This window comes from Streptococcus sp. FSL K6-1323 (genome assembly GCF_038630745.1).
GTDB classification, from domain to species: Bacteria; Bacillota; Bacilli; order Lactobacillales; family Streptococcaceae; genus Streptococcus; species Streptococcus salivarius_D.
Map to the genome: position 1 here is coordinate 1,454,114 of NZ_CP152039.1, position 57,671 is coordinate 1,511,784.

57 protein-coding genes and 2 pseudogenes (2 of these 59 running past the window's edge) are annotated in these 57,671 nt (G+C 40.3%); 20 read left to right on the forward strand and 39 right to left on the reverse strand.

The window, feature by feature from the left end; all coding sequences use genetic code 11:
* The 3 genes from ppc to NST80_RS06640 all read right to left on the reverse strand — a co-directional run.
* Positions 1-723 carry the start of a phosphoenolpyruvate carboxylase gene (gene ppc, locus NST80_RS06630; protein WP_045771814.1) on the reverse strand. Its footprint begins 2,100 nt before the window's first position, so only the first 723 of its 2,823 coding nucleotides appear in the window; the start codon lies at positions 721-723; the stop codon falls past the left edge of the window.
* 175 nt (positions 724-898) lie between these two features.
* Entirely contained in the window at positions 899-1,294 is a 396-nt protein-coding gene (locus NST80_RS06635; RefSeq protein ID WP_045771815.1) for a DUF4430 domain-containing protein, read from the reverse strand.
* On the reverse strand, positions 1,291-1,764 hold the full coding sequence (locus NST80_RS06640) for a membrane protein (RefSeq protein ID WP_037605591.1): 474 nt from the start codon (positions 1,762-1,764) through the stop codon (positions 1,291-1,293). Before NST80_RS06640 ends, NST80_RS06635 begins: the two co-directional genes overlap by 4 nt.
* Positions 1,765-2,053: 289 nt before the next feature.
* Between NST80_RS06640 and NST80_RS06645 the strand changes: the two genes are divergently transcribed.
* The 4 genes from NST80_RS06645 (at position 2,054) to NST80_RS06660 (ending at position 5,303) form a co-directional block, all read left to right on the forward strand.
* Positions 2,054-2,782: a metal ABC transporter ATP-binding protein gene (locus NST80_RS06645; RefSeq protein ID WP_013990797.1), complete on the forward strand. Its 729-nt coding sequence runs from the start codon at positions 2,054-2,056 to the stop codon at positions 2,780-2,782.
* Positions 2,772-3,611, forward strand: a complete 840-nt coding sequence (locus NST80_RS06650) for a metal ABC transporter permease (RefSeq protein ID WP_004182741.1) — start codon at positions 2,772-2,774, stop codon at positions 3,609-3,611. The genes NST80_RS06645 and NST80_RS06650 overlap by 11 nt, the downstream gene beginning before the upstream one ends.
* 38 nt (positions 3,612-3,649) lie before the next feature.
* A complete protein-coding gene (locus NST80_RS06655) occupies positions 3,650-4,576 on the forward strand; it encodes a metal ABC transporter substrate-binding protein (protein ID WP_045772021.1) in 927 nt (308 codons plus the stop codon).
* Between the two features lie 79 nt (positions 4,577-4,655).
* Positions 4,656-5,303 (forward strand): metal-dependent transcriptional regulator, encoded by a 648-nt coding sequence (locus NST80_RS06660; protein WP_045771816.1) that lies wholly within the window; start codon positions 4,656-4,658, stop codon positions 5,301-5,303.
* A gap of 51 nt (positions 5,304-5,354) precedes the next feature.
* On the opposite strand, the gene htpX is transcribed toward NST80_RS06660, so the two are convergent.
* The 14 genes from htpX to NST80_RS06730 form a co-directional block, all read right to left on the reverse strand.
* Complete coding sequence (htpX, locus tag NST80_RS06665; protein WP_045768885.1) at positions 5,355-6,254, reverse strand: zinc metalloprotease HtpX; 900 nt, start codon at positions 6,252-6,254, stop codon at positions 5,355-5,357.
* 1 nt (position 6,255) lies between these two features.
* Positions 6,256-6,816 (reverse strand): LemA family protein, encoded by a 561-nt coding sequence (locus tag NST80_RS06670; protein ID WP_045768886.1) that lies wholly within the window; start codon positions 6,814-6,816, stop codon positions 6,256-6,258.
* Positions 6,817-6,964: 148 nt separating this feature from the next.
* The gene (locus NST80_RS06675) at positions 6,965-7,969 is read right to left on the reverse strand and encodes a DNA/RNA non-specific endonuclease (RefSeq protein ID WP_342504576.1); all 1,005 of its coding nucleotides are present in this window, start codon (positions 7,967-7,969) and stop codon (positions 6,965-6,967) included.
* A gap of 144 nt (positions 7,970-8,113) precedes the next feature.
* Positions 8,114-11,368: a YSIRK-type signal peptide-containing protein gene (locus NST80_RS06680; protein ID WP_183138225.1), complete on the reverse strand. Its 3,255-nt coding sequence runs from the start codon at positions 11,366-11,368 to the stop codon at positions 8,114-8,116.
* Between the two features lie 531 nt (positions 11,369-11,899).
* Positions 11,900-12,835, reverse strand: a complete 936-nt coding sequence (locus NST80_RS06685) for an Rpn family recombination-promoting nuclease/putative transposase (protein ID WP_104020840.1) — start codon at positions 12,833-12,835, stop codon at positions 11,900-11,902.
* Positions 12,836-12,912: 77 nt separating this feature from the next.
* Complete coding sequence (locus tag NST80_RS06690) at positions 12,913-14,517, reverse strand: type I restriction-modification system subunit M (protein ID WP_183138226.1); 1,605 nt, start codon at positions 14,515-14,517, stop codon at positions 12,913-12,915.
* A gap of 42 nt (positions 14,518-14,559) precedes the next feature.
* Positions 14,560-15,312 (reverse strand): hypothetical protein, encoded by a 753-nt coding sequence (locus tag NST80_RS06695; protein ID WP_183136273.1) that lies wholly within the window; start codon positions 15,310-15,312, stop codon positions 14,560-14,562.
* Between the two features lie 110 nt (positions 15,313-15,422).
* Positions 15,423-16,646 (reverse strand): restriction endonuclease subunit S, encoded by a 1,224-nt coding sequence (locus NST80_RS06700; protein ID WP_227039481.1) that lies wholly within the window; start codon positions 16,644-16,646, stop codon positions 15,423-15,425.
* Positions 16,647-16,684: 38 nt separating this feature from the next.
* Positions 16,685-18,046 carry a HEPN domain-containing protein gene (locus tag NST80_RS06705; protein WP_183136272.1) on the reverse strand — a complete coding sequence of 454 codons (1,362 nt, stop codon included), beginning with the start codon at positions 18,044-18,046 and terminating at the stop codon, positions 16,685-16,687.
* Between the two features lie 3 nt (positions 18,047-18,049).
* On the reverse strand, positions 18,050-21,040 hold the full coding sequence (locus NST80_RS06710) for a type I restriction endonuclease subunit R (RefSeq protein ID WP_183138227.1): 2,991 nt from the start codon (positions 21,038-21,040) through the stop codon (positions 18,050-18,052).
* Positions 21,041-21,203: 163 nt separating this feature from the next.
* Entirely contained in the window at positions 21,204-21,506 is a 303-nt protein-coding gene (locus NST80_RS06715; protein WP_045768898.1) for a helix-turn-helix transcriptional regulator, read from the reverse strand.
* Position 21,507: 1 nt separating this feature from the next.
* Positions 21,508-21,861, reverse strand: a complete 354-nt coding sequence (locus NST80_RS06720) for a type II toxin-antitoxin system RelE/ParE family toxin (RefSeq protein WP_045768899.1) — start codon at positions 21,859-21,861, stop codon at positions 21,508-21,510.
* A 236-nt stretch (positions 21,862-22,097) separates the two neighbouring features.
* Positions 22,098-22,862, reverse strand: coding sequence for an SDR family NAD(P)-dependent oxidoreductase (locus NST80_RS06725; protein WP_045768900.1), 765 nt, complete (start codon positions 22,860-22,862; stop codon positions 22,098-22,100).
* A gap of 31 nt (positions 22,863-22,893) precedes the next feature.
* The gene (locus NST80_RS06730) at positions 22,894-24,051 is read right to left on the reverse strand and encodes an Mbeg1-like protein (protein ID WP_183138228.1); all 1,158 of its coding nucleotides are present in this window, start codon (positions 24,049-24,051) and stop codon (positions 22,894-22,896) included.
* 109 nt (positions 24,052-24,160) lie between these two features.
* Between NST80_RS06730 and NST80_RS06735 the strand changes: the two genes are divergently transcribed.
* Positions 24,161-24,787 (forward strand): Pr6Pr family membrane protein, encoded by a 627-nt coding sequence (locus tag NST80_RS06735; RefSeq protein ID WP_045768902.1) that lies wholly within the window; start codon positions 24,161-24,163, stop codon positions 24,785-24,787.
* 36 nt (positions 24,788-24,823) lie between these two features.
* On the opposite strand, the gene NST80_RS06740 is transcribed toward NST80_RS06735, so the two are convergent.
* The gene (locus NST80_RS06740; RefSeq protein ID WP_045768903.1) at positions 24,824-25,666 is read right to left on the reverse strand and encodes a Cof-type HAD-IIB family hydrolase; all 843 of its coding nucleotides are present in this window, start codon (positions 25,664-25,666) and stop codon (positions 24,824-24,826) included.
* A 151-nt stretch (positions 25,667-25,817) separates the two neighbouring features.
* Here NST80_RS06740 and NST80_RS06745 point away from each other — a divergent pair, with 151 nt between their 5' ends.
* The 4 genes from NST80_RS06745 to NST80_RS06760 all read left to right on the forward strand — a co-directional run bounded on the left by NST80_RS06745 (position 25,818) and on the right by NST80_RS06760 (position 28,527).
* Positions 25,818-26,207, forward strand: coding sequence for a hypothetical protein (locus NST80_RS06745; protein WP_045769008.1), 390 nt, complete (start codon positions 25,818-25,820; stop codon positions 26,205-26,207).
* Between the two features lie 190 nt (positions 26,208-26,397).
* Positions 26,398-27,297, forward strand: coding sequence for a glycoside hydrolase family 25 protein (locus NST80_RS06750; RefSeq protein WP_183138229.1), 900 nt, complete (start codon positions 26,398-26,400; stop codon positions 27,295-27,297).
* Positions 27,298-27,412: 115 nt separating this feature from the next.
* Positions 27,413-27,886: an aminoacyl-tRNA deacylase gene (locus NST80_RS06755; protein ID WP_118171921.1), complete on the forward strand. Its 474-nt coding sequence runs from the start codon at positions 27,413-27,415 to the stop codon at positions 27,884-27,886.
* 2 nt (positions 27,887-27,888) lie between these two features.
* A complete protein-coding gene (locus tag NST80_RS06760; RefSeq protein ID WP_013990825.1) occupies positions 27,889-28,527 on the forward strand; it encodes a histidine phosphatase family protein in 639 nt (212 codons plus the stop codon).
* 149 nt (positions 28,528-28,676) lie between these two features.
* Here NST80_RS06760 and NST80_RS06765 read toward each other — a convergent pair whose 3' ends face one another.
* The 3 genes from NST80_RS06765 to NST80_RS06775 form a co-directional block, all read right to left on the reverse strand.
* The gene (locus NST80_RS06765; RefSeq protein WP_002890593.1) at positions 28,677-29,579 is read right to left on the reverse strand and encodes an HAD family hydrolase; all 903 of its coding nucleotides are present in this window, start codon (positions 29,577-29,579) and stop codon (positions 28,677-28,679) included.
* A 320-nt stretch (positions 29,580-29,899) separates the two neighbouring features.
* Entirely contained in the window at positions 29,900-30,379 is a 480-nt protein-coding gene (locus NST80_RS06770) for a hypothetical protein (RefSeq protein ID WP_004182767.1), read from the reverse strand.
* A 13-nt stretch (positions 30,380-30,392) separates the two neighbouring features.
* Positions 30,393-31,646: a LysM domain-containing protein gene (locus NST80_RS06775; protein WP_118171920.1), complete on the reverse strand. Its 1,254-nt coding sequence runs from the start codon at positions 31,644-31,646 to the stop codon at positions 30,393-30,395.
* 227 nt (positions 31,647-31,873) lie between these two features.
* Between NST80_RS06775 and lysS the strand changes: the two genes are divergently transcribed.
* Both lysS and NST80_RS06785 read left to right on the forward strand, forming a co-directional pair.
* Positions 31,874-33,364, forward strand: coding sequence for a lysine--tRNA ligase (gene lysS, locus NST80_RS06780; protein ID WP_013990828.1), 1,491 nt, complete (start codon positions 31,874-31,876; stop codon positions 33,362-33,364).
* A 52-nt stretch (positions 33,365-33,416) separates the two neighbouring features.
* A complete protein-coding gene (locus NST80_RS06785) occupies positions 33,417-33,962 on the forward strand; it encodes a hypothetical protein (protein WP_045768906.1) in 546 nt (181 codons plus the stop codon).
* 290 nt (positions 33,963-34,252) lie between these two features.
* Here NST80_RS06785 and NST80_RS06790 read toward each other — a convergent pair.
* Positions 34,253-35,284 (reverse strand): annotated as a pseudogene (locus NST80_RS06790) (dihydrodipicolinate reductase).
* Between the two features lie 96 nt (positions 35,285-35,380).
* Here NST80_RS06790 and NST80_RS06795 point away from each other — a divergent pair.
* Positions 35,381-36,253, forward strand: a complete 873-nt coding sequence (locus tag NST80_RS06795; RefSeq protein WP_045768907.1) for a helix-turn-helix domain-containing protein — start codon at positions 35,381-35,383, stop codon at positions 36,251-36,253.
* Positions 36,254-36,300: 47 nt separating this feature from the next.
* Positions 36,301-39,185 (forward strand): annotated as a pseudogene (locus NST80_RS06800) (DEAD/DEAH box helicase).
* 22 nt (positions 39,186-39,207) lie between these two features.
* Here the strand turns inward: NST80_RS06800 and NST80_RS06805 are convergent.
* Positions 39,208-39,597 (reverse strand): (deoxy)nucleoside triphosphate pyrophosphohydrolase, encoded by a 390-nt coding sequence (locus NST80_RS06805; RefSeq protein ID WP_022495928.1) that lies wholly within the window; start codon positions 39,595-39,597, stop codon positions 39,208-39,210.
* A gap of 101 nt (positions 39,598-39,698) precedes the next feature.
* Entirely contained in the window at positions 39,699-40,007 is a 309-nt protein-coding gene (locus tag NST80_RS06810; RefSeq protein WP_118171919.1) for a hypothetical protein, read from the reverse strand.
* 197 nt (positions 40,008-40,204) lie between these two features.
* On the opposite strand from NST80_RS06810, the gene NST80_RS06815 reads away from it, so the two are divergent.
* Positions 40,205-41,539, forward strand: coding sequence for an Nramp family divalent metal transporter (locus NST80_RS06815; RefSeq protein ID WP_021144417.1), 1,335 nt, complete (start codon positions 40,205-40,207; stop codon positions 41,537-41,539).
* A gap of 33 nt (positions 41,540-41,572) precedes the next feature.
* Here the strand turns inward: NST80_RS06815 and NST80_RS06820 are convergent, their stop codons facing one another.
* Positions 41,573-41,785 carry a YdbC family protein gene (locus tag NST80_RS06820; protein WP_002886106.1) on the reverse strand — a complete coding sequence of 71 codons (213 nt, stop codon included), beginning with the start codon at positions 41,783-41,785 and terminating at the stop codon, positions 41,573-41,575.
* A 124-nt stretch (positions 41,786-41,909) separates the two neighbouring features.
* Between NST80_RS06820 and NST80_RS06825 the strand changes: the two genes are divergently transcribed.
* Together NST80_RS06825 and NST80_RS06830 are read left to right on the forward strand one after the other, a co-directional pair.
* Positions 41,910-42,194, forward strand: a complete 285-nt coding sequence (locus tag NST80_RS06825; RefSeq protein WP_118171918.1) for a hypothetical protein — start codon at positions 41,910-41,912, stop codon at positions 42,192-42,194.
* Between the two features lie 95 nt (positions 42,195-42,289).
* Complete coding sequence (locus NST80_RS06830; RefSeq protein WP_037600379.1) at positions 42,290-42,829, forward strand: biotin transporter BioY; 540 nt, start codon at positions 42,290-42,292, stop codon at positions 42,827-42,829.
* Between the two features lie 45 nt (positions 42,830-42,874).
* Here the strand turns inward: NST80_RS06830 and NST80_RS06835 are convergent, their stop codons facing one another.
* From NST80_RS06835 to NST80_RS06845, 3 genes are all read right to left on the reverse strand, one after another.
* Positions 42,875-43,192: a CHY zinc finger protein gene (locus NST80_RS06835; RefSeq protein WP_118171917.1), complete on the reverse strand. Its 318-nt coding sequence runs from the start codon at positions 43,190-43,192 to the stop codon at positions 42,875-42,877.
* Entirely contained in the window at positions 43,192-44,478 is a 1,287-nt protein-coding gene (locus NST80_RS06840; protein ID WP_004182776.1) for a U32 family peptidase, read from the reverse strand. The genes NST80_RS06835 and NST80_RS06840 overlap by 1 nt, the downstream gene beginning before the upstream one ends.
* 95 nt (positions 44,479-44,573) lie before the next feature.
* Positions 44,574-45,503, reverse strand: coding sequence for a peptidase U32 family protein (locus tag NST80_RS06845; RefSeq protein ID WP_118171916.1), 930 nt, complete (start codon positions 45,501-45,503; stop codon positions 44,574-44,576).
* A gap of 238 nt (positions 45,504-45,741) precedes the next feature.
* On the opposite strand from NST80_RS06845, the gene NST80_RS06850 reads away from it, so the two are divergent.
* On the forward strand, positions 45,742-46,038 hold the full coding sequence (locus NST80_RS06850; protein WP_002886140.1) for a DUF3270 domain-containing protein: 297 nt from the start codon (positions 45,742-45,744) through the stop codon (positions 46,036-46,038).
* A gap of 53 nt (positions 46,039-46,091) precedes the next feature.
* Here the strand turns inward: NST80_RS06850 and NST80_RS06855 are convergent, their stop codons facing one another.
* From NST80_RS06855 to NST80_RS06885, 7 genes are all read right to left on the reverse strand, one after another.
* Positions 46,092-46,532: a YtxH domain-containing protein gene (locus NST80_RS06855; RefSeq protein ID WP_004182777.1), complete on the reverse strand. Its 441-nt coding sequence runs from the start codon at positions 46,530-46,532 to the stop codon at positions 46,092-46,094.
* Between the two features lie 12 nt (positions 46,533-46,544).
* Positions 46,545-46,943, reverse strand: a complete 399-nt coding sequence (locus NST80_RS06860) for a DUF948 domain-containing protein (protein WP_002885965.1) — start codon at positions 46,941-46,943, stop codon at positions 46,545-46,547.
* 124 nt (positions 46,944-47,067) lie between these two features.
* Positions 47,068-47,859 carry a prolipoprotein diacylglyceryl transferase gene (lgt, locus tag NST80_RS06865; RefSeq protein ID WP_118171915.1) on the reverse strand — a complete coding sequence of 264 codons (792 nt, stop codon included), beginning with the start codon at positions 47,857-47,859 and terminating at the stop codon, positions 47,068-47,070.
* Entirely contained in the window at positions 47,859-48,788 is a 930-nt protein-coding gene (gene hprK / locus NST80_RS06870; protein WP_037611483.1) for an HPr(Ser) kinase/phosphatase, read from the reverse strand. Before hprK ends, lgt begins: the two co-directional genes overlap by 1 nt.
* A gap of 127 nt (positions 48,789-48,915) precedes the next feature.
* The gene (locus tag NST80_RS06875; protein ID WP_002885986.1) at positions 48,916-49,179 is read right to left on the reverse strand and encodes a PspC domain-containing protein; all 264 of its coding nucleotides are present in this window, start codon (positions 49,177-49,179) and stop codon (positions 48,916-48,918) included.
* 65 nt (positions 49,180-49,244) lie between these two features.
* Positions 49,245-49,685 (reverse strand): SprT family protein, encoded by a 441-nt coding sequence (locus tag NST80_RS06880; protein WP_014633335.1) that lies wholly within the window; start codon positions 49,683-49,685, stop codon positions 49,245-49,247.
* Positions 49,672-51,804 (reverse strand): Tex family protein, encoded by a 2,133-nt coding sequence (locus NST80_RS06885; RefSeq protein WP_045768915.1) that lies wholly within the window; start codon positions 51,802-51,804, stop codon positions 49,672-49,674. The genes NST80_RS06880 and NST80_RS06885 overlap by 14 nt, the downstream gene beginning before the upstream one ends.
* A 277-nt stretch (positions 51,805-52,081) precedes the next feature.
* Between NST80_RS06885 and NST80_RS06890 the strand changes: the two genes are divergently transcribed.
* Genes NST80_RS06890 through NST80_RS06900 form a run of 3 tightly spaced genes read left to right on the forward strand, consistent with a single transcriptional unit; the run spans position 52,082 to position 53,936 of the window.
* Positions 52,082-52,213 (forward strand): SPJ_0845 family protein, encoded by a 132-nt coding sequence (locus NST80_RS06890; protein WP_002885949.1) that lies wholly within the window; start codon positions 52,082-52,084, stop codon positions 52,211-52,213.
* A gap of 5 nt (positions 52,214-52,218) precedes the next feature.
* The gene (locus tag NST80_RS06895; protein WP_045768916.1) at positions 52,219-53,121 is read left to right on the forward strand and encodes a permease; all 903 of its coding nucleotides are present in this window, start codon (positions 52,219-52,221) and stop codon (positions 53,119-53,121) included.
* Complete coding sequence (locus tag NST80_RS06900; RefSeq protein ID WP_045768917.1) at positions 53,121-53,936, forward strand: TIGR03943 family protein; 816 nt, start codon at positions 53,121-53,123, stop codon at positions 53,934-53,936. Before NST80_RS06895 ends, NST80_RS06900 begins: the two co-directional genes overlap by 1 nt.
* Positions 53,937-53,988: 52 nt before the next feature.
* Here the strand turns inward: NST80_RS06900 and NST80_RS06905 are convergent, their stop codons facing one another.
* The 4 genes from NST80_RS06905 to NST80_RS06920 all read right to left on the reverse strand — a co-directional run.
* Positions 53,989-55,650, reverse strand: coding sequence for a SulP family inorganic anion transporter (locus tag NST80_RS06905; protein WP_118171914.1), 1,662 nt, complete (start codon positions 55,648-55,650; stop codon positions 53,989-53,991).
* 247 nt (positions 55,651-55,897) lie between these two features.
* Positions 55,898-56,512, reverse strand: a complete 615-nt coding sequence (locus tag NST80_RS06910) for a hypothetical protein (protein ID WP_014633340.1) — start codon at positions 56,510-56,512, stop codon at positions 55,898-55,900.
* Positions 56,513-56,607: 95 nt separating this feature from the next.
* Positions 56,608-57,249, reverse strand: coding sequence for a GDSL-type esterase/lipase family protein (locus tag NST80_RS06915; protein WP_118171913.1), 642 nt, complete (start codon positions 57,247-57,249; stop codon positions 56,608-56,610).
* A 26-nt stretch (positions 57,250-57,275) separates the two neighbouring features.
* Positions 57,276-57,671 carry the 3' portion of a CPBP family intramembrane glutamic endopeptidase gene (locus NST80_RS06920; RefSeq protein ID WP_342504577.1) on the reverse strand. The gene runs 6 nt beyond the window's last position, so the window shows 396 of its 402 coding nt (coding positions 7-402); its start codon lies off the right edge, out of view; it ends in the stop codon at positions 57,276-57,278.

Genomic DNA, 57,671 nt, shown 5'->3' on the forward strand with positions numbered 1-57,671 from the left:
AATAGGTGTTGGATTGTCAAGTTCAATACCTTTTTCAACCGCTAAACGTTTGAATTCATGTGATAGGTTCGTAATCGCCTTAATCAATGAGGAGTTGTAATACTCCATAACGTTAGTGATTTCGTTTTTAACCTTAAGTTTTTTCTCACGAATGATATCTGTTTGCATCATAATTTCTACATAACGACGCAAATCCGCATACCATTTATCCTTGTTAATAAGACCAGCCTTAACGTCACGATGCTTACGGAGAAGTTCGTGAATGTGGTTAGTCAATTCAAGCATAGTTTTACGTTGAACCTGAGTTGGGTGTGCTGTCAAAACTGGCACGACATTGACATGTTCAAGAATGTCACGTGCATTATCACTTTCAGCGACAACATCAAAGGTTTCAGACAACTTACCTAGATAAGATTCATCAATATTGTTCTTGTGGTTGACTTCATAAGCCAAATCCACGTCCTCAGAGATATTAATCAAGAGAGGTAACAAAGAGAAATAACGTGATGCAACGACCATATCGTCATTTGTCATTTCTGAAATGACTTGTGTTAGAGCCACATAGTCACCTTCATCATAAAGTTCAACCAAATGTTGGATTGTTGTGAGACCTTGCTCTCCAGCCATGCCTCGTGTTGCATCATCCAACAATTCTTTCAAGATACCAACTTCTTCAGAGATGATTTCCTGGTTGTTACTGCTTTCCAATTTGTTAAAAGCCAAACCGTATTCTCCTTACTTTATGTAGTACCCTTTTATCATATCACTTTTAAAACAAAAGTAAACTATTTTCCTTTAAATCGTCAGTTATTTTGCAATTTTCCGACTTTTTCAAACAATTTTTTAAGTCTATTTCCGAACTTTATTAAAAAAAGACTCTGAAACAGAGTTCAGAATCTTAATTATACTTTTCTTGATAGAATTTGATTTCATCGCCATCTTCAACCTTAAGTTGGTTGGCTGCTTTTTCACCAAGTTTCCCATTAACATCAAACATCCAATAGATGCCCTTATCTTTATCTTGAGAAATACCATCAATCTCAGTGATGAAGCCATCATTTTCTTGAACAGGATATACCTCTTCCAAGACATCAAGCACTGTATCCCCTTTTTGGATTTCTACTGATTTTTTCTTACTTTCCTTTTCCGTTTTCAAAATCAAAGTCACCTGACCTTGAACCTTAGACTGATGATTGTTTGTGCTACTAGTAAGTTTAGCTGCCTCATTTTTTCCACAGGCTGCTAGGGTAACAAGTGATAAGGCAAGAAAGAGATAAGTTAATAATTTTTTCATTTCAAAAACCTCCTAAAAATAGACTGGATGAATGGATAAAATAGAAGCGTCGATACTGCATGATAGGTGTCGTAAAGTAGACCAGAAATAACAAAGGTAATCCCACTTTTAAATAGAAGACCATACCCATAATCAAGGAGAACCCCATAGAAAAAGGACAAAAAAGTTACCAAAGCAATCTGCCAGACAAGTGATAACCTAGGTGCAATCAAACTCCAAAGAGCCATTAAGACGCCGAAGGCCAGAATCTGATTAAAGACCCAGGGACCAAAACCAAAGATGAATCCTGAGATGGCCATGGTTAAAGCCATAATCAATAGACCATCTACCAAACCCAAATAAAGAACAGCCACAAAAAACATAGCTGTAATAGGCTGAATATTTGGCAATCCTATAAATGCTGACCGTAATCCTACTGCCAGAGCTGACAGAATAGCTATCCGAGCCATTCGTTGAATCGTTAGTTTCATATATCTATTATGCCAGAAATAAAGAAATATGACTAGTTTTTAAAAATAAAAACTAAAGATTTCTTGAAATACAGAGTGAGATCATACAAATTGTAGAAAATAATGTTCCTTGTTGCCTCTCCCAAATATCAAACAGTTTGAGCAGGCTGAATATTTGATATAAAAAGTGTACTCTCATTCACTATCCTCTGTCATCTTGATAACACTAAATAATTAAGTTATGTTAATTATAAAAGTTAACTTGACTTAATTATTATTTTAAAGTATATTAAACTTAAGGAGGCAACTAATGATCCAAATCGAAAATATTAATGTGTCTTACCAACAGACATTGGCTCTAGATAATATCACCTTAAACCTAGACGGACCAAGTATCACCGGAATTATTGGTCCTAATGGTGCTGGCAAATCAACCCTAATTAAAGCACTTATTGGTATTATCCCTCACTCCGGGCAATTCCTATTCAATAAACAGCCTATTCGTCAGCAATTAAATCGTCTTTCCTATGTTGCACAAAAGGCGGAAATTGATTTTAACTTTCCAATTACTGTCAAAGAGTGCGTCTCTCTAGGCCTCTATTCCAAAACCAAGTTCTTTAAACGTCTAACTAAAAGAGATTGGTCTAAGGTCACAAAAGCTTTAGCTCTACTCGGTTTAAATGATCTGGCCCATCGCCAGATAAGCCAATTATCAGGGGGCCAATTTCAACGGGTTCTGATTGCTCGTTGTCTTGTACAAGAGGCAGATGTCCTCCTATTAGATGAGCCCTTCGTTGGGATCGATTCTGTTAGTGAAGATATTATCATGAACACCTTGAGGGAACTTAAGAAACAAGGAAAGCTTATTCTCATTGTTCACCATGATTTGAGTAAGGTCCCTCATTATTTTGACCAAGTCATCCTCCTCAATCGTAAATTGATTGCTAGCGGGCCTACTAATCTTATTTTTAATGAGGATAATCTCCGTAAAACCTACGGTAACAGTTTATTTTATAAAGGAGATGCAAATGTTTTCTGAATTTATTGATGGTTTGCTAAATTTCCACTTCTTGCAGAACGCCCTTATAACGGCTTTAGTTATTGGAATTGTCGGGGGGGCTGTTGGTTGTTTTATTATTCTAAGAGGTATGTCACTAATGGGTGATGCGATTTCACATGCGGTTTTACCTGGCGTAGCCATTTCCTTTATCTTAGGTATCAATTTTTTCATAGGAGCCATCGTCTTCGGTCTTTTAGCTTCTACAATAATTACCTATATCAAAAGCAATTCCATTATTAAGAGTGACACAGCAATCGGTATTACCTTTTCAAGCTTTCTAGCTCTTGGCATTATTCTCATAGGTGTCGCAAATAGTTCCACAGATCTCTTTCATATTCTCTTTGGAAATATTCTAGCTGTACAAGACTTGGATATGTGGATAACGATTGCCGTTGCCCTTCTCGTACTAACAACAATAAAAATTTTCTTTCGTCCTCTACTCCTGACATCCTTTGATCCAATCTTAGCTAAGTCTATTGGAGTTAGAGTCACCTTCTACCATTACTTACTTATGGTTATTCTCACCTTGGTTGCTGTGACTGCTATGCAAAGTGTTGGCACTATTCTTATTGTGGCTCTTTTAATCACACCGGCTGCTACCGCCTACTTATATGCTAATAGTCTTAAAACCATGATTCTCCTCTCATCAGTTTTTGGGGCCCTAGCCTCTGTTCTAGGTCTTTTTATAGGCTATAGTTTTAACATTGCGGCCGGTTCAAGCATTGTGTTAACATCTGCCCTTCTCTTTCTCATCAGCTTTTTCATCGTCCCTAAACAGAGTGGCATGAATAAGACTTATCAACAATAAAATAAAAGGATGAAAATAATATGAAAAAAATACTATCTATGAAAAAAATACTATCAACAATGGCACTATTACTTTTAGCGGTAGTTGCTTTAGCAGCGTGTAATAATAAACAAGACAGTAGCAAAGATAAATTACGAGTTGTTACGACTAATTCCATTATTGCCGATATCACCAAAAATATTGCTGGAGATAAAATCACTCTCCACAGTATTGTCCCGGTTGGTAAGGACCCTCACGAATATGAACCTCTTCCTGATGATGTAAAGAAGACGTCACAAGCTGACTTGATTTTTTATAACGGTATCAATTTAGAAACTGGTGGGAATGCCTGGTTTACTAAGTTGGTCAAGAATGCCCATAAGACAGAAAACAAAGATTATTTTGCAGTTAGTGATGGTGTTGAGGTGATTTACCTTGAAGGTCAGTCAGAAAAAGGTAAGGAGGATCCCCACGCTTGGCTTAATCTGGAAAATGGGATTATTTATGCACAAAATATTGCTAAGCAACTCATCGCTAAGGACCCAAAAAACAAGACCTATTACGAAAAGAATCTAAAAACCTATACTAACAAGCTTAGTAAACTGGACCAAGAAGCTAAAGAGACCTTTAACAACATTCCCGATGAAAAAAAACTAATTGTCACTAGTGAAGGATGTTTCAAATACTTCTCTAAAGCCTATGGAGTACCATCTGCCTACATCTGGGAAATCAATACTGAAGAAGAAGGTACACCGGACCAAATCAAAACGCTTGTGGAAAAACTCCGTCAAACCAAGGTACCAGCACTCTTTGTCGAATCTAGTGTCGATGACCGCCCTATGAAAACAGTCGCTAAGGATACCAATATTCCTATTTATGCAAAAATCTTTACAGATTCTATTGCCAAAAAAGGGCAAAACGGCGATAGCTACTACAACATGATGAAATATAATCTGGATAAAATCGCCCAGGGTTTGAATCAGTAAAAATCTTGTCTGAGATACGTTCTGTATTCTTCTGAAAAATCTGTTATACTAAGGTGAGACTATTTTTAAAGGAAAAAACATGACACCTAATAAAGAAGACTACCTCAAATGTATCTATGAGATTGGTACTGAAGAAGGTAAAATCACTAATAAGGAAATCGCAAACCGCATGGAGGTGTCTCCACCTGCTGTGACGGAAATGATTAAGAAATTGATTTCAGAAGACCTTATCGTCAAAGATAAACACAAGGGCTACCTCCTAACGGAAACAGGTACAATCAACGTTGCTGAACTCTATCGTAAACATCGCCTCATCGAAGTCTTTTTGGTGGACCACTTGCAATATTCTTGCGATCAAATTCATCAAGAGGCTGAAATCTTAGAGCATACTGTCTCTGATCACTTCATCGATGCTCTTGACCGCCTACTCAACTATCCTCAAACCTGTCCACACGGCGGGCAAATTCCCAAATCAGGTCAACTCATAGAAGAATTTTATAACCAGACTTTTACACAAGGTCTTGCTCCTGGAAATTATGTCCTTCGTCGAGTTCAAGATCAACATGATCTACTCCATTATTTGGAGACTGTCGGTCTTAAAATTGGAACACCTTTTACCTTGGAAGGCTTTGACCCTTTCACACAACTCTACCGACTACATATTGATGGAAAGGACGTCCAAATACCAGAAGCTATTGCTAGCAATCTTTATATTGAATCAAACTAAAAAAGCGAGGCTGATGAACACACTTAGATGTGTCATCAGTCTCACTTTTTTTTACATTTGTTTCAAGCGTTCCACCCGTTCTGAAATTGGTGGATGAGTATAAAAGAGCTTCTGCAAACCAGATTCCTTTTTAGGATCATTGATATAGAGGGCTGCACTAGCATCATCCACGTGATGTTGCATTGGCGCACTATTATCAAGTTTGAGCAGAGCATTAATCATACCTTGTGGGTTACGTGTCAATTCGACGCTAGAAGCATCAGCTAGAAATTCACGTTGGCGTGAAATAGCCAACTGAACCAAGGTAGCCGCCAAAGGCGCCAGGATAATGGCAATCAAAGAAATAATGAGAAGAATAATTTCCAAACCGCTACTTCCATTACGGTCATCATCATTTCTACGACGGCCTCCACCCCAGAACATCATATTACGAGCCATCCCAGCTAGCATGGTAATGGCAGATGCTAAGGCAACTGCTATGGTAGAGATTCGGATATCGTAGTTGCGAATATGACTCACTTCATGTCCGATAACCCCTTCAAGCTCCTCACGATTCATAACTGCAAGAAGACCGGTTGTAGCAGCTACTGCAGCATTCTTAGGGCTTGATCCAGTCGCAAAAGCATTCATAGAAGGATCATTGACAATAAAGACACGTGGCATTGGGATTTGTGCTACCATAGCCATATCCTCAACCACATGATAAAGGTTTGGAGCGGTTTGTTCATCAACCTCTCGTGCACCATTCATAGCCATAACGACATTGGTTGATTGGAAAATCATGGTAACGGCATAGATAAAACCGATAACTAGAGCAAGAATCAAACCACCGAAGCCTGAACCTAACCAAAGATAGCCGACACCATAACCAACAAGGCCCAACAAGAGGAAAAAGACCAGGAGCAAAAGCCAAGTCTTTCTCTTATTTCGAGCAATCTGATCAAATAACATATTAGTTACCTAGTCCACTGAAATCAACCTTAGGAACAGCTTTTTCTTCTTCTGGTGTTTCAAGGAATTCAGCAGCCTTAAAGCCAAACATCTTAGCAATAACATTGCTTGGGAATGTTTCCAATTTCACATTGTAGTTACTTGTCACACTGTTATAAAGTTGACGTGAATAGGCAATTTTATTTTCAGTGTTCGTCAACTCTTCTTGAAGCTGGCTAAAGTTGGCACTAGCCTTAAGATCAGGGTAACTTTCAGCTACCGCAAAGATGCCAGAAACCTGACGAGTCAATTCATCACTGGCACGCATAGCTGCTGCAGGAGAAGTCGCAGCTGCTACTTGATTACGAAGTTCTGCTACTTTTTCAAGCGTTGAACCTTCATATTTAGCGTAACCTTTAACCGTTTCAATCAAGTTAGGAAGGAGATCATTACGACGTTTCAATTGAACATCAATTTGACTCCATGCCTCCTTGGTTTGCATACGGCTTTTAACCAAGCCGTTATAACTTGCAATAACAAAAATCACAAGAACAACAATAATGGCAATAATAATCCAAATCATATTTTAATCCTTTCTTATACCTAAAAAGAGTCATTACGACTTCCCTTTCAAGTATCTTTGATAGTCTCAGTATATCAAATTTTCAGATAAAAGTGGTAAAATGTGAGTCGTTTTGCAAAAAAATTGGACAAGATGTCCAGCTTTTTTATTACTCTTTAGTCGTGTGTCGTTTACCTTGGGCTATGGCATCTGCTTCTGTCATAGTGACGACATTTGCTTTGTTGGTATTGCTAGGCATACTGTTAATGTCATACCAATAAACATCTGCTGTTCCATGACGCGCCACATAAACTGTTCGACTTTCTTCTTGTGCAGGTTGCACAGGCTCTAGCTCAGAACTTGGTTGTTCAGTCACCTGTGAACTCTCAGAACTAGGCTCAGATGGTGCTTCAGTAAATTCAGTAACCGTATTTGTCGCTGTCCCATCTGCATAATTGATTTCTGCATTTGGTGATTGGTTATCCAAGATAACATGCGTAACTCCCTGACTGTCAAGAGTCTCCTTATCTCCACCAAGTTTAATTTCTAAGAGACTTCCAGAACTATCAATACCGACATACTGAAGTTCTACTTGACGAGGCAACAACTCATCTCCACTGTAGATAGCTGTTACCTTATAGTCTAACCAATAGTTAGGATGGAGTGCTAGCCAGTTATCCAAGCGATTCTCATAATAAAGCATCCCTGACTGATTTCCTTCGTCGGTTCCTTTATAATTTCCAGAATTCAACCAGGCAGTCATAGGTACTAAATTCTTGCCCTCGTCATTGACACCAGAAAACTGATAACCAATCAAATGCCCTCGATTCATTAGCCAAGATTTTGATTTACCATCACCATAATAAAACTTATAGTTATGCCATCCTACAGGATCATATTTTATTTTACCGGGACGCTTATTCTTCGGCTCGTCCTTATCTTGTAACTGTATATGAGCACTGTGGGCACGTCCTAGCTGGTCCTTCTCCTCCATGACAAACTGCTTTTGACTATTAAAAGCCAAGATACCATTGTTCTCATCCGCTTGAACCACTTGAGAACTCACAGCCAAAGATTGTTTGCTAGTATCAACTGAAAATCCAAATCCTAAAGTAAATACTGAAATAAGAAGAGCAAATAAACAAATCCTACTATTTCTTTTTTCTTTCATCATCTTAACTCCTTAATTTTTCTTATCACTTTAATTATACAGGATCAAATCAAAGTAGATGAATAAAAATAAAGAATAATGATATTAGGTATCTTAGAGCTTTCTTAAAACAAAAAAACACCCATTTGACTGGATGTTTCTTATCTTTTATTTACCTGCTTTCTTACCTTGTTTAGTAAGATAAATTGTAGAAATACTTAGTGCAGCAGCAACTCCGACAAGAAAGAGAACCGTAGAGGTCTGAGATTTTCCTTTTTCTTTCGAAGTGCTAGCTTGGCTTTCTGAACTCTTGGCCACCTGTTTTGCTTCAGTTGCTTTATCAATTCGGGCGACATTCTTAGGTGTGTCATCCTTCTTGCTTTCCGCCAATTCTGACAAATCACTGCTAATCTCTTTGGCAACACCTTCAGAGCTTGTAAGTGATGCCGCTTCTGAAGCTAATGTTTCAGAGGCCATAACCGCCATAACTTTACTTGCAATCACATCCACAGACTTCTCATTCAAAAGAGAATTAAAGCGAATAGCTTCTGAGGCGAGCTGACTGCTTGTTACAGGGGTTTTTAGGTCATTGTTATAAGCGACCTGACTATTTGGCGAGATGCTGACAACTTCAGATGTACGTGCTATTGTTGGAGATTCAGAAACTTTGACATCGACCTGACTTGTTGAACCCTTTTCAATAACTTCTGAAGAAACCTCTTTAATCGGATCCTTTTGTGTACTTTCTGAAGTTGGAGATTTCTCTGGGCTGTCAGAAGTAATTGCTACGTCAACCTGACTAGTAGATGAAGCTACTGAAGTTTCCTCATTCTTTGGTGACTCAGAGGCTGGAGCGGTTGAGCTTGCTTCACTCTTTGGTGTTTCTGATGCTGAAGTTTCGGAAGCCACTTCACTTGTTGAGGATTCAGAAACTGGAGTGCTTGAACTTTCCTCACTCTTTGGTGTTTCTGATGTTGAAGTCTCAGAAACTACTTCACTAGTTGATGCTTCGGAAACTGGAGTGCTTGAACCTGCCTCACTCTTTGGTGTTTCTGAAACTGAAGACTCTGAGATCACTTCACTGTTAGAAGTCTCGGAAACTGGGGCGCTTGAGCTTTCCTCACTCTTTGGTGTTTCTGAAACTGATGTCTCGGAAATTACCTCACTGTTAGATACTTCGGAAACTGGAGTGCTTGAACTTGCCTCACTCTTTGGTGTTTCTGATGCTGATGTCTCGGAAATTACTTCACTAGTTGATGCTTCGGAAACCGGAGTGCTTGAACTTGCCTCACTATTTGGTGTTTCTGATGCTGAAGTTTCAGAAACTACTTCACTAGTTGATGTCTCAGAAACTGGAGTGCTTGAACCTGCCTCACTCTTTGGTGACTCGGAAACTGAAGTCTCTGAGACTGGATTATTGACAGGTTTTGGTTCAGGTTTTGTTGGAGAAACCGTTGAGACAGCTCCAACAATCGTCGCCTTATTGTCAATCGTATTATTGGATAAACGGATTTCGCCATTACCATTGTCACCCATCTCAAAGTTTTTGGTAATCACTGGATCAGCCAAGGTATTCAATAGTTTATTATCGTAGACATCGACATTCTTGATTGTTCCACGAACTTGTTGGAAATCAATGGCACCACGATGGAGCTTATAGAGGTCATTAGTTGTCCCTGAACGTAGAATGGTATTGTCATGAATCTTAATTCCAGAATCATTGAGGTCAAAATTGTGACCTGCAAAGACAGTGTTTACACGGATACCTGCTCCAGCAAAGACGTCCTTGATAAGGTTTCCTGAAATTTCATGCCCCTTACCACCAAAAATACCGATACCAGCCGCACGCCAACCTGATTCAATGGTGTTGTTGAGGAATTTATTATTTTCCTCAGCCGCGGCATTTGTCCCATCTGAAATACTTGACCAGATAGCTAAACCATCATCACCATTCCCACGGATATTAGAATTTTTAACTGTCGAATTCTTGGTCCCTTGAGCAAAGTTAATACCATCAGCCAAGTTATTACGGATACGAGCATTTTCAACGACAAGACCATCCGTATACTTCATATTACCCGTCTGGTCGTAGTCTCCAATCCACATACCGACTTCAAAATGCTGAACCCAGATGTCGTGAATTTTCGAATCCTTACCAAGTGTTCCCGAAATAGCCTTGTACTGTGCATCCTCGTTATAACGAGACGTTAAGTTGGAATCCATGTAAAGATTGCTCAACTCAATGCCATTACTATTATGACCGAAGACAATACCACCACCATAGCGTTTGTCACTTGTAAAGTGTAGTTGCGTATGCCAAACACCGGCACCTGAGATTTTTAGATTATCAGCTTCGATATTAACTTGTTTATCAAAATTGAAACGTCCTTCTGGAATATAGACAGATTTTCCGCTGGCTTTAGCTTCTTCCACAGCCGCAAGTAGGGCAGCAGTGTCATCACTATCATCATTGGCAGATGCACCCTTATCCACGATACTGATACTATTTTCACCTTGGGCAACAGGCGCTGGAGCCTGTTCAAGCTCAATAAAGTCAATACCGTAAGGGACATTGTCATCTTTCTTCTTAACTAGAGAAATCCTATCTCCAGATTTCAATTGGATATCCTTGAGGAGAAGACGTGTCTCATCAAAACGAAAACGTGCACTTGAACCATCAATGGCTTGATCATACTCATGGTCCCCTTTAAGGTACTGCCATGCTGAGTGAGATGACAAATCAAGATTACCAACGCTTGAACCATTGACCTGCACATCCAACTGACCTGATGCACCATCAGGTATTGTATAACGCACATTCAAAGCATTGGCTGGCTCAGTGACATTGAAAGTAACTGCCGCATCCTTTTTAGGAAGTTCAACATAAGTTTGGTTAGTCGCTTCCACAGCCGTAGATTCCATGTCCGTTGACTGCTGGATTGTAGCACCATTTTCAACACTTGCATTTTCTGCCTCATGAGTCGTATAAGGCATTTTTGCACCGTAACCATCTGTGCTGTACTCCTTGACTTGACCTTGGTCCTCAGTCGCATTGGTTAAGACATTTGCTGAAATTTCTTGAGTTTGAGGGTTGCTTGTCTCAACCAATCGATCAATGGTCGGAGTCTGTTCAGCTGCTTGAACAGTGGTAACCTGTGGCTGAGCTGGCATAATATTGGCAGGCTGTGACGCTTGTACTGGCTCAACTGATGCTGGTTCGGAAGTCGCCAATTGTGCCGTTGAGGCTGTTTGAGGTGTCTGTGCCTGATTTGAGGCATCAGTCAAATCACTAATCGATTGTGCCTCATCAGCCTGAGCTGCTTGCCCATTGGCAAGAGCCATAAAGCCAATCAAGGCTGACGCTGCCCCAATAGAATATTTACGGATGCTGTACTTTGGTTTCGTTTTTCTTTCTTTAAACAAGTCTATTCTCCTGATACTTTTTTCACAATCTCTCTATTTTAGGACCAAGCCGTCCTTTGAAAGAAAATAAAGTTTCCCTCATATTAAAGATTGTTAATAATGCTGTTGTTTTTCTTATTAAAAACAAACCAAAGTAAATTATAAGGGATGAAAAAGTAAAAAAAAAGGCTAGGCTATCCATTTTAACAAGGCCTTAACAAAATTGTCATATTAGAAAGTTCAGTCATTCATCTCTAAATTATAGTCTAAAAATGTCGCACAAAAAGGTGATTTCTTTCACGTGTAAGAAAGAAAAAACTATGAATTTCCATAAAGGCTTATTTAGCAAGAGTTATCAGCCAAAACAATCAAAATGTTTTAAATCTGTTTTCTCAGATTTCTGTCAAACGTTTGACAGTCTTTTTTAATTTTACGCTTCAAAGTATTATTTTCCGAATGTTTTAGTATTACAAATGTTAAACACCCAAAAATAAAAAAAGAGACAATAATCTGTCTCTGATTTTTCAAAAAAATAACTAACCTAACTAGATTTTACGATAACAATCCCTCTAATTCTTCAAGCGACAGACCAGTCACATCTGATACCACTTCTAGAGATAAGCCTTTTGAGAGCATCTTATGAATCAACTCTAAACGCTCCTCATGACGACCTCGTTCCAACCCTTGTTTAAGTCCACGCTCTAGTCCCTGCTCTAACCCTTTCTCTATGCCTTCTTCACGCGCTTCATCAATTGCTGTTTCCATGGTCATGTCATAATTTTCTTGAATACGTATGCGTTCATCAATCATCGCCTTTTCCTCCTGTGTCCAGCTGGATGAATCCAGTAATGAATCGGCATGCGTGACCGCTCGGCTAGGTGCCTTAGAAAATGGGAGATTTCCAAAGAACTCTAGCCACTGCCGCCCTTCATCCCTGATATGCTTATCTTTATTATACTTATCCAACTCTAAAAAGGCAATCTGAAGAAGGTTCTGCTGTTTCCCATCCTTATAGAAAGAATGCAGAGGCTTGCCCGTCCGACTATTGGCCATCCAATAAGTATTAATCGGGGACTCCTCATCTGGCAACAAGGTCTTCTCCAAGATAGCAATACCATAGACCGGCTCCATCTGCTCATACATCTTATGCGTCTGCCCTTGTTGGCGTAATTGTTGCACATTTTCTACCAGCTGGTTAGCCAAATAATAATGAAAACGATTGAGAAAATAATGCTGCTTACGTACCTGAATCTCAATGATAACCTCGGTTCCATCATTCAACTTGGCTCGAACATCCACCGAGGTTGAAAAGAGCTCATCCTCATCAAAGTCTTTTTTATGAAGCTGTGTCCCCTCCAAAATCTGAGCATCCACAACATCCAAATCCAAAATATCTCGAATAAATGCCACCGTCACTTCAGGCAGGCTGAAAATCTTCTTAGCCATAATATCCAAGGTCGGTGAGACATGCTTATGTCTTTTTTCCATCTACTTCTCCTTAAGAAAAAATAGGGGGTTGGTACCTCTACTTCTATTATTCGGAAAAAGTAAATGAAAGCTTGCAACTACCCCTTAAATGCTTCCACAAAAGCCTTGAGTTCTTCGTCTGCTTCTGGTGTCGTTCCATGAAGCTGGCCAAGCATGTCGAGAAGGGAGGCTGTCTGACTTTCAATCGTCGCATTAGTCTGATTAATCTTAGCCACGATCTCTGTCAGTGGCTCCACTTCCTCTTCCTCAAAGGTATCCACATAACGAGGAATATTAAGGTTGTAGTCATTTTCCACAATCTCTTCAAAGCTAGCCAGATGAGCGAACTTGTCCATATCCTCACGGCTCTTATAGGCATTGAGAATCTTCTCAATATGGGCATCTGTCATGATATTCTGGTTCTTCCCCTTATCAAACTCCTTAGAGGCATCGATAAAGTAAACATCACGATTGGTGCGGTTCTTTTTCAGAACGATAACCGTCGTCGGAATACTTGTGTTAAAGAAGATATTAGCAGGCAGACCAATAACCGTATCAATAGCACCTTCTTCTAACAAAGCCTTACGAATAGTCCCTTCAGCATTACCACGGAAGAGCACCCCATGAGGTAGGACGATAGCCATAACACCATTGTCTTGTTTCAAGTGATAGTAACCATGCAAGAGGAAGGCAAAATCAGCCTTAGACTTAGGTGCTAGTTTCCCAAATGGTGAGAATCGGGGGTCATCCAAGAAACCTGAGCTGGCAGACCACTTAGCTGAATAAGGTGGGTTCATGAGAACACCGTCAAAGTTAGTTGGCTCTTGAGTTGGCCAATCCTCATCCAAGGTATCAGCGTTGTGCAAAAACTGATTTTCAATCGGCACACCATGCAGAATCATGTTCATACGTGCCAGGTTATAAGTTGAGGTATTCAACTCTTGACCAAAGTAAACCACCGTCTGTGGCTGACGTGAATAACGTTTGGCATTAAGCAAGAGCGAGCCTGACCCCATAGTGGCATCATAAAGGGTAAAGCCTTGCTTATCCTCACGTCCTAAAAAGGCAATCTGAGTCATGAGCTTGGCAACAGGTTGCGGTGTATAGAACTCACCAGCTTTTTTACCTGAATCCGTCGCAAACTGACCAATCAAGTACTCGTAAGCATCACCAAGCATATCACCAGCATGACCTGCCACATCTAGGACAGCCAACTCTTTCATCACAGCCGCAACCGTCTGATTTTGCTTTTGAGGAGTCGCCCCAAGTTTCTTAGAGTAGAGGTCGATATCTTCAAAAAGATTTTCATAAAGCTCGTCACTCTGCTCAATATCACGGAAGCCCTGAGCCAAGTCCTCTAGCTGGAAGCTTCCATCATTCACTCGCTCAACCAAGGCCGTAAAGGTCAAGTCAGGATGAATGGCATAGCTCATCTCATCAGTGATGACCGCCAAAAGGTCCTCGTGAGTTTCCTCGTCCTCGTAGTATTTACGATAGACTGCCAGTGCCTCTTCCAAGCTTTCTGTCTCCTCCACCATGGTCTCTGCCACGAAAAAGAGCATCTTGTCCGACAAATACTTGTAAAAGACCATACCCAAGAGATAAGACTTGTAGTCGTTAGCATCCATCTTAGAGCGGAGCACATCCGCTGAGTTCCACAGGGCTTGATAAAGCGACTGAGAGGTTTGTGTTGTTCCTGACATAATGTTTCTTTCTATGTTTTTTTGAATGTTATCCTATTAGTTCTAATAGCCAATCACGCTTGTTTCCACTTCCTTGATGACCTCATCAGAAATCTTAGAAATAGGAAGTTGGTAAATGGTGTTTTGACGTGGGTTGAAAATGCCTAGATTTTCAATAGTTTGAAACTCTGGATGAATCGAACGCCTACCCATGAGATAGTAAATCAATAGCTGCAAGGTATGATCCTTATTAGGCTTGCTGGTGGTGACTTTAAAGTCCCAAAGGGTATCTTTGGTCAGGAAATCCCCATCACCAGTCGTAATGGTAGCCGTATAAGACCCCTCCATGGTAAAACCATCCGCAGTCACAGGACCAAAGGCCTTGAAAAAGCTCAAACTACGCTCAACCATGATACGAATATTAGCAATAGTAGCCTGATTTGGCACAATCCCCTCCACTGGACGATAAGCCAGAGGACCAGCACGAAAGGCACTATCAAAACCTGCCAACTGACAAGCCTTAGTAATCGACAAATCGTCTAGCCTCTTAACATCATCCAGAAGACCAAAAGCCTTAGCCTCCAGCCTCATGGCACGAGCACCAAGCAAGGAAATCTCAAAGGCCTCCTCAACAGCTGTCCCATCCATGAAACGACTAAGATAGTCCACAGCAGTCCCAACCAAACTAGCCACAATAGACTCCTCAGGATTAAGACCCTGACCATCATCAAGCGTCGTCACAGTAAAAGTCTTGACCGGAAGATAACCACCACGAGGCTGTTTAATCTGTTTGATACGTTGTGTTACTGATACCATGTTGGTCTCCTACTATTGCTTAAATTCTGTCGCTTTCGTCTACTATCACTGTAAAACTAAAAACTTCGTTACTAATCAGTCGAGTAAATAAATGTCATTTATTCTACTTTTTAGATGAACATATCTTGCAAGAGTTTCTTTTTCAGAGTCTCAAGCTGAGTTATTTTCTCTTGGTAAGAAGTGATAAGCTGGTCAAGGCTTGAGAAATAGGAACCAATGGCTTGTTGTTCTTCGAGTGAAGAAGGAAATGATACCTTTATTTTCTCTATCTGCCATAAAGAAAGCGAGGGTTGGGCCCCAATTGTTGAATCACTTTTGATAAAAGACTTTATTCTTGGACTTTTCAAAAAATTCAACATAAAAATCGCATCGTCTCTCTTCAATCTAATAATTGCAATTTGCTGATTTGTATTTGCAGGTAAATCTTTTTTATCAACTATCCCAACTACCCCAAGAGTACCGACAATTGAAAATAATACATCACCCTCTTTAAGTATAGAACGTTTTAGGTATCCTAAATGTTCTTCTAAACTTGTAGAGGCTGTCCGGACCAAACTACCAGTATCTCTATTTATACTTTCGGTTTTAATATAGTTTACTTCCCCTTGCCAGCTTTTATCTTTCGGTGTGGTTCCCTTAGTTATAATTTCAGTCCTTGATTTAAGTTCATATAATTTCCACTCACCTTCAAATCCATCCAAACGAATCTCAGGAACGGTCTGTCCAGCTTTAGGAAACATCTTTGAAAGCATGGTCGCCTTGAGAGATTGGTAGTTGGCGAGATTGTCCTTGTAGCTAGCCAAAAGGTCATCGAGGGTGCGAAAAAGAGAGCCAATGGCGAATTGTTCAGGTAGAGAGGGGATCATCATTTTATGATTTCTAATGATATCGCTATTTAAATTTACCTGACTCCCCGGTTGTCCATATTTATTCCATTTTGGCCTAAACATATCAAACCACTGAAACATAAATTCTCTATCAAATTTAGGATTTTCAAAAATTAAGAAACCATCATGCACACCAGTCTTTACATAATTTACAACAGGTTTTCCAACAGTGGCAGCAATACTTAATAATAAATGAGGAGTATTTAAGACTCTTGTCTTTTCTTGACCCAGTTTTGAGATTTTTTGTTCCAGATATTTGATTCTTCCATTTTGTTCAGTAACATCAGAAATTCGTAACCACCCAATATCTGAATTCTCATCAAACCATTTAGGGTTTTGAATAGGCCTCGGAGAGGCCCCTCTTTTTATCTTTGCTAAATTCCCAATTAGAATCGAATTCCATTTGTTATCAAATTGAGAAAACCTAATTTTCGGTATTTGTTCCATAAATATACTTGTCCTATTAGTAATTACTATCATTTTTTCTAATATTTTTTAAAGCTATATTTCATTCCTAACTCCTGAAATAAATAATAATGTAGTAACTTTTGTAAAATTACATTCGTCTTATAAAACTCATTATAGTCGGTCATCAGTCTAGGATATTTAGATTTTTTATCACCATGTGTATAATAATGTCGTGTTTGTACTATACTTTCAATAAATTGAGAAAAATTATTAAAACTTTCTAAAATCAACTTTTCAAATTCTGAATCTGAATTTTTAAATAAAAATATTAACTTGCTCTTCAAAAAAGATTCTTTATTCCTCTTCTTGAAAATTTTATTTTCGCGCTCATAATTTCTTATTTTTTCCTCATGAAAATTTCTTGCATAAACTTCTAAATTTCTTATTGTGGACAGTAAATTATCCTCAATGTAAGGTATAGAATGTAAATTTTTTGTATATTGCTTGATAATAAAATCTAGCTTTTCACTCTTTGTGAACCATTGATCCATAATCTCCGCAAAATTATCGTGTAAAGCATTCAAAGTAATATCTTCATATTTGTACTTCTCCCAAATTTTACCATCTCTATTATGCTGAAAAAAATATTTACCTTTAATTAAGGGCAACCTCTTACCTTCATTTACTAACTTAAATTGACTTAGGAAAGCAATCTCTGTAAATGAAAGAGGAGTTCCTGTTATTAGCTCAATATAGTTTTTAACTTGACAGGCAGTTTCATGGCAATGAGTAAAAGTAATTGCATCATTATCATTTGAAATACGTAAATAGTACCTACTTGATAAATTTAAATAATTATAGTCTATACTAGCAATTGCCCTATCCTCTATATAAAGATTTCTACTCGGAATAAATATTTTGGTTGTCTGATAATCTGAAACATTAGTTTCAACAGTCAACTCACCATTTATTTTTTTCTTAGAAAAAACCGACTTACCTACCCATTGTTCAATATTATCAAATGAAAAATCATAGTAGAATATTTGTTCTTCAGATAAGTAATCAATAATTTCCGGAAATTTTTTATCCAGTTTTTGGTAATAAATATCGTAAATTTTAAAATTTTTCACATGATATTTTGATAAGGTAAAACCAGGACTATGATCAATTCCATATACAAAACCGTAGCAATTAATAATCAATAATTTACCATCGCTTGTATATCCATAAATGACATCAGGAGCTTTCACAGTACCAATAATTTCATCTTCTAGAGAATTCAAATTACCAAATAATTCTAGAACGATATTATCATGTTTGTATGTCAATATACCACTTAACATGTTATCAGAAAGAAAATCTTCTTTTTGATCTGAAAAAAAGCCTTTTATTTCAAATACTTTATCTAATGTATACGATTTAAAATTTAATTTGTCCATACTCTACCTCCCCACTCTCAATGGTTCAATAACCTCTTCAATGAGTTTGGTGTAGGCTTCTTTGATGTGTTTTTTGTAGCTGAGCGGGTTGAGGGCATCAGCTGTTTCTGCTTTATAGTCTTTGTAGCGTTGGCTCTTGGTGAGCTGGCTTTCTCCAGATTGCTTCTTAGCACCTTTACGATAGTGTTGGACGTAGTAACGAAGTTCATCGAGTCCGACATACCATTCTCTGGCAAAGCGTTTGAGATGGTCGTCGATAATGGCTTCAATCATAGTGTCCAAGACACCAGTGATAGATTGTCCTTGGTAATCTTTAGGATTGGCTTGGACTTCTTTCCACAGATTTCGGATGATTTCGGCTAATTTTGGATTGGTGCGTTCCAGACTCTGGATATAGTTATCAACTGTTTCGATATCTTTGTCACTGAGGGCCTGTGGACTATCTTCTTCCTGCTGAATCATACTTTGAATCAAAGTCAGGATGTAAGCATAGTTAATCTCATCTACTTGGACCGATTCAAGTTCATAGTGGATGTCAAAGAGATTATCATCACCATCGTCTTCAGCTCGGCTTTTGAGTTCTGCTAGGATATTTTGATAGATTCCTAGATAGGTTTCGAGCTTTTCATCCGAAAGTCCTGTCTCTGCATAGATAGCCGCTTCATCGTATTCGCTATAGACACGGATAGATGCCAAATACTTGTCAAAGGTTTGATAAGCTTTGGCAATGCGACGGAGTTGTGGGCTAGTGGCCTGATCTATCGTGATGATATAGTTTTCCACATCTTCCACTTTTACTTGAAAGTCTATCCAGGCTTGGATAAAGTTAGCTTTTTCTTCTGCCCAGTCTGGGGCAGTAACATCATTTTCACCACCGTTTGAGTAGAGTCTAAGGGCGTTATCCACAGCCTCTTTAAAGGCCTCTGGCCTTTGGAAGGTGATGATATGGCCATAACGCTTTTTACTGTCAAAGATACGGTTAGTGCGACTAAAGGCTTGAATCAAATCCTGTGGACGCATAGGCTTACGATCGATAAAGAGAGTGGATAAACATGGGGCATCAAAACCTGTCAAAAGACGGTCAACAACGATGACCAAATCCAACTGCTCTTTACGAGGAATGTATTTGTCTAACTTTCTAGCCAAACGATTATTGATATCCGTATTAAAGCCACGCAAATCAGCCATATTAAAATGCGTCCCATACTCTTGATTGTAATCGTCCATGACCTGCTTCATGTGCTCTTGGTAGCCGATAGATTCTTCTTCATTTTCCGACACTGAGTAAGTGACTGTCACCTTTGGAAAGTCAAGTAGCACGCGCTTAACCCGCTCTGACACCTTGACACGTTCCTGTCCTGCCTTGATACTCTTGAGCAGATTGTAATAGGCCTGAGCCTGTGGAATGGACTTAACGGTTAAGATGGCCTCGTAGGTCTTGCCCTCACCATTTGGGAAGCCCAACTGTTGATAACTTTTGTTTAGGATAGCATCCAAGACTTCTAGCATGTGCTCTTTATCTTCATAGACAGAGTCAGGAAGGTCTTCTTCAGGAATCGGCGAAATAATGGTATTACGATAGTCCACCTTAAATCCCAGAACTGCCCCGTCATGGATGGCTTCTTTGACCGTATACTCATGGAGGCGTTCGCCATATTGTTGGTGGGTGGTTTGTGCCAAATCACCTAATTGCTTGCGTTTATTTTCCTTGAAAATCGGTGTTCCTGTAAAGCCATACCAGAGCGAATTGTGGAAAAAGCCTTTGATGTCTTTTTGGGTCTGAGGCGTGACCGCACGGTGACATTCATCCACAACAAAAGCCACACGAAGGTCCTTGATTTTTTCCGAATCCTTTTGATATTTACCTTCTTGGAACTTGCGCATCATAGTTGTGATTTTCTGGATAGTCGTCACAATCACACGCTTATCATTTCCTGCCAAACGCTTGACCAAGTCATGGGTATTGTCCGTTTCATCGATATCGATGACATCATTAGCAGCGTAAGAAAGAAAAGATGATGTCGTCTGCTGGTCAAGATCCCTACGGTCCACGACGAAAATCGTCTTCTGAATGGCTGGAATCTGCAAGAGGTTGCGAGCCACCTTGTAGGAGGTTAGGGTCTTACCAGAACCTGTGGTATGCCAGATATATCCTGATTCCTGTCGGCGAGAGGCATCTTGAACAGACTCGATGGCATGAATTTGATAGGGACGTAAGAGGATGAGGGCTTTTTTACTATCATCAATAACGGAGTACTGCATCACCATCTGATGGGCACGTGGAATAGACAGGACCTCATGGGCAAAGTCCATGAGACTGGTCATGGGTTTATTATCTTTATCCACCCAAGATGTCAAGAATTGTTTATTGAGTTTATCCTCTCGTGCAGCTGCGATATAACGTGTATCCACCTTATTAGTCACAACAAACATCTGAAGGGCAGAATAGATGCCACGTAACTTTCCTTCACGGTCATACTTTTTGATTTGATGAAAGGCATCCAAAAAGGCCACACGAGGACTCTTGAGCTCGATGTGGATAAGAGGAAGGCCATTAATCATCAGAGTTGTATCTAATCGACGGTCCTGATCTTGTGGATAAGCCTTGTCACGTTCTACTTGATTGACTACTTCGTAACTGGATTTTCCAGCAGCAATATTATCACGCCAGATGACAGAAAGTCGGATAGTCCCAAGGCTAGCATCTTCACGCTGTACCTCGACTTTAGCAATACCATTTTCACCCGCCAACCACTTAGCAGCTTCATAATAGTTAATGAAGTCAAGCTGGTTCTTGATTTGGCGCTTCTCCTGCTCAGTCAAGGGATGGTCAGCAAGTAGGGCAACATTATTTTGCGCTAACTTCTCAAAAAAGTTGTCCCATAATTGACCTTCGTTTTTTAAATCTGGGCGATAGGTCCACTGGCTCTCACCAGAGGTTAATTGCTCGATTAATTGACGTTCTATCTCAAGTTCTGGAGTAACAGGTGGCATGACTAATCCTTTCAATATTGTCGTAATCCCTTACATTATAGCATTTTCACGGTTTCTTTCATAGTTTTGGGAAAATTCCAACAAAAAAACACGGTAAGTCCGTGTTAATCGTTTTAGAATAGTAAATCATAATTGTTATGAAGATACATTATCTTCCCTAAACTTACTTCACATGTGAATCAAGTGGGACTACTGCCAATGTCTTTCCTAGACTAGCCAGTATTTTAAGAACCGTATCTAACTGAGGTGCCGTTTTTCCTTTCTCCATACGTGCGATAACAGGTTGTTTGACACCACTTAGCTCTTCTAGTTTCTTTTGGGAAATGCCTTGTTTTTTACGAGCATCAATAATCTCAAGCATCAGTGCGACACGGAGTTCACTCGCCGCAATTTCCTCTTTAGTGAAAATAGTTTTCTGTAAATCATCCCAACTACTTCCAATTGCTGGATTCTTTTCTAGGGTCATCTTACAATCCTCGCTTTCTAATATCATCTAAAGCTTTTTGAGCCTTCATCAGCTCACGTCTTGGAGTCTTTTGTGTCTTTTTCACAAAATAATGAAGCAAAATAAAACCATCATCTAGCCATGCTGCAAATAAAATTCTATCTCTTAAGGGTCTTAGTTCCCAAATCTCTCCTTCCAAATGTTTAATGAATGGTTCACCAATCATGGTTCCTCTATTTTTTAACATAGTCAGGTAGTCTTGAATTTTATGCAATTTAATTCTAGAATCTTTACTTGAATTCATAGATAATGTTTCAATATACTCTCTAACAGGTTCATGTCCATTTCTATCTTTATAAAAATGAATAGGATACATACAAATCTCTCTTCCTTTATTATAACTTATAAGTACTTACATGTAAATACTTATAAGTTATTATTTTAAAATATCACTATTTAAATTTATATTCGTAAAAGGTTAGGAAAAATGATAAAAAGCCACCTATAGTGGCTCAGAATGTATATTATTTATGATCTAGACATGGCAAAAATACGAGTAAGCGACCAAATTTTGTAGCCCTTTCCATCTGGAAAAGGTTTATCGGAGACTTTTTATTCCTCCCTATGAATGGTAAACCCTGTGGCTTGTTGGTTTGCCATGATGGTCATGTCTGAAATTTGGACGCGTCGTGGTTGCTTGGTGACATAGAGAACTGCGTCCGCAATATCTTGAGCTTGGAGGGCTTCTAACCCTTGATAAACTTTCGCCGCCTTGTCCTTGTCACCGTGAAAGCTAACTTGAGAAAAGTCGGTCTCAACGATACCAGGCTGAATGGTTGTCACCTTGATATCTGTGGCAATGGTATCGATACGCAAGCCATCACTGAAAGTTTTTACTGCAGCCTTGGTTGCTGAATACACGGCAGCACCTGCATAGGCATAGATGCCCGCCGTAGAGCCCATATTGATGATATGGCCCTCATTGGCAGCAACCATGCTTGGCAAGATCTGACGTGTCACCATCATCAAGCCCTTGACATTGGTGTCGAGCATGGTCAGCATGTCCCACTCCTCATAGTCTTGATAAGCTGTTAGACCTAGTGCCAGACCTGCATTATTGACCAAGACATGGACTTGCCCCACGCTTTTGAGAATGGCTTGGCAAACATCCTTGACCATGGCCATATCTGTGACATCCAGGGCAAAGGTCCAAACTTTTTGATTTGGATAGGTTGCTTGGAGCTCTTCTTTTAGAGCTTCTAAACGCTCCACACGGCGACCGGTTAGGATGAGATTTTCTCCCTCTTTGGCAAAGGCACGCGCTGTTGCTTCGCCAATTCCTGATGTTGCTCCTGTAATAAGTACGTTTTTAGACATAAAATCCTCCACTTCTATGGTTCCGCTGTCTCTAATCGTTGTTGGTTAATTCACTCAACTTCTTGATAAAATCAGGAAGTTCAAGTTTGGGCAGGTTAGATTTCCTATTTCCCGACTTCCAAAATATCCAGAGTAACTGGTTGAAACCATCCTGCAGCACTTTCTTTTGTTGGTCCGAGAGATTGCCAAATTCTTGCAACATCTGGCCTAGCTTAGGGAGAGTTTTTATCCCAATATCATCCAGACTTTCAATTCCAGAATCAAGAATGGTATCAAAGAACAAGTCACAAACCTGCTTGAGTTCTTGATTTGGCAAGGTCTCAATCCATTCTTGGAAGGTCTCTTTTAAGCGTTGACTCAAGTCCGTCGGCTGGTCCTCATAAACAAAATCATTTGTTTCCAAGTCAACCTGCCAAAGCAAGACATTGTGTTGAGCGATGCCTATGCCATCTGCTGCTACGAGCTTTGCGGTTTTGTCCCAGTAGAGCATAACTCCCACAACTGATTCTTGAGGTCTGATAACCGTCATCTTGGGTTTCAACTCTTGGTAAGAAGGCTTCTCTAAGAGGAACTTCATCAAGCCCGGAGAATCAAGAAGCAAGAGCTCTGCTATTTGCTCACGCAAGACAGTCGAACTCTGAACAGCCGAATAGAGGGCAAGATTGCCACCCTTGGAGTGTCCAGAAACAACGATATGACCACTGAGGTTTGACAAGTGCTTCTCCAGAAAGGCCATGGCTGAGCGATGCGCAGGAATTTCCCGACTGTAGGTCAACTGAAAATCCTCCTTCCACCCAATGACGCTATCATCTGTCCCACGAAAGACAATCTGCTGGTAGTCCAACTCAGGCAGGCTGAAAATCATAGCCGCAAACTGTTTTTCGACTTCCTTGTCCAAGACACTACAGTAGTCACTTAGATTAAGTCCAGTGAAACGCCTAGACCTGACCATGGCTTCAGCCAAATCGACACGTTCCTTAGTCACCATGAAGGTATAATCGGGATTTAGGTCCTTCCCTTCAGCATAGTCATGTAGATTGATGGTTTCCTTCAAATCACTTGCCGTGAGCCATTTTTCATAAGTCAGGTAACCAATCTCATTGATGCAAACCTTATCCAAAATATTAAGAGGCTCTTTGTCGAAAGGCAAATCCTTAACCTTTTCAAGATAATCGATTAAATTGGACATCATTACTCCTTAAAGTCTTTCTTACTTTGATTTTACTAGAATTTTCAATAAATTGTTAGTGAAAAATGTGATATGATAAGAGAGATTATTTATTAGGAAAAGGAAGCTTATGACTGTTTCACGATTTTACCGTATCTTACTAGCTCTCTGTGGACTGGTAGGAGTCTCTATCCAAATCCTTGATGATGGTTGGGGCATGTTGCTCTATTACACTGTTTTGTCCAATATCCTTGTCTTTTCTAGTTTGATTTTCTTTATCATCTATGACTTCAAAAAAGAGGATGCGACGACTAATACCAAACTCTTGCGTTACAAGGGTGGCGTAACCATGGCTATCCTCATCACTGGAGTCATCTATCATATCCTCTTGGCACCTATTACAGAGCCTGAGAAATTCTGGACCCTCCGTAACTTCTTGGTCCACTATATTGTGCCTTGGGGATTGGTGCTTGATACCCTCATTTTCGATGCTAAGAAGGCCTACCGTCTACGTGAGCCAATTTACTGGTCCGTGGTCCCTCTGTCTTACTTTGCCTTTGCCCTTCTAAATGGCTTGGTACTAAAACTCCCAATTCCAGGTGCCAAAGATAGCCCCTTCGCCTACTTCTTTATCAATGTCAATAAATTTGGTTGGAACAAGGTCTTGGTAAATGTCCTAGTCATCAGTGCTGGGTATATCGCTGTTGGCTATCTCTTATATCTCTTGAAAAAATTTATCGGTCGTAAACCGGCATAAAACACGAACTGAGCTACCCTAGGTAACTCAGTTTTTCTATTGCAACAAGCCCAATTTATCAAAAGCTTTGTACAAGCCATCAGCTTCAACATCGTCTGTGACTAGATCTGCCATAGCCAAGATTTCTGGCCCACCATTTCCCATGGCAACGCCAATCTCACAGTATTCCAACATAGGGATATCAATCTTGGCATCTCCGAAAGCAATGGTGTCCGAACGCATAGCACCCAAATATTCCAAAAGAACATCAATGGCATGGGCCTTGTTAATATCCTTAACACCCAAATCACCAAACAAGGCTGTTTCACCTCGACCACCCCAAGTATGGGCTTCAAGCTGTGGAAAAGCTTCTTTGGAATCCAAGTGATCCTGATAGGACTCCAAAACGAAACTGACCTTGTTTAGGTCGTCACGGTAGAGTTCCCCACCATACTGGAGGCCATGAATGAAATCTTCTGGTTCCTTACCCTCAACAGACTCTGCAGATTGCCCCTTTTGAATAGCGTAAGTCTTTAGTGTCTCACGCGCCCGCTCCCGAAAATCAGGACTAGCAAAGAGACCGTTATTGCTCTCCAGATAAAAGGCCAGATGGCACTCTGTCAGCCAATCCACAATCTTTGCTGCATCTTCCTTGGAAATCAGCTGATGCATGAGGACTTGGCCATGATGCTCTACATAAGAGCCATTGCCACCAATCATCCCATCCAAGCCAATTTCCCATAATTCAGGTTGCATTTCTGCCTTGCTACGGCCAGTACAAACATATACCAGATGCCCCTTTTCACGCGCCTGACGAATTGCCTTTACTGCTGACTCTGGAATGCGGTTATGATAATCCACCAATGTCCCATCAACATCTAAAAAAATAAGTTTTGACATGTTTTCACCTCGAGTCTTCTTTTATTTTATTATACCCTGATACGGTTGTAAGAGATACTACTATCCTCGGACAAACTGATACTATCCTATGATAGTCTTGTCTCCAATCCAATACATTGCCATTTCCCATGAAAGAAGCTATCATGAAAGTATGAACGATTTAAAAACTTTACTGAATCACCTGCCTTATAAATTAGCCGCCTATGATGCCCAAGGAAACTTTCTCTATGACAATGGTGGCGCTGATGGTAGTTTCTTTCCCCGTGAGGATGAAAATCTGCCTGACTGGATCATGTCTGAAGTTCTAGCATCTCCTACAAAAGAAAGAAGTTATCAGATTCCAACAGATAGTTTTGATCAAGTCCTGATCCAGACCTACCAAGCTGCCATAGACCAAGAAGGAAAGGTCCTTGGATTTTGGGAGACCGTTTATGATTTGAAGCAACCTCTCAAGACCTATCTGGATAACTCTGCTCAAGCCCTTGTCGCCTGGTCTGATGCCACTAGTGGCGCTAGTTTCAAGGAAGAAACTGACTTTTAAGCTAAATTTCTTGCTTTAATAAATGAAAAATTCACTTAATTCAAGACTAGCTCAAAACACCCTTATTCATAAAATGTGCCTAAGTCAGCACTACAAAGGCTTTTTGGAAATCAGTCACTTTAATATCTCTCACAGAATTTATAAACACTCTATTTTGCATTTTTGCGCTATTTAAGGTAAAATGGGAGTAATGAGAAAAAGAATAAAACCGATCGTTGTTTACGTGGTTCTAGCTCTTTTAGGATTAGCATTAGTTATTGCAAATATTCACAATACGTCCAAACAGCAGGCGCATCTCCAAAACGTGAAATCTGCTATTCCTTCTGCTACTACACCGAAAACAACAACCAGTAGTACATCTAGTAGTTCCGACGAGGAGCTGAAACTCAATCCCATTATCGACCTTTCGGGGTGGCAACTACCTCAGGATATCGATTACGATGTCTTGTCAAATCATATTTCTGGTGCTATTATCCGTGTCTTTGGCGGATCACAGATTAGTAAGGATAGCAATGCCGCTAGTTCGAATGGGGTTGACAAATCTTTTAAAAAACATATCAAAGAACTCCAAAAACGTGATGTTCCAGTTGCCGTCTATTCCTACGCTCAAGGTGCTTCTGTCAAGGAGATGAAGGAGGAGGCTCGTATTTTCTACAAAAATGCTTCTCCATACAAACCTACCTATTACTGGATTGACGTGGAAGAGGAAACCATGCCTAATATGGAGGAAGGTGTCCAAGCTTTTCTAGCTGAGCTCAAACGTCTAGGAGCTGATAAAGTTGGTCTCTATATTGGTGCTTATTTCATGCTTGAGCAAGAGGTTTCAACCAGAAACTTCGATGCTGTTTGGATTCCCGCCTACGGTACTGACTCTGGTTACTATGAGACTTTGCCAAACACTGATATTGACTATGATCTACATCAGTATACCTCACAAGGAAGTCTTCCTGGATTCGATAATATTCTAGATCTTAGCCAAATCAATCCCGAGAAAAACAAACGTAAAACCTTTGAAAAACTCTTTGGTAAGATCAAGCAAAAACCAACTAAAAATAAGAAGACTACTTCGACAAGTTCATCTAGTAGTTAATAGAAACCGGTGCCTAGAACACTGGTTTTTTTCTTGTCAAATTGGTTTAGGCGTGTTCGGACGAATGTGTTATAATGGATGGTAGAAATGTATAACTTTAAAAGGAGATATGACAATGGCTAAGAAAAGCAAAGTCAAGAAGACCCTGGTTGACCAAATTCTTGATAAAGCTAAGATTGACCATGATAGCTTATCCTTCAATGGTTTAGAGGGGGAGCTTCCAGAAGATGTGGCGCGTGAAAGCATTTATAAAACCCTCGCCCTTAAGGGAGATAAGACAGGGCCTGTCATCGGCATTGTCCCTATCACCGAACACCTGTCTGAAAAGAAATTAGCTAAAATTTCAGGGAACAAGAAGGTTCAAATGATTCCACAAAAGGATCTCCAAAAAACAACTGGCTATGTTCACGGGGCTAACAATCCTGTGGGAATTCGCCAAAAACATAATTTTCCTATTTACATCGATCATTCTGCCCAAGATGCTGGCTTCCTCATTGTCTCAGCGGGGGAAATTGGGCGTTCTATTCGTATCAATAGTCAAGAACTTGCTGATTTTGTTAATGCTGAATTTGCTGATATTAAGGAGTAATCATGAAACTGTATTTTGTACGTCACGGTAAAACTGAGTGGAACTTGGAAGGCCGACTTCAAGGTGCCAAGGGAGACTCGCCTTTACTTAAAGAATCTATCGAACAAGTACGTGAGCTAGGTCACTACCTCAGTGACACTCATTTTGACTTGGTCTTCTCAAGTGACCTACCTCGTGCTAAAAAAACTACAGAGCTCATCATGGAGTCTCAAAAACCTAAAGCTAAAGTTACCTACACTAAAACTTTGCGTGAATGGCAACTAGGTAAACTAGAGGGGCAAAAGATTTCCCTTATCCAAGCCATCTATCCAAAAGAAATGGATGCCTTCCGTAACAATCTAGCCAATTTCCGTGCTAAGGACTTCCAAGCGGAATCTGTCTACAAAACAACAAAACGTGTGGCCGAATTTGTCAAAACACTTAAAGACAGTGATGCTAAAAATGTCCTCATTGTCGGTCACGGAGCTAACTTAACAGCTTCTATCCGTACCCTCCTTGGTTTTGAACCTGGTCTTCTTCGTAAAGCAGGAGGTCTTGACAATGCTTCTGTCACTATTCTCGAAACCAACGATTTCGAGCACTTCACTCTTAAATGTTGGAATGATACGTCCTATATGGATGAACAAAACAAGATTAGCTAAATCATCGACTGACTTCATAAGACAAGCGATCCTGATCAAGGGTCGCTTTTTAGCACTCAAAAAACCCTTAAAGCCTACTACTTCAAGAGCTTCACTTCTATTATTTCCTCCCTCTTGATAAATAAAACGGCCACACGAGGCCGCTCTATTTATCTTCCATATTTCATACGAAGGATTTTTTCCTGATTAGCATTCAAACGAAGAAGGATAACCACTTTATCAATACTCATATTGCTCTCAAGAAGACGTTCAGCCGCCATCATAAGACCATTATTGATACCTAGTTGAAGGACTGGATTTTCATTATCATTGATATCAAAGATATATTTGTTATTTGGAAGGTCGAAAAGGACTTTCACCGCTCCAAAGAGTTGCTCAAAACTATCGATTTCCAAGTCGAATACTGGCTTAGTACCTGGTTTGAGGCTACGGCCACGGTGGTTAAACCACATAGAATGCCAGCCACCATTGAAGGCACCCATGACATCATTGTCATAAGAATCTCCAACATAGAGTGTCGTTGATGGATTCATGTCAAATTGCTCAGCTGCGAGATTGAAGATTTCCTTCTCAGGCTTTTGGAAACCTGTCGCCTGACTGACGATGACACGTTTAGGGTCCACGTAATCATAAAGTCCCAACTTCTTAACCTTCTTAAGTTGGTGCTCTGTCGGACCATTGGTAATAATACCCATAGGCACATTTTTTTCCTTAAGGAAATCAAGGGTCATGCGCATCTCATCAAGCATGGTGATATTTTCCAACTCATGCTCGTAAACCTCTTGGAAATGGTTACCCGTTTCTTCATCAATTTCACGGTAGCCAAACTCCAAAAGCGTCTCTTTACAGCGCCAAAAACGGAAATATTCGGTTGTCCACTCACCGGCCATTACACGTGGAAAACCAACATCAGAATAGTGGCGGAAACGAATGTAGGCTTGATTCATGTGACTCATATCAAAGTCAGGGAAACATTTTTCCATGGCAATACGATAAGGTGCCTGTTGGTCATAAATAGTATCGTCAACGTCAAAAACAATAGAGGTAATCATCTGTCCGTTCTTTCTTATATCATTCTCTTGTCAGAGACTTAGGTAAGTTAAGAGATCTAACAACTAGACTGCAATATCAGTCAGCTCCTAATTTAATCCTAGGTCTTGCAAAAGTAAGCTTTAAGTCAACTGTCTAGGGGCAATCTTACTAATCTGTTTTTTATCAGAGTGCAATTGCCCAAACAGTCTTATTATACCGTTTTTCCCCTCTTATTTCAATTTTCGACCCCATTTAAGAAAAGATTATTCGTGTTTTGAAGATAGAAAAAGGTTTGGAACAATTTGTCCCAAACCTAATGCATCTTGTCATATTCAGACACTTATTTAATTTCTTTAAAGGTCATTTTTTGTTTGACTTCACCCTGACCACCTTTGGCAATCTGGTAATAGAAATCTTTTGATGTAAAGTGGTCACCATAAGCAAAGACCTTGTTGTATTGCCATTGTGACAATTGATCGTCCTCTTTTTTACCAAGAGTCAATGTTGTCTTTGTCACACTGTATTCCCACTTAGCTGTTTGGTCATTATAAGCCTTGTCAAAATCAGTCTGACTCTTAGCAGCATTAACCACTGTCGTACGATCCTGACTCACAAGTGCCTTGTTACCGCCTTCTTGGAAAGCTACATACATGACACGATTATTGACCTCACCATTTAGAGAACTTGAGTATTGGTAAACCTTACCAGGTACAACACTATCCAAATGGTGTGTTCCCCAGTAATAGAAAGCACCAAATCCAGCTCCCGTAACCAAGAGACAGGCGAGAACGACACTAATAATGATATTTCTCTTTGACATGTCTTGCCCCTCTCTATTCGTCACCAGTTAGGTCAGAGAAAGTTGCCTCTGAGTCTGTTTCAGTGTGGCTTGAAGAACTTGATGATGAGCGTTCAACACTTGATGAAGCCTTAGATTCAGATGATTTTTCAGTGCTTGATGATGAACTTTCTTTTTCCTTGTAAACATCAACGTTGAAAGCCCACTTATCACCCTTATAACTTACCTGAATTTGAGCATATTTTGCCTTGATAAGATCTGACAACTTACTATCACTGTTAAGAACATCGTAAATCTTTTGAGCGAGAGCTTTGGCATTGTCTTCCGTTTTAGCACCATCTTTAGGTCCACCTACAATGTCTTGAGCCTTAGACGTTTCACCTTGACGGTAGAGGGACGTGCTTTCAGTGTCCTTCTTAGCAGTAGCATTTTCACCAGTCTTATCACCTTCATGTGAGAAGAAACTCCATGCAGGACGACCTGAACGTTTTTGTTGATATACTTGTTCGAATTCACTTTGAACCTTGTCTTGGAAAGCATCATCAGTCAATTCTTTTTCCTTAGAACTTTCTGTACTTGCTTTGCTTTCACTACTGCTTGCTGTTGAGCTTGATGCAGAAGATGATGATCCACTTGTTGAACTTGATGAAGCATCTTTAGATTCTGATGATGACGAAGATGAGTCCTTGCTATCTTTAGAATCTTTGTCTTTATCGTTATTATTGTTAGTCGTGCTATTTGAGAATGAAACGCTATTGTCAGAATTATCTGGAGCGTAGATCACTGTATTCTTAGAATGGTCATCAGAGACAAAAGTGCTGTTATTGATAATCACTCGGTTGTTATCACCGTAGTAGTTGTTGATAACAATCTTAGAATGTGCACAACGGTAACCATTACCAGTCACATGGTAACCTGCTGGGACATCACCATCACGTTTCAAGATGAGGACGTCACCTGCGAAGATAAGGTCAATATTCTGAATATTATTATCGTAGGCTAATTTTTCAATAGAAATTCCAGTCGCTTGAGAGATTCCCCACAAGGTATCTCCCCATTGAATCACGTATTGTTGGCCATCTAACTGCTGTGGATTGATGTTCTGAGTTGTCAAATTATTTGTAATTTGTTCAGGTGTGCTGGCAATCCAGTTTGTAATATCAGCAGCGTGAGCACTCGTTTGATTTTGATAAAAGCTATCTGCTAACACAGATACCGTAGGCATCCCAATAGGTGCTAGTAAAGCGCCAAGCATCACAGCTTTACTAATATAATTTTTCTTTTTCATCGTATTTCCTCCTTATATCATACGAAACTTACTTTGCTATTGTACACCCTTATTATTATATTTGTCAATAAATTCTATAACTTTCTAATCTAGCGTTAATACTAGTTAATGATTTGTCCTAAAAATAGACAAATCCTAGCTTTATTCATCTGACATTTAATCATTTGTCCTATCTTTAGAGGGTGATTTATGATACAATAATTACGACTATTTTATGGAGGACTAACATGTCAAATCAACACATGGAAGAATTGAACGATCAACAGATTGTCCGTCGTGAAAAAATGGCGGCCTTGGCTGAACAAGGAATCGATCCTTTTGGTAAGCGATTCGAACGCACAGCTACATCTGGTCAATTAAAAGAAAAATACGCTGACAAAACAAAAGAAGAATTGCACGAAATCAACGAAACTGCTACTATCGCAGGTCGTTTGATGACTAAACGTGGTAAAGGTAAAGTTGGCTTCGCCCACATCCAAGACCGCGATGGTCAAATCCAAATCTACGTGCGTAAAGATGCTGTCGGTGAAGAAAACTACGAAATCTTCAAGAAAGCTGACCTTGGTGACTTCCTCGGTGTCGAAGGTGAAGTTATGCGAACAGATATGGGAGAACTTTCTATCAAAGCTACTCATATCACACACTTGTCTAAAGCCCTTCGTCCATTGCCTGAGAAATTCCACGGACTTTCAGACGTTGAAACAATCTACCGTAAACGTTACCTCGATTTGATTTCTAACCGTGAAAGCTTTGACCGCTTTGTTACACGTTCAAAAATCATTTCTGAAATCCGTCGCTACCTCGATGCTCAAGGTTTCCTTGAAGTAGAAACACCTGTCCTTCACAACGAAGCTGGTGGTGCTGCTGCTAAACCTTTCATCACTCACCACAATGCTCAAAACATCGACATGGTGCTTCGTATCGCGACTGAACTCCACCTCAAACGCCTCATCGTTGGTGGTATGGAACGCGTTTACGAAATCGGACGTATCTTCCGTAACGAAGGTATGGATGCCACTCACAACCCTGAGTTCACATCTATCGAAGTTTACCAAGCTTACGCTGACTTCCACGATATCATGAACTTGACTGAAGGTATCATCCAACACGCTGCTAAAGCTGTTAAAGGTGACGGACCTATCAACTACCAAGGAACTGAAATCAAGATTAACGAACCATTCAAACGCATCCACATGGTTGACGCTATCAAGGAAATCACTGGCGTTGACTTCTGGCAAGACATGACTTTGGATGAAGCCAAAGCTATCGCTGCTGAAAAGAATGTTCCTGTTGAAAAACACTACACTGAAGTTGGTCACATCATCAACGCCTTCTTCGAAGAATTCGTTGAAGAAACATTGATTCAACCAACATTCGTTTACGGTCACCCAGTTGCTGTATCTCCATTGGCTAAGAAAAACCCAGAAGACCCACGCTTCACCGACCGTTTCGAACTCTTCATCATGACTAAAGAGTACGGAAATGCCTTCACCGAATTGAACGATCCAATCGATCAATTGTCACGTTTCGAAGCACAAGCTGCTGCTAAGGAACTCGGTGATGACGAAGCAACAGGTATTGACTACGACTACGTTGAAGCCCTTGAATACGGTATGCCACCAACAGGTGGACTCGGAATCGGTATCGACCGTCTCTGCATGCTCCTCACTGACACAACAACCATCCGTGATGTCTTGTTGTTCCCAACGATGAAATAATAATCATATCCCATTATTTGAATAATGGGATATTTTTATATGAGGTATAAACATGTTTAAAAAATTGAAGTCCCTTTTTAAGAAAAAATCAACTGTAGTTGAACAGCCTGAGACAAAGAGAGAAGAAAGTCAATTAGACTTTCCCATAGACCGCACAAATTATTTTTTCGATCATGCACTTGTATTCTATTGTGAAGAAAATGATATTACTTCAGAAAAACTAAGCAAATCAGATATGCTAGAGATTAGCAAAAGAGCTGCCTTACATCTCAGTGTCTTCGTAGCCTGGCTAGCAAAGCACGATTTTCTGAATCCCCAAAGTGATAGCTTTAACCTTGAAGATGCACAAAAACTCAAGAATGAAACGATTACGGGTACAGACTATCTCTTTAAACATCTTGATGAAAAACTCTATTCATCTGATATTAGTGACACACTCCTCCCCTTCATCTCTGATTTTTATGAAGATTATATGGATTTTTGTTATACAGTCTTGGTTGATGATGTTGCTAAAACTGAATTTGACTGGAAAATCTATCACTTGGTTGAAGATGACATTGACGAGATGTTTACCAGTTACAAAGAACAATTAGTATAAATAGAAAAAAATTCTCTCGTAATTACCGTGAAACCTTCTTTTATATTTTGCTCTTGGAGCCCTTACTCAAGTAACCGAACCTCCCATCACCGCTAGCATAGTGGTTAGTAAAAAAATAAGCTAGTTGATTCACCTGGTTTGTGATAATAAAACTTACCAAAGTTACTACTATAATTGCAAGTATCCCCAAACCATCACCTTCATGTTACTCTCCTAACATAAGGAAGTTGTTTAACTCAAAACTATCAAAAAGTTCTCCCTCTTGATAACTTCAGAGGGAGAACTTTCTGCTATTTAACGTAAGTATGCAATGGATAAGTAGGGAATTCAACTTCACGAGCTTTTTCAGATGTCACAAAGCCAGCTGGTGCATCTAATACTGTAGGAATTCGGTTGATAATAGTTGCACAGGTATGTGCAACTGTATCTGGTTTTGACACTGAGAAGACAAGATTAGGCTCACCAGTAATCTCCCAGTCACACATATCTCCATCATCTTCACGATATACCTTACCTATACATTCCACTTCAAACTCAACTCCTTGGTGAGTATGAATCGTTGTTACTGCTGACATACCTGTCACGTCACCTGCTTTAATAGTTCGACCAAGAGTTGCAGAATAGACATCCTCATCTAGAACATAAGGAACACTCTTTTGAGAAATATCCTTAATGGTCCAATTCATTTTTGAACAAATAGCTTCAGCAGAATTCCACATATAAGATGGGAAACTTTCAGCACTTGCGATTTCAGCATCAAATCGTTCTAAATCATAACCAGCACCATGAGCTTCTGCAAGAGCAAGTCCATAGTCTTCTACATTATAGCTAACCTTACCTTTGATCTTATCGATTCTATTTAGCCCTGCCATGGCAAGACAAGGCATATTAATCCAGTAAATATCTTGCATCCCAGATCCCATAATTGTAACGCCATATTTTTTCGCTAATTTATCTAAGCGATTTGTCTCAGATGGTGAGGTTGTCCAAGGATAAATGGCTTCTTCACAAGTTGTTATAACATTGACCCCATGCTAAATAGCTGTTTCGAAGAAATCATACATTTCTGGCATATAGGAAAGAATTGTCACGATGGCGATATCAGCATCACAATTGCTAAAGACTTCCTCCGCATTGTCTGAAATTAGGACACCAGTTTTATAACCGAGTCCTGCAAAATCACCTACATCTTGACCAACAATATTTGGATTATTATCAATCGCTCCAACGATTTCAATACCATGATCTAACATGTATTTAAAAAGAACTTGAGACATTTTCCCACAACCAAATTGTACTGCACGAATTTTAGTATTTTTCATAGATTTCGCCTTCTTTCTATAAAGGTTGTTATTTATTTCACAATTATATTATAATGTCTCTAGTAACTAGAGAGTCAATAGAAAGTTTGGTGGAAAATGAAAGACATTTTACGAATTGGAGAGTTCTCCAAATTAAATAATATTCCTATTCGTACGCTAAGATTCTATGATCAGATTGGTCTCTTGAAACCATATCAAGTCGACCCTGAAACCAACTATAGAAGTTATCATATTGAGCAATCATCCCTAGTGGATGCCATACAGTATTTGCGTCAACTTGACTTTTCTTTGGAAGAGATTAAAGAAATCCTGTCTGATATCGAAAATTCACACCTTCACAAACTGATTATCGACAAGTATCAGCAACTCATTGAAGAACAAAAACGTATCAAAAAACAACTTCGAGAAATTGAAATCTATCAATCTGGAGCCTTGCTTTACCAGACGAAATCCCACTCTCAACACTTAGAAATCCAAACATTTCCTGAACGTTCTCTTTATCGCTTTCAGATTGATTCAAATATCTATCAGATGTCAACTGAGGAATACGAACTTCATTTACGGTGTTTTAAGCAAGAAATCATACAATACAATCCTTTTTTCAATCATTTTAGTCGAGTAGGTTCAATTATGCCAAAAGAGAATTTCATCAGTCAAAACTTTGATTCCAAAGAGTTTACACTATTTGATGATGAACCCATCTATCACTCTCATCTAACCAAAAGCATACTCCCAGAAGGTAACTACGCTATACGTTACTGTAAATCATTCGAAGAAGAAATTAAACTCTTGCCTCAATTCCTCTTAGATATTCGTGAACAAGGTTATCAAATTATTGGAGACTATCTTTGTGAGGTCATCCATGAGCAGCCGAGCCTAGAAGAACAAAAAAGAGATATGTTTATTCGAATGCAAGTTAGAATTGGAAAAAAAGTTAAAAATTTCAACCTAAACCATTTTCGTAACTAGTATTTGCTATAATAGGTTTATCCTGCAACTTAGAAAGGGCTTATACAATGCCAGAGGGAATTAATTTATTTCAGGACACTTTGATAAAATCACTTAAGTTTGGTTTTGTTGATAACATTAAATATCAAGAGGGTGGGTATTCTCCTCAAATTCTTGTGAATAATAGTGATGAAAGGCGTTATGTCCTGACTGATCTACAAGAAGAATTGAGTAAGTGTACTGCTTTCTATTTTTCAGTCGCTTTTGTCACTAAAAACGGAATTGCCATGATTAAGTCTCAATTATCAGACCTAATGGACAAGCAAGTGCCAGGAAAAATCTTGATTTCCCCTTATCTAGATTTCAACGACCCTGATGCAATGCGTGAGCTACTAAAACTCAAAAACGTTGAAGTCCGTTTAACACCTGAAAAAATGCAGATGCACGCCAAATTCTATCTTTTCGAACATACTGGTAAACAGGTACTGATTTCAGGTAGTTCAAACCTCACACATACAGCTCTAAAAATTAATTATGAGTGGAATATCAAACTGACCTCTACTCATAACGGGGAGTTTATTCAAAATACCAAATCAGAATTTGACCGTATTTGGGAACAATCAGAGCTACTAACACACGAAATAATAGAGACCTATGCTAAAAAGAGAAAGAAAGTCATTAGTCTCACAAAGATTAATGATGAAGAAAAGCTTCCCTATTCAGCTGAAAAAATTGTTCCTAATAAAATGCAAGAAGCCGCACTAGAAGGACTCAGAAATATTCGGGAACAGGGAAAGGACAGGGCACTCGTTATCAGTGCCACAGGTACTGGTAAGACATTTTTATCTGCCTTTGACGTTAAACAATATAATCCTGAACGCATGTTATTCATCGTCCATCGTGAACAGATTCTCAAAAAATCTTTAATAGATTTTCAAAAAGTTCTGGGTTTTAATCCATCTGAAGGACATATTTATCACTCAGGTGATGATTTAACTGGAAAAAAATATATCTTCGCGACTATCCAAACATTATCACGCGAGGATAACTTAAAAGCTTTTTCAAAAGACTTCTTCGACTATATTCTCATTGACGAAGTGCATAAGGCTGGAGCTGATTCATACAAAAAAGTTATGGCCCATTTTACACCGAATTTTTATCTAGGTATGACAGCAACTCCTGAACGTACTGATGGCCAAAATATTTACGAGATTTTTGACTATAATATTGCCTATGAGATTCGCTTACAAGATGCATTAGAAAATGACATGCTCTGTCCTTTCGTTTATTTTGGTGTTAAAGACATCGAAATTGATGGTCAGCTTATTGACGAAAAATCAAATATCTCAAACCTTACATCAGATGAGCGTGTCAAACATATTCTAAATAAAATTGATTTCTATGGTGTTTGTAATAATCAAGTTCGTGGACTTGTTTTTTGCTCATCAAAAGCAGAAGCCAGAGAATTATCAAAAAAACTTAATCAACATGGAAAACGTACCATCGCATTGACTAGTGATGACGATATCAACTATCGTGAAAAGGTTGTTAAGCAATTAGAAGATGGGAAGCTTGAATATATCTTGACCGTTGATATTTTTAATGAAGGGATAGACATACCATCCATAAACCAGGTAGTTATGTTGCGTAACACGCAATCAAGTATCATTTTTGTTCAGCAGCTTGGTCGTGGACTTCGTAAACATAAAAGTAAGGATTACGTTACTATCATTGATTTTATTGGTAATTACAAAAATAACTATCTGATTCCAATTGCATTATTCGGTGATAAATCTATGAATAAAGATAATTACCGTCGTGAACTACGAGAACCAAATATCTTGAGTGGTTTAACAACCGTGAACTTTGAGGAAGTTGCTAAAGAACAAATCTTCAAATCGATTACAAACACGGTTCTATCTAACATGAAAATTCTCAAAGATGCCTATACTGATCTTGAAAATAAACTTGGTAAAACGCCTATGCTAATCGATCATTTAACCTTTGATAATATTGATCCAATAGTATTTTTCAACAATAATAGCTTCAAAAACTATGCAGATGTTATTAACAAATTTTCAAACAAGGCAATAGAACTCACTGATACCGAGAGTAACTGGTTGAGTTTTATCACATTTGAACTTCTTCCTGGTAAACGAAAACATGAGCTTCTTCTACTTCAGGAACTTATCAAAAAGGGTGAAGTCTCAAAAGATAAGTTTATTAAGATTTTGGAAACAGAACAATTATCTACTAAAGACTCAATTATCTCCTCCGTTGAAAATGTACTAAGTCTTCAATTTCTTAAATCTCAAGAGGTAAAAAAATTCGGCACAGAACCTCTGGTCACTCTAGAAAATAATGTTTATAAACTCAATCCTGAGGTTCTTGAGAGTTACAAGAACTCTGACTTCAGCTTGCTTTTCAATGATGTTATTGATGCAGGGCTCTATAAAACGAGAGATTATCCTGAAATATTTACAATCGGTCAAAAATATTCTCGTCGTGATGTCTGTAAACTTCTTAACTGGTTTAAAGATGAACCCCCACTTAACATCGGTGGCTATAAAATAGACAAGAATACTAACACTTGTCCAATCTTCATCACCTACCATAAGGATGATGAAATCAGTGATACTATCAATACGAAGATGAGTTATTGAACGAGACTACTCTTAAGTGGTTTTCTAAAAACAAGCGTACACTTGAGTCTCCAGATGTAAAAACAATTATCAATTCACCTGAAAATGGATTAGACCTAAAATTATTTATTATTAAAGATGATGCTGAGGGTGGCGATTTCTACTATTTAGGCGACTTGGCTATCGTGCCATCTACCGTTGAAGAATTAGTACGTCCACTTGAAAGCGGAAATGAAAGTATTGTTACTATGAACTTCAAACTAGATAATCCTATTCCTGACACCCTTTATCGTTACATAACTAATAAATAAGAGCACCACGCATGTGATGCTCTTATTTTGATAACAATTCTACAGCTGGTCGGTCTACAGGCGCCCAATTCAAAGTTTTCAAGCGATTAGGCTCTAGCCAAGCTGAATCCTGATGTTCCAACAAATCTAGATTTCCAGAAACGAGTCTGGCATGAAAGGTTTTCATAACAACTGTTCCAAAATCATAATCATAGGAAGCTTCATTAACGAAGGAAATAATCTCAATCTGAGAATTTAATTCTTCATGAATCTCTCGTATCAAAGCTTCTTCAGGTGATTCTCCTTCTTCCAACTTACCACCAGGAAATTCCCAATATCCTCCTAAACTTTTTCCTTCTGGTCGTTGGGCACAGAAGATTTTTCCATCCTTTTCGATGGCTGCAGCCACAACATTTATGATTTTTTTTGACATGTAACATTCCTCCAGATAGTATTCTATCAAAAAGCTATCACGACAAGCAAACTTTAATTTATAATTTAAAAACGCTTCCCTCAATCGAGAGAAGCATTTTCTTATTTCCAAAATTTTGCTTTTGAAGCTGCTACCCAAGCTGATAGACAAGCTAGAGCTGCTACTGCATAGATAGCGTATTGTTTCGCAGGATAAATCCATACTTTGTTTTCTTCATGCCAGCGAGACTTCCAGAGGCTGATGTAATCTCCGGTCATTCCAGGATTTTTAAGGCGCTCCATGTAATTGGCAGGTAGGTTATCAGGCTGATTCATCTGCACGTTAATGATAAAGATAAGCAAAGCAACCACGATGACAACTACGAGTGCCAGGGTAATCTTTTTCTTAGCTGTTAGCTGAAATGTTTTCAATTATTTTTTCTCCCTCATCTATGAAATCATCTACTCTTATAGTTTAGTATAAAAAGGCAATTCTGAAAAGTCCTCTATGACACCAATGTAAGATAAGTCAAAAACTTGCACATCTTCCTCCTAGTGCTATAATAAAAATGTCGGTCTGTCTAGAAATAATACACTTTTAGGCAGATATGACTTAGAAAGAGGTGTTTATGACATATTCAAAGAAGGTTTCCCTTTCTGAGGTAAACCAATCCATAGATACACCAAATAATAATCGTTTTTGGCAAAATCTTAAGGCTTTCTTGGGACCTGGGGCTCTTGTGGCCGTGGGTTACATGGATCCAGGGAACTGGATTACCAGTGTCGTCGGTGGGGCGACCTACAAGTATAGTCTGCTTTTTGTCATCTTAATTTCATCTTTAATCGCTATGCAGTTGCAACAAATGGCTGGGAAATTAGGGATTGTGACCCAAATGGACCTAGCTCAAGCGACTGCCTATCACTCGCCCAAATGGTTGCGATACACGCTTTGGGTGATTCTGGAGCTGGCCTTAATGGCGACGGATTTGGCTGAGGTGCTTGGTTCTGCCATTGCTCTTAACCTGCTCTTTGGTATTCCAATTATGGTTGCCATTCTGGTGACAGTCCTAGACGTCTTCCTACTACTGCTCATCATGAAGCTAGGATTCAAAAAAATCGAGGCTATTGTTTCAACCTTGATTTTGACCATCTTGGTTATCTTTGTCTATCTGGTAGCTTTGTCTGAGCCTAGTATTACGGGAATCCTAGAGGGTTATCTCCCTACGCCAACGCTCTTCGAGCCACATGCTGCTGGACATACCAACCAGTTGACCTTGGCGCTTGGAATTGTGGGTGCGACCGTTATGCCACATAACCTCTACTTGCACTCATCCTTGTCACAGACTCGTAAGGTTGACTATTCTGATGGCAAAGACGTGACTAAGGCTGTCCGTTTCATGACCTGGGATTCTAACATCCAGTTGACTTTGGCCTTTGTGGTTAACTCCCTCCTCTTGATTTTGGGGGCAGCTCTCTTCTTTGGTCACGCTTCTGATATTTCAGCTTTCTCACAGATGTACAATGCTCTTCAGGACTCTAAGATTGCTGGTGCGGTAGCTAGTTCGACACTTTCAACACTCTTTGCCTTGGCGCTCTTGGCTAGTGGTCAAAACTCTACCATTACTGGTACTCTGACTGGCCAAATTGTCATGGAAGGCTTTCTCCACATGAGGTTACCGCAGTGGGTAATTCGTTTATTCACACGTCTCTTCGCCTTGCTACCTGTTATCGTTGTAGCTATTCTCTACGGTGATCAAGAAAAGACTCTGGATCAGCTGCTGGTTTATTCACAGGTTTTCCTTTCACTTGCCTTGCCATTCTCTATCTTCCCTTTGATTTACTACACTTCTAAGAAATCACTCATGGGAAAACACGTCAATGCCAAGTGGAATACTTTCCTTGGTTATGCCATCGCTATTGTCCTAACCATTCTCAATCTCAAACTTATCATTGATACGTTTTAAACAAAATAAGGCCAGCGCCATGCTGACCTTGTTTTAGTTTTTGAAGGCGTCAACGAGAACTTGGAATTCTTCATTGCTAAGGGTAATCCCCTTACCCATCTTGGTATGGTCTGGACTCCATGTACGGATGTCATACTTAGCCGGTGCGCCATTAAAGCTCACACGATTGAGTTCCTTAGTCCAGCCCTTGTCATTCTCAGACAAGACCAAGAGTTTTTCTTCAATTTCAAATGAAAATTCTGCCATTTGCTTACCTCCACTAGCTTTATTCGTTTTTTTCTGTGAAAATTGTGTGTGTTAGAAAGAAGTTATCCACAAAATTTCACCTTTCATGCTATAATTATTTTATCAAGAAACGAGGGAAATGACCATGATAAACTTTTTAGAAGCAGTAAAGCATCAGCTTCATCAGTTTGTGGAAACAGGTCATAGCAAACCTGTCCACCTAATGCATAATCAGCTTATTAACGATATCTATCATGCTATTGATCATAACCAAATGGTCATGCTGACATCCAATCAGAAGACCTATAAGGGCTACATCAACCATTATGACAGAGAGCGACAAGCCATCTTTATCGAGCAAGATAAGATCATCAGCATGATTGAACTAAAAGAAATCAAACGTCTAAAAATCATATCACAACGAGGTTAAGTTTATCAGTTAACCTCGTTTTATTATGAGGTTGACTATTTCAGAAGTACTTGTTATAATAAGTTAACTATTAATTTACGAAAGGTTAACTAAAAATGACGCAAAATCGTACACTGTCACTCATACTTCCCGCCTTCGGTGCTGCTATCATTGCCGCACTGGCTCAAATTGTTATTCCTATCGGTGCAGTCCCCATTACTCTCCAGACCTTCGCTGTCGGACTTGTTGCTGCCATCCTTAAGCCAAGAGAGGCAACTCTTGCCGCTACCCTCTACCTGATTCTAGGTGCCATTGGCCTACCGGTTTTTGCAGGTGGAGGCGGGGGGCTCCAAGCCTTCTTTGGTCCTTCAGCTGGCTATCTGCTTGCCTACCCATTTTTTGCACTTGTCACATCTGCACTGGCTCATGCTAAGACTCCTATCTGGAAGATCTTTTTGGCTTTTGTTTTGGGAGATGCACTTGTCTTTGTCGGTGGTATCCTTAGCCTGCACTTTCTTGGAAAGATGGGATGGTCTGCAGCTGTAGCAGTCGGTTTGACACCCTTTATCATCCCAGACCTTTTAAAAGGTCTGATTGTCGCTTTGGTGACTAAGCCAGTTTTAAAAGCACTAAAAAATCATAGCTACTTTAACTAAAAAAGATTGAAGACTTTGTTCGTGTGAACAGAATCTTCAATCTTTTTATTTTTCAAAATAAATATCATAGTGCTTTGAACAAGCTGGGTTGAAGGCACTATGACAATTGGGACAGGCTACTGCCTCTTGATATTCCTCAATAGTCATCTCATGCCGACAAACGCCACAAATAAGGACCTTATCCTGTTTCAACTGACAGGGATAAGCTCGAAAGCTATGTTCCTCCAAGCTATCATGACACTGATAACAGGCATAATACTTCAGACACTCAAAGCATTTTAAGGCAACAATATCTAGTGTGGAATGGTAGTGCTGGCACCTACTCTGGTCATCTACCAGGAGGCCATTGATTTGTCTTGTCATTAGGCACGAACAGTTTTACTTGAACCGTCTTTTTGGTAGAGGTTAATCAAACCTTCTTTAGTTGAACGAATCATGTCACCAGGTTTAACTTCTTGTGGCACGGTAATTGTAAGAAGTTCCATTGGGTTTGGTGCACGGTCAATTTTGTTTCCATTAGCATCGTGAAGGTCTTTGATATCACATTCAAAATGACGGAAGCCTGGTCCGTAGAATTCAACGTGGTCACCTTCGAGAATAACGTTACGTTGACGGATTGTAGCTGTCATAGTGGCTGGATCAAAGTCTACTACTTCACCAACAAATTTGTATTGTGGAATCTTACGACGGGCACCAAAGAGTTGCTCGTTTTCTGTTGGTGTCTTGTAGTAGAAACCTGTTGCCAATTCACGTTGGGCAACTTTCCAGAGTTCGTTAATCAAATCATCTTTGATGGCGTAGAAGGCTTCTGCACTTTCCATGTAAGCGTCACAAGCAGCCTTGTAGCAGTTAGCAACTGTTGATACATAGTGGACAGATTTCATACGACCTTCGATTTTAAGGCTGTCAACACCATTATCGATAAGGTCTGGGATATTTTCAATCATACACATGTCAACGGCTGACATTGAGTATTCTTCAGGAACTTCACCGTGGATACTCTTTCGCTCTTGACCGAATGGCATGTCGTAAAGGTCATATTTCCAGCGACAAGACTGTGAACAACCACCACGGTTGGCATCACGGTCTGACATGTGGTTAGAAAGGGTACAGCGACCTGAGTATGAGATACACATAGCACCATGGACAAAGGCCTCAATTTCAAGATCCGTACGTTTACGGATTTCAGCCAATTCTTCCATAGTTACCTCACGTGCCAAAACAACACGGGTCAAGCCATACTGTTTCCAAAAATGGAAGGTTTCAACATTTGTCGCAGATGCTTGCGTTGACAAGTGGATGTTAAGTCCTGGAGCGTAGGTTGAACAGATTTCAATCAAGGCTGGGTCAGATACGATAACGGCATCGAGTCCCATATCACGCAATTCACGGAACCATTCACCAGCACCTTTTTCATTTCCTTCATGGGTAACCATGTTTGAAGCAACGTGCACATCAACGCCACGAGCGTGAGCGTATTCGATACCTTCACGAAGCTCATCCATGGTAAAGTTTCCGGCACGGCTACGCAAACCATAGGCTTGTCCACCAACGAAAACAGCATCTGCGCCGTAATTTACAGCGACTTTCAATTTTTCCAAAGTCCCAGCAGGTACCAGAACCTCTGGGCGTTTTTTAGTTGTAGTCATAATTTCTCCAATTTGCAAGATTGTCGATTTTAGTTTTTAGAAGGCTCCTTCGTTCCCTGAAAATGGAAAACTCACAAACGAAGGAGGAAGTATTTTTATTTTACACGGTCAGGTTCATAGTCATAGAAACCTGTGTCCAAACCACGGTTGGCTGGGTGTAATTTATGAATAGCCTCATCAAAGAGGAAGGCTTTGTCTTGTGAAAATTCACCAGCCTCGATGAGGTCACGAGCCTTCACAAAATACTCAGTGATTTTTACAAAGTTTTCACCTGGGCAATAAACACCGTCTAACTTCCAGTGATCAAAACCATGTTCAACGAGTTCTGAAAGTTTAGTCATCATATCCAAGTCATTGTTGGCAAAGATATGTGTTCCATGCAAGTCTTCATAAACTGAGTAGTGAGAATCTGGATCTCCTGGCTCAGAAAGGAAGAGGTCACGTTCTTTGGTAACAGCTTCATCCGTTTTGATAAAGTTGTAGTAGTTTTGAAGAAGCGGACGTTTTGAGTGGTGAATGATACTTGCACCATAAACCAAAACCTCAGCTGGAATTTGAAGATTTTCAGCCATGACGAAAAGTTCCGCAGATGGAATTTCACGAGCCAAAACAGCTTCAGAAGCTCCAGCTTGTTTGCCCCAGAAATTAATCTGACGGCTAGAGGTTACCATGGTTGAAGCATCATAAATCATTTTGAAGGGGCGTTTGTCACGGTTACAAATGTAGAAAACTCCTGCATCACCAACCGTGATATAATCTGCCTTGATTTCTTCAAGAAAATCAAGGTAGTCTGGAAGAGCATCCATCATACCTTGGTGCATGAGGGCGTTAACGGCAACAGTCAATTCCTTGCCAGACTCATGTACCAGCTCTGCAATCTTTCGCATCTCTGCGAATGAAAAAGGCTTAGGCAAACGAAGGCCAAAAGCTTTTTCGCCGATGTAAATACGATCTACGCCAAGTTCTAGGAGCTCACGTGCCTGCTCGTAGCTCTCAGCAGTCGCTGTAATCACTATTTTTTCCATAACTCACATTATAGCACAAATGATTTGATTTTTTTAGAATTTTTAGGCTCAAAACTCTGTATCTAAATATTTTTAATTAGTTTTTGAATACTATGATTTTTACAAAAATCAAAAAAAACTTTGCAATATAAAATTTTTGTGGTATTATTAATGAGATTCTAAATAGTGAAATACTGACTAAGTATTTTAACCTACACGAAAAAGTGATTTAGATATTTTATATAGAAAGGAGGCAGACATGGCTGACAACTTACACCGTCAATTTGATCACATCGAAGATTTCGAGACTGAGCGTCCTCAAACGACGAATTATCAAGATTATCAAGGTTTAAATAGTAATAGTATTAAGCTACAAGATATGATTTTCTTTGGACGTATCTCAAGCTTCTGTGTTTCAACAGTCCTAGTTGCCTTCCTTTTCTTGGTAGCTCAGGTGGCTACCTTCTGGGCCTTCTTCTGGGCAATTACCATCAGCGTCATTGGTCAGATAGGCATTTATGTCCTAATCGAATATTATAAAGCACAAAAACGTTGACTGTTTGGTCAACGTTTTTGCGTACTAAAAAAAGCCTCATGGGCTTTCTTTTTTTATTTTGCTTCTGCTGCTTCTTCAGAGATATCTTTGATATCAATGACGATATCATCAACGATAGCTTTGGTTTCTGCTTCAACATCTGCTTGCTCAGGAGTTACTTGTGCTGTTTTCTCTTTGATAAGTTCAAAGCTCTCTTTGGCAAAGTCAGCAACTTGAGCTGTTTTTTCTTGAACTGCTTTTGTCAAATCATCTGCAGTGATGTCACCATTTTCAAATTTTGTTTTATAGTCTTGGAAAGTATCGACTGCCAAATCTTTGTAGTCGCTAGCTTTTTCCACCACTTGATTTTGATAAGCTTTTGGATCTTCTTTGAATGAAGCGATTTCTTCATCAATACGTGCTTTAACAGCTTTACCTTTTTCAGTTGTAAAGAAGTAAGCTGCTGCAGCTCCAGAAGCTACACCAATGATTAGGGTGTTTAAAAATTTACTCATGAAAAGACCTCCTTATTTTTTCTTGTCTTTTTTACCAAATAGTTTTGAAGCAACCTTACCGATAGCAAAGGCTGAACCTGCTTTACCGACACTTGCTCCTGCTGCACTTGCTTTCGCACCGAGATAACGAGCTTCAGTATTCAAGTCAGAGACACTTTCTGAAAGCTCAGCTACTGCTACGAAGAGAGGATCGATTGTTTGAACTTTTTCATTAACATCTTCAACCAAGACGTTTGCCTTAGCCAAGATTTCATTTGTTTGATGAAGGGTTACATTGATATCTGTACGAAGCACAGCAACTGTTTCTTCAACTTCTTTAACCACATGACGGGTACGAAGTAGAGTAGGGATTAATGCAATGAGAAACGCAGCAAGTGCGATTGCGATAATAAGAAATGCAATTTCTGCCATAGTTTAGGACTCCTTTGACCTTTTTAAAAGGTCGCTACAAGAAAACTGAAGTAGAATCTCCAGTTTCCAGTGACCTTTGTTATGATAATTTTCATTATATTATAACAAAGTCTGAGCTATATGACTAGTTTTTCATTTTATAATCTGCCTCTGGGCGTTGCTTTCGCAAATAGAGCAAGGTTGCACCCAAGATGATAATAGCGATGCTAACCCATTGAGAAACACGCAAGCCAACAAACATGAGGCTATCCGTACGCATGCCTTCAATGACAAAACGTCCAAGACCATACCAGATAAGGTAAAATGAGGTCACATCTCCTTGACGCAGTTTCTTATTAAAGCGTCTTAGTCCTAGGATAATGATAAATCCGACCAAGTTCCAGAGACTTTCGTAAAGAAAGGTCGGTACACGATAACTACCATCAATGTACATCTGCTGGCGAATAAATTCTGGGACATAATTCAGATGACTAACTGCTTTTCCGTAGGCCTCCTGGTTAATAAAGTTTCCCCAGCGACCGATACTCTGAGCAATCATAACGCCAGGTGCCGCGATATCTAGAAAATCCAAGACAGCAATGGCATGACGTTTAGCAAACCAATAGAGGACAGCTGCTCCAGCAATCAAGCCACCATAGATGGCAATTCCACCATTCCAAATTGCAAAAATTTCAGAAGGATTTTGACTGTAGTAGGACCACTGGAAGATCACATAGTAGAGCCTAGCACCAACAATGGCCATCGGAAAGGCAAGAAGAATAAAATCTAAGATGTTTTCAGGGTCAATTCCCTTTTCAGGAGCCCAACGCTGAGCCAGATAAACGGCAAGTAAGAGACCAGATACGATACAGATGGCATACCAATGAATACTAATGGGGCCAAGCCTTAGAGCAATAGGATCAATAGTAGCAAACATTAGTCTTCACCATTCTTACTAATGAGGTTGGTCAAACGTTCTTCAAAGGTTTTGGTTGCATCAAATCCCATTTGCTTAGCACGGTAGTTCATGGCTGCAGCTTCGATAACGACTGATACGTTACGGCCTGTCTTAACAGGAATGCGGACACGTGGAATCTTAACGCCTTGCAATTCGATTTCTTCATTCCCATTTCCAAGACGATCAAAGACCTTACCGTCTTCAAAATTTTCAAGATAGATGGCCAACTGAACTTGAGAAGAATTACGGACAGCACTAGCTCCGTAGAGACTCATGACATCAATGATACCAACCCCACGAATCTCAAGAAGATGGCGGAGGATTTCCGCAGGCTCACCCCAGAGAGTTTCCTCATCCTTAGCATAGACATCCACACGGTCGTCAGCGACAAGGCGGTGACCACGTTTCACCAACTCAAGCCCTGTTTCACTCTTACCGATACCAGAATCGCCCTGAATGAGAACACCCATGCCGTAGATATCAACCAAAACACCATGAACACTGGTACGTTCTGCCAACTGTGCATTGAGGTACCAAGACATATCACCTGAAAGAGATGATGTGCCGTTACGGCCTTGAAGAACCACAACGCCATTTTCTTTAGCTGCTCGATACAGCTCCTCAGGGATATCAAGCCCACGCGCTACGATAACAGCTGGGGTTTCTTCTTTGAACATGTTTTTGAAAACAGAGTAACGGTTGTGATCAGTCAAGGTTTTAAGGTAAGACCACTCCTTCATCCCAACCAATTGAATACGCTCCGGTGAATAATAGTCAAAATAACCTGTCATTTCTAAACCAGGACGAGAGATATCAGCAGTTGTTATCGGTTTTGCCAAAAGCTCCTTATTCCCATAGACAACCTTGAGTTTAAGCCTGTCAACCAACATTTTAACGGTTACTGTCATGTTATTTCCTCCGATTATTTACTAGTTTCATTGTATCATAAAAAGGTTTTCAATGCGGCTCTCAAAGCAAAAAAGACCTATGACTAGCACTAAGGCCAATCATAGGTTAATGTCTATTAACAATTACTTACCAATTCCACTCATCTTCAACAGGTTCAGCGTTTTTACGTTTGCGTCCATCCTTGAGTTTGATTTCGGGATAAATATCTTCTTTGTAAGGAAGGAGAAAGGCTAAAACCAAGTATAGAAAGATTCCAAACTGCGTTGAAACCATGAGAATGATAGCCAAAATACGAGCTAGAGCTAGGTCCCAGCCAAACTTATCTGCCAAACCTGCAACAACACCGGCGACGAGTCTATTTTTTCGTGTCTTATAAAAACGATTTGACATGGTCTTCTTCTCCCATCATTTCTTTGATTTAATTATATGATTTTTTTAAACTAAAAAAATCAGCCCTAGGACTGATTTAGAAAAATGAGCTTGCCTCGACACAAACCGCAGCCAAATTTCCGTGTATTGACACGGCGTTTGCGACGGTAGGTATGACCACAAGATTGGCATTGATAAAGGTAGTAGTTCTCCTCCTGACCTTGTATCTTTGGGGCGTATCTAAGGCCGTCAACCTTGGCTAGTAAATCCTTGAAATCTCTATCCGCATGCTTGTACCCCTTGCCCTGAAAATAAAGGTGATAATGACAGAGTTCGTGGCGGACGATTTTTCGAAAGGTTTCAAGACCATGTTCCTCATAGAGTTTTGGGTTAAAATCTAAATGACCATCCTTGGGAAAGAACCGCCCTCCCGTAGTCCGAAGACGCTTATTCCACAGGGCTTGGTGCTTAAATTCCCAGCCAAAATCTTCTATGGAAACAGTCTTAACATAATCAGTTAGATTCACGTGGATTCACCAAGGAGAGATTGAGTTTTTCATGCTCTAAGTCAACTTTTGATACCCACACGGTAACCAAATCCCCAACAGAAACGACCTGACTTGGGTGGTTAACGAAGCTCTTACTCATCTCTGATATGTGGATAAGGCCATCCTCATGGACACCGATATCCACAAAGGCACCAAAGTCCACAACGTTACGGACCGTTCCTTCAAGTTTTTGTCCTACTGACAAGTCTTTGAGTTCAAGAACATCTTGACGAAGCACTGGTGCTTCAAAATCGTCACGGAGGTCACGGCCTGGTTTCAAAAGGTCAGCAATGATATCTTTGAGGGTTTCCTGTCCAAGCCCCAGCTCTTCTGCCGTTTCTTTAAGATTAATAGCCTTCAATTTTGTCTTGGCAGAATCGTCCAAGTCTGTGATAGCTAACTGCTTGAAGAGGGCTTTTACCGCTGGGTAAGACTCTGGGTGGACCCCTGTATTATCCAAGATATTCTTGGCATTTGGAATACGAAGGAAACCGGCGGCTTGTTCGAAGGCCTTGGCACCAAGACGTGGGACTTTTTTGATTTCCGCACGTGATGCAATCTCACCATTTTCCTCACGGTAGGCGACGATATTTTCAGAGATGGTCTTGTTGAGTCCTGACACGTGTGACAAGAGGGTACTACTTGCCGTATTGACATTAACACCAACCTGGTTAACCACGGTATCGACGACGAAATCAAGATTTTCAGAGAGTTTCTTCTGGCTAACATCATGCTGGTATTGGCCTACTCCGATTGATTTAGGGTCAATTTTAACCAACTCAGCCAATGGGTCTTGGAGACGACGGGCAATGGAAATAGCAGAGCGTTTTTCGACCGTTAAGTCTGGGAACTCATGACGGGCCAACTCTGAAGCAGAGTAAACAGAGGCACCACTTTCATTGACAATGACATATGAAGTCTCTGGGAAATCCTTGAGAACTTCTGCCACAAAAGCTTCACTTTCACGACTGGCTGTTCCATTACCAATAGCGATAATCTCAATGGCATGTTTCTTAATGAGGTCAGCCAAGTCTTTCTTAGCTTGGGCAATCTTAGCCTGACTGGCTGGAGCCACTGGATAGATAACTTGCGTTGTGATGAGCTTACCAGTTTGGTCGACGACAGCCAACTTAGCCCCTGTACGAAAGGCTGGGTCAAAACCGAGTACCATCTTACCTTTAAGTGGCGATACTAGAAGAAGACTGCGAAGATTTTGAGAGAAAAGTTGAATAGCACCATCTTCTGCTGCTTCAGTCAACTCGCTACGGATACGACGCTCCATGGCTGGAATGATTTTCTTCTTGAGAGATTGGTTGATAACTTCCTCGATATAGTCATTTTTTTGTTTGAAACGAGCACTGTAAAAACGGTGCATTTTCTCAAGATTGTGCTTAAAGGCCACCTTAATAACACCTAGTTTCTCCCCACGGTTAAGGGCTAACGTACGGTAACCTTGAAGTTTAGACACCTTGTCTTCAAAATCATAGTAGATTTTGAAGGTTTCTTTTTCATCCAGAGATTGATCCTTGAGGGTTGAAGTGATATCACTGTTGTTCCAGATTTCGTTGTAGGTCCAAGAGCGCAAGCTATTGTCCTCAGAAAAGGCTTCAACCAAAATATCCACAGCACCTGCAAGAGCCTTGTCAGCTGTTGGAAAGGCCTCAGATGTCAGCTTTTCAGCTTCAGCCTTGAGGTTTGGACTATTTTGCAAGATAAGACGAGCCAAGGGGAAGAGACCTGCTTCACGGGCAACCGTCGCCTTGGTGCGGCGTTTTTCCTTATAGGGAAGGTAGAGTTCTTCCACATCTGCCAGTTTTTCAGCGGCTTCAATGGCTGCCTTGAGTTGGTCGGTCAATTTGCCCTGAGCCTCAATCTTGGAAAGAACCGTTTCCTTACGGTCTTGAAGAGCAGTCAAGGATTTGTCCATATCAATGATGGCCTTGATTTGCGTTTCATCCAGATTGCCTGTTTTTTCCTTACGGTAACGGGCGATGAAGGGGATGGTATTGCCTTCTGCGGTCAATTCTAAAACAGTTTCAACTTGTTGTTTTTTTAGGCCCAATTCCTGAGCCAATGTCTCTAAATTACGATTTTCCATAAGTTCTATTATACCACGAGAGGAGATTTGCTTGGGCAGAAAACCTTGTAGCTGAAGCGAGAATTTTTAAGCAAGAGGTAGTATAATAGAAAAGTAAACCTATTGTTAGGGGCTATTTCTTTCAGAAAGGACGCCCTTAGTATCTTTTGTAACTGAACTCGGGCTATTTCTTTCGGAAAATAGATGGATCTTCCTAGAAGCAGAGCTTCTTCGTCTGATGCCCTCTTTTCTGTCAGAAATAACGCCCTTAGTATCTTAATTAACTCGGAGGCTTTTTATGGCAGTTATTCAGAAAAAAACAAATGAACTTGAAAGCATGATGGCATCTTTTGCGGCTATCCCTGATTTTGAAAAGGCGGGAACTGATCCTAAGAAAGACAAACGTCTTCAAGAAGATAAGAAGAAATAATTTTTATGGCTATTTTTCATCAACTACCAGATAGCGTTTTGCAGCTTCTGGCAGTTTTTCTATCGATTATTATCGAAGCCCTGCCCTTTGTTTTACTGGGAAGTATCCTATCTGGCTTTATCGAGGTCTTTGTGACTCCTGAAAAGGTCCAAAACTTCCTTCCTAAAAACAAGGTCCTGGCTATTCTCTTTGGAACCCTTGTTGGTTTTATTTTTCCCTCTTGTGAATGTGGGATTGTTCCAATTATCACGCGCTTTTTAGAGAAAAAAGTGCCTAGCTACACGGCTATTCCTTTCATGGCAACTGCTCCTATCATTAATCCAGTCGTTCTCTTTGCGACCTATACGGCCTTTGGGAACTCTTGGTACTACGTGCTTTTACGTTTCGTCGGGGCTTTCTTGATTGCCATGATTTTGGGAATCTTGCTGGGCTTTATGGTGGATGACCAGATTCTCAAGGACAACCGTAAGGTTAGTCATGTGCACGACTATAGTGGTTTGTCAGCTGGTAAGAAAACCTTTCAAGCTCTGGTTCATGCGGTTGACGAGTTCTTTGACACTGGGCGTTACTTGATTTTCGGGAGCTTGGTGGCTGCAAGTATGCAGACCTACCTACCGACCCGAATCCTAACGACCATCGGTCATAATTCAGTGACAGCCATCCTGATCATGATGCTCTTGGCCTTCATCCTCTCCCTTTGTTCAGAGGCCGATGCCTTTATCGGGGCTTCGCTGCTCTCTAGTTTCGGAGTGGCACCAACGGTTGCCTTTCTCATCATTGGTCCTATGGTTGATATCAAGAACTTGATTATGATGAAGCACCAGTTTAAAACACGCTTTGTTGGTCTCTTCGTAGGAACAGCAAGTCTGGTGACAATCATTTACTGTCTGCTATTGGGGGTGATTTAATGTTACGTTTTCTCATCTTATCTGGGTATTTTGAGCTCGTCATGTACTTGCAAGTTTCTGGCAAGCTCAACCAGTACATTAACATCCACTACTCCTACTTAGCCTACATTTCCATGGTGCTTTCCTTTATCCTTGCTGTGGTTCAACTCATCGTTTGGATGAAGCAGATTAAGGTTCACTCGCATTTGTCAGGTCGAGTAGCCAAGGTAGCCAGCATCGTTCTCTTGGCCTTTCCAGTCCTCACTGGGCTCTTGGTGCCAACAGTAACCTTGGATGCCAATACCGTGTCAGCTAAGGGTTACCATTTTCCACTGGCGGCAGGGAGCGATCCTAATCAGGCCGACCAAGAGGGAACGACTATCCAGTACTTGAAGCCAGACACCAGCTCCTACTTCACCTCCTCAGCTTATGAGAAGGAAATGACCAGAGAGCTCGCCAAGTACAAGGGGCGTGAGACCATCCAGATTACCACGGAAAATTACATGGAAGTCATGGAGCTCATCTACCTCTATCCTAACGATTTCGTGGGCAAGAAGGTCACCTATACTGGCTTTGTTTACAATGACCCACAAACCAAGGGGTATCAGTTCATCTTCCGTTTCGGTATTATCCACTGTATCGCCGATTCAGGTGTTTACGGACTGGCGACAACAGGAAGTGACCAAACCTTCAAGGACAATACCTGGGTAAAAGTCACTGGTACCATAACTGTGGATTACTATCAAAATCTTAAACAGAGCCTTCCTATCCTTAATTTGACTGAGGTCAAAGAGGTCGGTCAGCCTGACAACCCTTATGTATATCGCGTATTTTAAAAAGCCAAGTTCAGTTGAACTGGCTTTTTCTTCTTGTATTAAAAACATTTGTCTAGGTTTCTTGTGCTAGTGCTGCTGCTTTTTCAAGGGCTTGATCGGTCGACTCGCAGATATGGTCTGGTCCAATAGTTTGAATAAAGCCTGATTTTTCAAGTACTCGGTAGGGTTGTGGATTGACGTGAGAAAGAAGCAGGGTCATGCCACGTTTTTGACAGATGGCCAGGGTTTCTTCAAGGGCATCTAGGCCTGAGATATCCATGGCTGGAACGTTTCGCATGCGTAGAATGAGAACATTCTTAGTTTCATCATTAATCACATTCAAGAAGTTATTGGCTGCACCAAAGAAGAGGGCACCAAAAACTTCATAGACGACAGCGTTTTTAGGGACTTGTTTTAAGTCGCTATCCTCGGACAAAACTGGATCGTCCAGATTTTCCTTGTCCACCCACTGACGGATTTGAGCCACGTCGGACATGCGTTTGAGAAAGAGGAAGGCTGCTAGGACCATACCAAATTCAATGGCAACTACTAGGTCAAAGAAAACGGTTAAGACAAAGGTCACTAGCAGGACTGCCACATCACTCTTAGGGGCACGTTTGATCATACGACCAACCGTACGCCAACCGCTCATGTTATAACCGACAATCATAAGGATTGAGGCCAGACAGGTCATAGGAATCAATGAAGCGTAAGGCATGAGGAAGAGTAAAATCAGAAGCAAGGTGAAGGCATGAACCATACCCGCTACTGGTGTTCGTCCGCCATTTTTGACGTTGGCTGCGGTACGGGCAATCGCACCCGTTGCCGGAATCCCGCCAAAGAGGGCTGACATGATATTCCCAACACCTTGGCCGACCAATTCTGCATTAGAACGGTGATTACCACCAATCATGCCATCTGAAACCACGCAAGAAAGTAGCGATTCAATGGCAGCCAGTATGGCAATGGTGAAGGCTGGCGAAATCATTTGACGAATCAAAGAAAATGATAGGTCAGGAACCGTGAAACTTGGGAGCCCCGCCTTGATGGTGTAAAGGTCACCAATGGTTTTGACTGGGAGATGACCAAAGGCCACGATGGCTGTGGTCACAAAGATAGCAACCAGAGAACCCGGAATTTTCTGAGAAAGGCGTGGCCAAAAGATTTGAATGAGCAGGGCCAAAATACCGATAGCTAGGGTCGCCCAACTAATACTTGAAAGATGCTCTCCATAGGCAATCATCTTTTCCAGAAACTCAGCTGGCACCGACTTCATCTCAAGGCCTAGAAAATCCTTAATCTGTCCGGCCACAATCCCAATGGCAATCCCTAAGGTAAAGCCAAGTGTGATGGTTTTGGGAATGAATTTAATCAGGTCACCAAAACGCAGGAGCCCCATGATAATAAGCATGAGTCCCGCCATGAGCGTGGCAACAGTCAGACCCGCCATGCCATACTGGGCGATGATGCCATAGATGATGACAACGAAGGCTGCGGTAGGTCCACCAATCTGAACCCGACTACCTCCTAAAAAGGAAATAAAAAAGCCTGCAACCACTGCTGTGTAAAGACCTTGTTCGGGATTAACACCAGAGGCAATCGCTAGGGCAATCGACAAGGGCAGGGCAATGATAGCCACGATAACTCCTGCAATCAGGTCCTTGATGAACTGTCCCTTGGAATAATCCTTGATGGTGGTGAAAAATTTGGGTGTGATATATTTTAAAGCGTCCATTTTTTCCTCCTAACTAATATCCTAAAACTCTTTGACTTAACTCTTTTTTCAATGAGTGTCAGACGCTTATCATTTTTACAGTCTAATGATAGCACAGGAAACCCCCATTTTCTAGGGGATTGGTAGATGTAAACGTATTATTTCAAGAATTTTTTAACTTTCTTAGCTTAGAAATGAAGGCATCAAAAAACAAGTCCAGACTATGGACTTGTTTTAACTTATCATGGCTTGATAGATTTCTCTTGAATTACCAACTGGTTGGTAAGGAAATCGGAATGTTAAGCTTGACCTTCATCTTGCTATTGGTCACAGTGGCTTGCTCAATTTCGTAGCCGATTTCAGGAAGCTTGAGCTGAATCTGATTGTTAACCATGCGAACACCACTGCTTGACTGGGCAATACTCTTCTTGAGGTAAGGTAGAACCAGTGATTTAGGAACAGGGAGGCGACCCAGGTGAGCACCTGCCAAGTCTAGTAGAATGACTTCCTTGTTAGTGCTGACTGTGAAATCCAGGCTGAATGTTGATTCGATTGGTCCAAGAGACACTGGTAGCTTAGCTGTCAGATAAGAATCATTCAACTCTACAGTACTGTTTAACAAGGTCTCGTCATTAGAATCAGCCATGCTTGCTTTTAGGATTTGACGAAACTGGTTGCTATCAAGATTAATCTCAGTTGAAACCCCACCTGACGAAAGGGACGCCCCACCAATACCAGCCTGGGCTAGATCGGCAAGGGATGTTTGTGTTGATACATTTTTTAATTGGTCCTGACTGTCAATCTTGTCCGGAATGAGCAAAGCTGCCACTGCAAAAAAGACCACAATGACGAGGACAATGAGTCGTTTAAACCATTTCCACATAGGGATACCTCATTTCAATTTTTCACTTTTGACGTCTATTGTACTGTAATCAAGGGAAAAAAGCGAGTAAGAACTGGAAATTCTCTCATATTTTCTTAATCCACGAGGTAGGCTTCGAGAGCTTCAAAGACTTTTAAGTAAGCATTGGCATAAAGGTGGACACCGTCATAGGTGTGCTCAGCCTTCTGCTCTTTCCTATCATTGACCAGCCTAGCATTACAATTAATAAAGTGGCAGCCATAGGTTTGGGCGATTTCCTCAAGAGCCTGGTTACAACGGTCAAGATTTTCAGGTGTCCGCAGTTTCATCCACTGGATTGAAGCCTTGGTCTGCCAAGGTAAATGAAGATTGGCTGGGTAGAAAGCCATGAGGTAAATCTTGGTATGGGGCAAGACAGCTTGTGTTTGCTCCATAATCCGCCTGATATTTGCTGTCAGATGCTGGAACCATTGGTCTCCATAAGGCTCCTCGGTCATGTCATTGGTACCGATATTGATAAACACCTTGCTCGGTTGCAGATCCAAAAGCAGGGGATGGATATGCTGGATAAATTCATCCGTGTTCAGGCCGCTGATGCCTCGATTGTAGATGATGTCGTCGACACCTCTACTCCTAGCGATTTCACAAATTGGAAAAAGCTCCATGAGAGATGAGCCTGTGAAGAGCGTCTCCCCCTTGATAGCAACCTCATTTAAGTACTGATAATTTTTAAGTTTGATTTCTTTTAATTCATCCATGATAAGTTTCTTCTATATAGTTTTATCTAAATGAGGGAGAAGGCAAAGAGCAGCCCTACAACCGTATTGGCCAAGGCATGGATAAAGACACTTGGAAGGATAGACCCACTTGCTTTTTTCTCATTGATAGCACCAAAAACGTAAGCGATGAGACTGATAAAGGCCATGATAGCCATAGCTTTTAGGTAGCCCGTTAATTGGATAAACATAAATGCATGGATGAGGCCAAATAAGAGAGACTGAATCAGATTGGCCCCTAGGAATCCTAGTTTTCCTTGTAGCCTTTTCAAAAGAAAACCTCTAAAGAAGATTTCTTCTGGCAAGGCAGTCCCTAAGATAGCATAGGCCAAGATAGCAGGAAAGGCTCCCCTTTCCAGAAAAAGCTGCTGTGGCCGTTTGGCTAGAGTCGAACCAAGCGAAGA

Bases quoted from the DNA above. Each gene is read 5' to 3' on its own strand.
- NST80_RS06815 (WP_021144417.1), top strand. From the start codon at position 40,205: ATGACATATTCAAAGAAGGTTTCCCTTTCTGAGGTAAACCAATCCATA.
- NST80_RS06660 (WP_045771816.1), top strand. From the start codon at position 4,656: ATGACACCTAATAAAGAAGACTACCTCAAATGTATCTATGAGATTGGT.
- NST80_RS06750 (WP_183138229.1), top strand. From the start codon at position 26,398: ATGAGAAAAAGAATAAAACCGATCGTTGTTTACGTGGTTCTAGCTCTT.
- NST80_RS06885 (WP_045768915.1), bottom strand. From the start codon at position 51,804: ATGGAAAATCGTAATTTAGAGACATTGGCTCAGGAATTGGGCCTAAAA.
- lysS (WP_013990828.1), top strand. From the start codon at position 31,874: ATGTCAAATCAACACATGGAAGAATTGAACGATCAACAGATTGTCCGT.
- NST80_RS06835 (WP_118171917.1), bottom strand. From the start codon at position 43,192: ATGACAAGACAAATCAATGGCCTCCTGGTAGATGACCAGAGTAGGTGC.
- NST80_RS06670 (WP_045768886.1), bottom strand. From the start codon at position 6,816: ATGATTTGGATTATTATTGCCATTATTGTTGTTCTTGTGATTTTTGTT.
- NST80_RS06655 (WP_045772021.1), top strand. From the start codon at position 3,650: ATGAAAAAAATACTATCAACAATGGCACTATTACTTTTAGCGGTAGTT.
- NST80_RS06805 (WP_022495928.1), bottom strand. From the start codon at position 39,597: ATGTCAAAAAAAATCATAAATGTTGTGGCTGCAGCCATCGAAAAGGAT.
- NST80_RS06915 (WP_118171913.1), bottom strand. From the start codon at position 57,249: ATGGATGAATTAAAAGAAATCAAACTTAAAAATTATCAGTACTTAAAT.
- NST80_RS06775 (WP_118171920.1), bottom strand. From the start codon at position 31,646: ATGAAAAAGAAAAATTATATTAGTAAAGCTGTGATGCTTGGCGCTTTA.
- hprK (WP_037611483.1), bottom strand. From the start codon at position 48,788: ATGACAGTAACCGTTAAAATGTTGGTTGACAGGCTTAAACTCAAGGTT.
- NST80_RS06900 (WP_045768917.1), top strand. From the start codon at position 53,121: ATGTTACGTTTTCTCATCTTATCTGGGTATTTTGAGCTCGTCATGTAC.
- NST80_RS06740 (WP_045768903.1), bottom strand. From the start codon at position 25,666: ATGTCAAAACTTATTTTTTTAGATGTTGATGGGACATTGGTGGATTAT.
- NST80_RS06890 (WP_002885949.1), top strand. From the start codon at position 52,082: ATGGCAGTTATTCAGAAAAAAACAAATGAACTTGAAAGCATGATGGCA.
- NST80_RS06910 (WP_014633340.1), bottom strand. From the start codon at position 56,512: ATGTGGAAATGGTTTAAACGACTCATTGTCCTCGTCATTGTGGTCTTT.
- NST80_RS06850 (WP_002886140.1), top strand. From the start codon at position 45,742: ATGGCTGACAACTTACACCGTCAATTTGATCACATCGAAGATTTCGAG.
- NST80_RS06830 (WP_037600379.1), top strand. From the start codon at position 42,290: ATGACGCAAAATCGTACACTGTCACTCATACTTCCCGCCTTCGGTGCT.
- NST80_RS06645 (WP_013990797.1), top strand. From the start codon at position 2,054: ATGATCCAAATCGAAAATATTAATGTGTCTTACCAACAGACATTGGCT.
- NST80_RS06640 (WP_037605591.1), bottom strand. From the start codon at position 1,764: ATGAAACTAACGATTCAACGAATGGCTCGGATAGCTATTCTGTCAGCT.
- NST80_RS06700 (WP_227039481.1), bottom strand. From the start codon at position 16,646: ATGGAACAAATACCGAAAATTAGGTTTTCTCAATTTGATAACAAATGG.
- NST80_RS06825 (WP_118171918.1), top strand. From the start codon at position 41,910: ATGATAAACTTTTTAGAAGCAGTAAAGCATCAGCTTCATCAGTTTGTG.
- NST80_RS06635 (WP_045771815.1), bottom strand. From the start codon at position 1,294: ATGAAAAAATTATTAACTTATCTCTTTCTTGCCTTATCACTTGTTACC.
- NST80_RS06720 (WP_045768899.1), bottom strand. From the start codon at position 21,861: ATGTATCCTATTCATTTTTATAAAGATAGAAATGGACATGAACCTGTT.
- NST80_RS06675 (WP_342504576.1), bottom strand. From the start codon at position 7,969: ATGATGAAAGAAAAAAGAAATAGTAGGATTTGTTTATTTGCTCTTCTT.
- NST80_RS06820 (WP_002886106.1), bottom strand. From the start codon at position 41,785: ATGGCAGAATTTTCATTTGAAATTGAAGAAAAACTCTTGGTCTTGTCT.
- NST80_RS06840 (WP_004182776.1), bottom strand. From the start codon at position 44,478: ATGACTACAACTAAAAAACGCCCAGAGGTTCTGGTACCTGCTGGGACT.
- htpX (WP_045768885.1), bottom strand. From the start codon at position 6,254: ATGTTATTTGATCAGATTGCTCGAAATAAGAGAAAGACTTGGCTTTTG.
- NST80_RS06685 (WP_104020840.1), bottom strand. From the start codon at position 12,835: ATGGAAAAAAGACATAAGCATGTCTCACCGACCTTGGATATTATGGCT.
- NST80_RS06785 (WP_045768906.1), top strand. From the start codon at position 33,417: ATGTTTAAAAAATTGAAGTCCCTTTTTAAGAAAAAATCAACTGTAGTT.
- NST80_RS06905 (WP_118171914.1), bottom strand. From the start codon at position 55,650: ATGGACGCTTTAAAATATATCACACCCAAATTTTTCACCACCATCAAG.
- NST80_RS06650 (WP_004182741.1), top strand. From the start codon at position 2,772: ATGTTTTCTGAATTTATTGATGGTTTGCTAAATTTCCACTTCTTGCAG.
- NST80_RS06845 (WP_118171916.1), bottom strand. From the start codon at position 45,503: ATGGAAAAAATAGTGATTACAGCGACTGCTGAGAGCTACGAGCAGGCA.
- NST80_RS06745 (WP_045769008.1), top strand. From the start codon at position 25,818: ATGAACGATTTAAAAACTTTACTGAATCACCTGCCTTATAAATTAGCC.
- NST80_RS06765 (WP_002890593.1), bottom strand. From the start codon at position 29,579: ATGATTACCTCTATTGTTTTTGACGTTGACGATACTATTTATGACCAA.
- NST80_RS06875 (WP_002885986.1), bottom strand. From the start codon at position 49,179: ATGTCAAATCGTTTTTATAAGACACGAAAAAATAGACTCGTCGCCGGT.
- NST80_RS06715 (WP_045768898.1), bottom strand. From the start codon at position 21,506: ATGACCCTAGAAAAGAATCCAGCAATTGGAAGTAGTTGGGATGATTTA.
- NST80_RS06710 (WP_183138227.1), bottom strand. From the start codon at position 21,040: ATGCCACCTGTTACTCCAGAACTTGAGATAGAACGTCAATTAATCGAG.
- NST80_RS06730 (WP_183138228.1), bottom strand. From the start codon at position 24,051: ATGTCCAATTTAATCGATTATCTTGAAAAGGTTAAGGATTTGCCTTTC.
- NST80_RS06860 (WP_002885965.1), bottom strand. From the start codon at position 46,943: ATGGCAGAAATTGCATTTCTTATTATCGCAATCGCACTTGCTGCGTTT.
- NST80_RS06695 (WP_183136273.1), bottom strand. From the start codon at position 15,312: ATGGTATCAGTAACACAACGTATCAAACAGATTAAACAGCCTCGTGGT.
- NST80_RS06855 (WP_004182777.1), bottom strand. From the start codon at position 46,532: ATGAGTAAATTTTTAAACACCCTAATCATTGGTGTAGCTTCTGGAGCT.
- NST80_RS06895 (WP_045768916.1), top strand. From the start codon at position 52,219: ATGGCTATTTTTCATCAACTACCAGATAGCGTTTTGCAGCTTCTGGCA.
- NST80_RS06795 (WP_045768907.1), top strand. From the start codon at position 35,381: ATGAAAGACATTTTACGAATTGGAGAGTTCTCCAAATTAAATAATATT.
- NST80_RS06735 (WP_045768902.1), top strand. From the start codon at position 24,161: ATGACTGTTTCACGATTTTACCGTATCTTACTAGCTCTCTGTGGACTG.
- NST80_RS06725 (WP_045768900.1), bottom strand. From the start codon at position 22,862: ATGTCTAAAAACGTACTTATTACAGGAGCAACATCAGGAATTGGCGAA.
- NST80_RS06760 (WP_013990825.1), top strand. From the start codon at position 27,889: ATGAAACTGTATTTTGTACGTCACGGTAAAACTGAGTGGAACTTGGAA.
- NST80_RS06705 (WP_183136272.1), bottom strand. From the start codon at position 18,046: ATGGACAAATTAAATTTTAAATCGTATACATTAGATAAAGTATTTGAA.
- lgt (WP_118171915.1), bottom strand. From the start codon at position 47,859: ATGTTTGCTACTATTGATCCTATTGCTCTAAGGCTTGGCCCCATTAGT.
- NST80_RS06690 (WP_183138226.1), bottom strand. From the start codon at position 14,517: ATGTCAGGAACAACACAAACCTCTCAGTCGCTTTATCAAGCCCTGTGG.
- NST80_RS06770 (WP_004182767.1), bottom strand. From the start codon at position 30,379: ATGTCAAAGAGAAATATCATTATTAGTGTCGTTCTCGCCTGTCTCTTG.
- NST80_RS06755 (WP_118171921.1), top strand. From the start codon at position 27,413: ATGGCTAAGAAAAGCAAAGTCAAGAAGACCCTGGTTGACCAAATTCTT.